47 protein-coding genes (2 of these 47 running past the window's edge) are annotated in these 57,671 nt (G+C 52.7%); 25 read left to right on the plus strand and 22 right to left on the minus strand.

Annotated elements, in window-relative coordinates; all coding sequences use genetic code 11:
- From K334_RS0100820 to K334_RS0100830, 3 genes are all read right to left on the minus strand, one after another.
- On the minus strand, positions 1 to 993 hold the 5' portion of the coding sequence (locus K334_RS0100820; protein ID WP_025880737.1) for a glycoside hydrolase family 130 protein. Its footprint begins 171 nt before the window's first position; 993 of the gene's 1,164 nt are visible here — the first part of the coding sequence; its start codon is at positions 991 to 993; the stop codon falls past the left edge of the window.
- 44 nt (positions 994 to 1,037) lie between these two features.
- Positions 1,038 to 2,102: a glycoside hydrolase family 26 protein gene (locus tag K334_RS0100825; protein ID WP_025880739.1), complete on the minus strand. Its 1,065-nt coding sequence runs from the start codon at positions 2,100 to 2,102 to the stop codon at positions 1,038 to 1,040.
- Positions 2,103 to 2,176: 74 nt separating this feature from the next.
- A complete protein-coding gene (locus K334_RS0100830; RefSeq protein WP_027444361.1) occupies positions 2,177 to 3,469 on the minus strand; it encodes an acetylxylan esterase in 1,293 nt (430 codons plus the stop codon).
- Between the two features lie 1,101 nt (positions 3,470 to 4,570).
- Here K334_RS0100830 and K334_RS0100840 point away from each other — a divergent pair.
- The 6 genes from K334_RS0100840 to K334_RS0100865 all read left to right on the plus strand — a co-directional run bounded on the left by K334_RS0100840 (position 4,571) and on the right by K334_RS0100865 (position 15,862).
- Positions 4,571 to 7,852, plus strand: coding sequence for a SusC/RagA family TonB-linked outer membrane protein (locus tag K334_RS0100840; protein WP_027444362.1), 3,282 nt, complete (start codon positions 4,571 to 4,573; stop codon positions 7,850 to 7,852).
- 15 nt (positions 7,853 to 7,867) lie between these two features.
- Positions 7,868 to 9,634 (plus strand): RagB/SusD family nutrient uptake outer membrane protein, encoded by a 1,767-nt coding sequence (locus tag K334_RS0100845; RefSeq protein WP_027444363.1) that lies wholly within the window; start codon positions 7,868 to 7,870, stop codon positions 9,632 to 9,634.
- Positions 9,635 to 9,645: 11 nt separating this feature from the next.
- On the plus strand, positions 9,646 to 10,983 hold the full coding sequence (locus tag K334_RS0100850; RefSeq protein ID WP_027444364.1) for a glycan-binding surface protein: 1,338 nt from the start codon (positions 9,646 to 9,648) through the stop codon (positions 10,981 to 10,983).
- A 17-nt stretch (positions 10,984 to 11,000) separates the two neighbouring features.
- A complete protein-coding gene (locus K334_RS0100855) occupies positions 11,001 to 12,986 on the plus strand; it encodes an IPT/TIG domain-containing protein (RefSeq protein WP_025880743.1) in 1,986 nt (661 codons plus the stop codon).
- Between the two features lie 84 nt (positions 12,987 to 13,070).
- Positions 13,071 to 13,526 (plus strand): T9SS type A sorting domain-containing protein, encoded by a 456-nt coding sequence (locus tag K334_RS0100860; protein WP_021590683.1) that lies wholly within the window; start codon positions 13,071 to 13,073, stop codon positions 13,524 to 13,526.
- The gene (locus K334_RS0100865; protein WP_027444366.1) at positions 13,523 to 15,862 is read left to right on the plus strand and encodes a cellulase family glycosylhydrolase; all 2,340 of its coding nucleotides are present in this window, start codon (positions 13,523 to 13,525) and stop codon (positions 15,860 to 15,862) included. Before K334_RS0100860 ends, K334_RS0100865 begins: the two co-directional genes overlap by 4 nt.
- Positions 15,863 to 16,864: 1,002 nt before the next feature.
- Here K334_RS0100865 and K334_RS0100870 read toward each other — a convergent pair.
- Positions 16,865 to 18,157, minus strand: coding sequence for a glycoside hydrolase 5 family protein (locus K334_RS0100870; protein ID WP_027444367.1), 1,293 nt, complete (start codon positions 18,155 to 18,157; stop codon positions 16,865 to 16,867).
- A gap of 304 nt (positions 18,158 to 18,461) precedes the next feature.
- Between K334_RS0100870 and K334_RS0100875 the strand changes: the two genes are divergently transcribed.
- The 5 genes from K334_RS0100875 to K334_RS0100895 are packed head-to-tail and all read left to right on the plus strand — an operon-like array spanning position 18,462 to position 24,619.
- Positions 18,462 to 20,897 carry a mechanosensitive ion channel family protein gene (locus K334_RS0100875; RefSeq protein WP_025882099.1) on the plus strand — a complete coding sequence of 812 codons (2,436 nt, stop codon included), beginning with the start codon at positions 18,462 to 18,464 and terminating at the stop codon, positions 20,895 to 20,897.
- A 5-nt stretch (positions 20,898 to 20,902) separates the two neighbouring features.
- The gene (kdsA, locus tag K334_RS0100880) at positions 20,903 to 21,673 is read left to right on the plus strand and encodes a 3-deoxy-8-phosphooctulonate synthase (RefSeq protein ID WP_025882098.1); all 771 of its coding nucleotides are present in this window, start codon (positions 20,903 to 20,905) and stop codon (positions 21,671 to 21,673) included.
- Between the two features lie 30 nt (positions 21,674 to 21,703).
- Positions 21,704 to 22,681, plus strand: a complete 978-nt coding sequence (locus K334_RS0100885; protein ID WP_021590612.1) for a KpsF/GutQ family sugar-phosphate isomerase — start codon at positions 21,704 to 21,706, stop codon at positions 22,679 to 22,681.
- Positions 22,678 to 23,985, plus strand: coding sequence for a cardiolipin synthase (gene cls, locus K334_RS0100890; protein WP_025882096.1), 1,308 nt, complete (start codon positions 22,678 to 22,680; stop codon positions 23,983 to 23,985). Before K334_RS0100885 ends, cls begins: the two co-directional genes overlap by 4 nt.
- A 40-nt stretch (positions 23,986 to 24,025) precedes the next feature.
- Positions 24,026 to 24,619 (plus strand): helix-turn-helix transcriptional regulator, encoded by a 594-nt coding sequence (locus tag K334_RS0100895; RefSeq protein WP_025882095.1) that lies wholly within the window; start codon positions 24,026 to 24,028, stop codon positions 24,617 to 24,619.
- Positions 24,620 to 24,661: 42 nt separating this feature from the next.
- Here K334_RS0100895 and K334_RS0100900 read toward each other — a convergent pair whose 3' ends face one another.
- From K334_RS0100900 to rfbA, 4 genes are all read right to left on the minus strand, one after another.
- Entirely contained in the window at positions 24,662 to 24,850 is a 189-nt protein-coding gene (locus K334_RS0100900) for a hypothetical protein (protein WP_025882093.1), read from the minus strand.
- A gap of 76 nt (positions 24,851 to 24,926) precedes the next feature.
- Entirely contained in the window at positions 24,927 to 25,361 is a 435-nt protein-coding gene (locus K334_RS0100905; RefSeq protein WP_025882091.1) for a BT0820 family HAD-type phosphatase, read from the minus strand.
- A gap of 6 nt (positions 25,362 to 25,367) precedes the next feature.
- Entirely contained in the window at positions 25,368 to 27,929 is a 2,562-nt protein-coding gene (locus K334_RS0100910) for a GumC family protein (RefSeq protein ID WP_021590664.1), read from the minus strand.
- A 59-nt stretch (positions 27,930 to 27,988) separates the two neighbouring features.
- Positions 27,989 to 28,861: a glucose-1-phosphate thymidylyltransferase RfbA gene (gene rfbA / locus K334_RS0100915; RefSeq protein WP_025882089.1), complete on the minus strand. Its 873-nt coding sequence runs from the start codon at positions 28,859 to 28,861 to the stop codon at positions 27,989 to 27,991.
- A gap of 215 nt (positions 28,862 to 29,076) precedes the next feature.
- On the opposite strand from rfbA, the gene K334_RS0100920 reads away from it, so the two are divergent.
- From K334_RS0100920 to K334_RS0100975, 12 genes are all read left to right on the plus strand, one after another.
- On the plus strand, positions 29,077 to 29,700 hold the full coding sequence (locus tag K334_RS0100920) for a DUF8491 family protein (RefSeq protein WP_025882088.1): 624 nt from the start codon (positions 29,077 to 29,079) through the stop codon (positions 29,698 to 29,700).
- Positions 29,701 to 29,771: 71 nt separating this feature from the next.
- A complete protein-coding gene (locus K334_RS0100925; RefSeq protein WP_027444370.1) occupies positions 29,772 to 30,068 on the plus strand; it encodes a coiled-coil domain-containing protein in 297 nt (98 codons plus the stop codon).
- A 5-nt stretch (positions 30,069 to 30,073) separates the two neighbouring features.
- Entirely contained in the window at positions 30,074 to 30,379 is a 306-nt protein-coding gene (locus K334_RS0100930; protein WP_025882086.1) for a cell division protein ZapA, read from the plus strand.
- 41 nt (positions 30,380 to 30,420) lie between these two features.
- The gene (gene rny, locus K334_RS0100935) at positions 30,421 to 31,953 is read left to right on the plus strand and encodes a ribonuclease Y (RefSeq protein WP_021590565.1); all 1,533 of its coding nucleotides are present in this window, start codon (positions 30,421 to 30,423) and stop codon (positions 31,951 to 31,953) included.
- Between the two features lie 248 nt (positions 31,954 to 32,201).
- Positions 32,202 to 33,197, plus strand: coding sequence for a methionyl-tRNA formyltransferase (fmt, locus tag K334_RS0100940; protein ID WP_025882084.1), 996 nt, complete (start codon positions 32,202 to 32,204; stop codon positions 33,195 to 33,197).
- 72 nt (positions 33,198 to 33,269) lie between these two features.
- Positions 33,270 to 33,836 (plus strand): L-threonylcarbamoyladenylate synthase, encoded by a 567-nt coding sequence (locus tag K334_RS0100945; protein WP_021590658.1) that lies wholly within the window; start codon positions 33,270 to 33,272, stop codon positions 33,834 to 33,836.
- 65 nt (positions 33,837 to 33,901) lie between these two features.
- Positions 33,902 to 35,620: a chloride channel protein gene (locus K334_RS0100950; RefSeq protein ID WP_051218608.1), complete on the plus strand. Its 1,719-nt coding sequence runs from the start codon at positions 33,902 to 33,904 to the stop codon at positions 35,618 to 35,620.
- Between the two features lie 102 nt (positions 35,621 to 35,722).
- Entirely contained in the window at positions 35,723 to 36,700 is a 978-nt protein-coding gene (locus K334_RS0100955; RefSeq protein ID WP_021590669.1) for an ROK family protein, read from the plus strand.
- A 109-nt stretch (positions 36,701 to 36,809) separates the two neighbouring features.
- The gene (locus K334_RS0100960; protein ID WP_025882081.1) at positions 36,810 to 37,481 is read left to right on the plus strand and encodes a LysE family translocator; all 672 of its coding nucleotides are present in this window, start codon (positions 36,810 to 36,812) and stop codon (positions 37,479 to 37,481) included.
- 28 nt (positions 37,482 to 37,509) lie between these two features.
- Complete coding sequence (locus K334_RS0100965) at positions 37,510 to 38,091, plus strand: DUF4924 family protein (protein WP_025882079.1); 582 nt, start codon at positions 37,510 to 37,512, stop codon at positions 38,089 to 38,091.
- Between the two features lie 53 nt (positions 38,092 to 38,144).
- On the plus strand, positions 38,145 to 39,035 hold the full coding sequence (gene rfbD / locus K334_RS0100970) for a dTDP-4-dehydrorhamnose reductase (RefSeq protein ID WP_025882078.1): 891 nt from the start codon (positions 38,145 to 38,147) through the stop codon (positions 39,033 to 39,035).
- The gene (locus K334_RS0100975) at positions 39,032 to 40,618 is read left to right on the plus strand and encodes a peptide chain release factor 3 (RefSeq protein WP_027444372.1); all 1,587 of its coding nucleotides are present in this window, start codon (positions 39,032 to 39,034) and stop codon (positions 40,616 to 40,618) included. The genes rfbD and K334_RS0100975 overlap by 4 nt, the downstream gene beginning before the upstream one ends.
- A 654-nt stretch (positions 40,619 to 41,272) precedes the next feature.
- Here K334_RS0100975 and K334_RS0100980 read toward each other — a convergent pair.
- Genes K334_RS0100980 through trpD form a run of 7 tightly spaced genes read right to left on the minus strand, consistent with a single transcriptional unit; the run spans position 41,273 to position 47,836 of the window.
- Positions 41,273 to 41,836, minus strand: coding sequence for an anthranilate synthase component II (locus K334_RS0100980; protein WP_025882161.1), 564 nt, complete (start codon positions 41,834 to 41,836; stop codon positions 41,273 to 41,275).
- Positions 41,833 to 43,278: an anthranilate synthase component I family protein gene (locus K334_RS0100985; protein WP_025882160.1), complete on the minus strand. Its 1,446-nt coding sequence runs from the start codon at positions 43,276 to 43,278 to the stop codon at positions 41,833 to 41,835. Before K334_RS0100985 ends, K334_RS0100980 begins: the two co-directional genes overlap by 4 nt.
- A gap of 33 nt (positions 43,279 to 43,311) precedes the next feature.
- Positions 43,312 to 44,514, minus strand: a complete 1,203-nt coding sequence (trpB, locus tag K334_RS0100990; protein ID WP_027444374.1) for a tryptophan synthase subunit beta — start codon at positions 44,512 to 44,514, stop codon at positions 43,312 to 43,314.
- 4 nt (positions 44,515 to 44,518) lie between these two features.
- A complete protein-coding gene (gene trpA, locus K334_RS0100995) occupies positions 44,519 to 45,295 on the minus strand; it encodes a tryptophan synthase subunit alpha (protein ID WP_025882158.1) in 777 nt (258 codons plus the stop codon).
- Between the two features lie 10 nt (positions 45,296 to 45,305).
- A complete protein-coding gene (locus K334_RS0101000) occupies positions 45,306 to 46,007 on the minus strand; it encodes a phosphoribosylanthranilate isomerase (RefSeq protein ID WP_027444375.1) in 702 nt (233 codons plus the stop codon).
- Positions 46,004 to 46,792, minus strand: a complete 789-nt coding sequence (gene trpC / locus K334_RS0101005) for an indole-3-glycerol phosphate synthase TrpC (RefSeq protein ID WP_025882156.1) — start codon at positions 46,790 to 46,792, stop codon at positions 46,004 to 46,006. Before trpC ends, K334_RS0101000 begins: the two co-directional genes overlap by 4 nt.
- Positions 46,793 to 46,831: 39 nt before the next feature.
- On the minus strand, positions 46,832 to 47,836 hold the full coding sequence (gene trpD / locus K334_RS0101010) for an anthranilate phosphoribosyltransferase (RefSeq protein WP_025882155.1): 1,005 nt from the start codon (positions 47,834 to 47,836) through the stop codon (positions 46,832 to 46,834).
- Positions 47,837 to 48,539: 703 nt separating this feature from the next.
- Here trpD and K334_RS0101020 point away from each other — a divergent pair.
- A complete protein-coding gene (locus tag K334_RS0101020; protein ID WP_025882154.1) occupies positions 48,540 to 49,133 on the plus strand; it encodes a sigma-70 family RNA polymerase sigma factor in 594 nt (197 codons plus the stop codon).
- 102 nt (positions 49,134 to 49,235) lie between these two features.
- On the opposite strand, the gene rpe is transcribed toward K334_RS0101020, so the two are convergent.
- From rpe to K334_RS0101040, 5 genes are all read right to left on the minus strand, one after another.
- Positions 49,236 to 49,892, minus strand: a complete 657-nt coding sequence (gene rpe, locus K334_RS0101025) for a ribulose-phosphate 3-epimerase (RefSeq protein ID WP_021590460.1) — start codon at positions 49,890 to 49,892, stop codon at positions 49,236 to 49,238.
- Between the two features lie 41 nt (positions 49,893 to 49,933).
- Positions 49,934 to 50,083 carry a hypothetical protein gene (locus K334_RS14670; protein WP_154655511.1) on the minus strand — a complete coding sequence of 50 codons (150 nt, stop codon included), beginning with the start codon at positions 50,081 to 50,083 and terminating at the stop codon, positions 49,934 to 49,936.
- A 279-nt stretch (positions 50,084 to 50,362) separates the two neighbouring features.
- On the minus strand, positions 50,363 to 51,814 hold the full coding sequence (locus tag K334_RS0101030; protein WP_025882153.1) for a glycoside hydrolase family 57 protein: 1,452 nt from the start codon (positions 51,812 to 51,814) through the stop codon (positions 50,363 to 50,365).
- A 117-nt stretch (positions 51,815 to 51,931) separates the two neighbouring features.
- On the minus strand, positions 51,932 to 53,200 hold the full coding sequence (locus K334_RS0101035) for a glycosyltransferase family 4 protein (protein WP_021590432.1): 1,269 nt from the start codon (positions 53,198 to 53,200) through the stop codon (positions 51,932 to 51,934).
- A 14-nt stretch (positions 53,201 to 53,214) separates the two neighbouring features.
- Positions 53,215 to 55,158, minus strand: coding sequence for a glycogen debranching enzyme N-terminal domain-containing protein (locus K334_RS0101040; protein ID WP_027444376.1), 1,944 nt, complete (start codon positions 55,156 to 55,158; stop codon positions 53,215 to 53,217).
- A gap of 250 nt (positions 55,159 to 55,408) precedes the next feature.
- Here K334_RS0101040 and K334_RS0101045 point away from each other — a divergent pair, with 250 nt between their 5' ends.
- A complete protein-coding gene (locus K334_RS0101045; protein WP_025882151.1) occupies positions 55,409 to 56,113 on the plus strand; it encodes a Crp/Fnr family transcriptional regulator in 705 nt (234 codons plus the stop codon).
- Here the strand turns inward: K334_RS0101045 and miaA are convergent.
- Both miaA and gap read right to left on the minus strand, forming a co-directional pair.
- Positions 56,099 to 57,040: a tRNA (adenosine(37)-N6)-dimethylallyltransferase MiaA gene (gene miaA / locus K334_RS0101050; RefSeq protein WP_025882150.1), complete on the minus strand. Its 942-nt coding sequence runs from the start codon at positions 57,038 to 57,040 to the stop codon at positions 56,099 to 56,101. The two genes, K334_RS0101045 and miaA, sit on opposite strands and share 15 nt — an antisense overlap.
- Before the next feature lie 71 nt (positions 57,041 to 57,111).
- Positions 57,112 to 57,671, minus strand: the 3' portion of a protein-coding gene (gene gap / locus K334_RS0101055; protein WP_021590489.1) for a type I glyceraldehyde-3-phosphate dehydrogenase. Its footprint extends 469 nt past the window's final position; 560 of the gene's 1,029 nt are visible here — the last part of the coding sequence; its start codon lies off the right edge, out of view; its stop codon occupies positions 57,112 to 57,114.

A 57,671-nucleotide genomic window follows, 5' to 3' on the forward strand; every position in this document is an offset into this window, starting at 1 on the left:
TTCGTCGGCGATCCAACCGTTGGAGAACACCACGTTCATCACGTCGCCGATGTATTCCTCGCCCTGGGGCACCAGCAGATAGCCGCCCGGCTGGGCAATCACGCGGGTGGGGTCGTCCAAGGCCGTCATATACATATACAATACATAGCGCAGTCCCGAGGCGCAACCTCTGACACCATGCGCCAGGTGGAGCCAGCCGTCGGGCGTCTTGATGGGGTGCGGGCCTTCTCCGTTCTTCACCTCCATGATGGTGTGGTAGTGGCGGAAATTGATGATCTTCTCCTCACCCAGTTCGGCGTGCGTGATGTCGTCGACCAGCGCCCAGCCGATACCGCCTCCCGAACCCGTGTCGATGAAGCCGTCTTGCGGGCGGGTGTAGAAAGCATACTTGCCGTCGACGAACTCCGGATGCAACACCACGTTGCGCTGCTGGCTCTTCGACTTGAGGTCGGGCAGCCGGTCCCAGTGAATCAGGTCCTTGGTGCGGGCAATTCCCGCCGTGGCCGTGGCCGCACTCAGGTCGCCGGGCATGGTGTCGTCGTGACGCTCCACGCAGAACACGCCGTAGATATATCCGTCCTCGTGGGCCGTCAGCCGCATGTCATAGACATTCGTGGCCGGCACCACGTCGTCGGGCATGGTTATCGGCTCGTCCCAGAAGCGAAAGTTGTCAATGCCGTTCGGGCTCTCGGCCACGGCAAAGAAGCTCTTGCGGTCGGCACCCTCCACCCTGACGACGAGCAGATACCTGCCGTTCCACTTGATGGCCCCGCTGTTGAGCGTGGCGTTCATCATGATGCGCTGCATCAGGTGGGGGTTGTCCTTCTCGTCGAAGTCGTAACGCCACTCCAGCGGCGTGTGCTCCGCCGTCAGTATCGGGAACTCGTAACGCGTGTAGATACCGTTGCCGAAATCCTCGGCCACGTTTTTCTTCGTCAACAACGCCTCGTGGCGGGCACGCAATGCCGCAACCTTTTTTTCAAAATCTGTCATGCTATATTTGTTTTAGTATCGTTTCTTAGGATTTATGTATCTTTCTATCTCCCCATCTTCTTGATGTCGTCCGCAAACAAGGTCTTCTTCTCCTTCGCAAACTTCACGAAGTCGGGCGCGGCCGCCTCTCCCTTGGCGGGCAGATAATGTTCCTTCTCGTTGTCCCAGGCGTTGCGCCAGAACAACACATAGCTCACGTCATACTTGCGCAACACGGGCCACAAGGTCTGCGTAAACCAGTCCGGGTCGGTCACCTGCTGGTAGCCGGTCTCCGTCACGGCCGCAATCTTTCCCTCCTCGCGGGCAAACCTCACCACGTCGTCGAGCGAAGCGGCTAGCCCCCGCTGGTAAGCTGCATTGTCCTTGTCGAACTCGTAGATGTCAACGCCCACCAAGTCCACATACTGGTCGCCGGGATAATACTTCCGATAGTCGTCGTAGCCCACGTTGGGAGAGTAGGCCCACACGACATTGTCGCACCCGTAGCGTCCCGCGAGCTTGTGGTGGGTCATCGTATAGAGCGAAATGTATTCCTCGGGCGTGCAGCTCTTGCCGCCCCACCAGAACCAGGCGCCGTTCATCTCGTGCCACGGGCGGAAGATGACGGGCACCTTCGTTCCGTCGGCCGTCGTGAGCGAATTGATGAAGTCGGCCACAACCTTGAGCCATCCCTCGAACTTGCGGTGCTGGGCTCCGCCGCGCAGGACGGCCTTCACGGCCTCGCCCGACGGATCCCAGGCGTTTTCGCCCGTCACGGGATTCCACGGGTGCCAGCTCAACGTGACGATACCGCCCCGCTCATGCTGGGCCACGATTTCACGCCGCATGCGCTCAAAACTCACGCCGTCGAGATTCGTGTCCGACCCCAGTTCAATCTTGCCCAGGTCGAAGCCCATGACGGCAGGGTAGCTGCCCACGAGTTCCTTCACGTCGCTGCGTCCCTCGTCCCACTTCCAGGTCGTTCCGTAGATGGGATCGTCCTGGTGGCCGACCATCACGCCTCGCTTCTGGATAGCCTTCAACCGCTTGATCAGTTTCTGTGCGGGCGTCTGCGCCCACATGCCGGTGGTCAAAAGCAGACCACCCAATACCATTCCTATATATCTCATTTGTAGTTTGTATTAGTATTTCACCTTATTATATATATGACCTCCCACTCTCGCCGATTCGGAAGGCCGCTCGCCTACTCCACGCCCAGCTGCTTGCGGATATAACGTTGCCATTCGTCCCACTGCTCCTGATACCAGTAGTGTCCCGTCTGCTGGTAGACACTCAGCTGTTTGGGCGCCTTCACCGCATTGTAAAGGCCGTAGGCCGACGTGGGCGGCACCACCTCGTCGTTGTAGCCGAACGAATACCAGCCCGGAACGGTGACGCGACGGGCGAAATTCACGCCATCGTAATAGCGTGCACCCTTCACACGGCTCGACAAATCCGCCCCCGCGTTCTCCTCCGTCTCCTGATGGAAATAGTGGGGCCAGCCGCCGGCCACCCGGTTCAGCTCGGCCTCATAGTCGCACATGGCGTCGTGGACGACCGCCAGAAATGTAACCCGCTTGTCCAACGCCGCCACGGCCAACGAGAGAAAACCGCCCTGGCTGGCTCCCGTCACGCCGATGGTCTTGCCATCCCACTGCGGCAGCGAGGCGATATAGTCCACGGCACGCACGGCACCCGTCACCACCCGCTTGTAATAGTTGCGCTCGGGGTCGACCAGATTCACGTTCCAATAGTCATGAAGCGCGCCGGCCAGCAGGTCGTCATACACCTTCTGCTCCATCGTCACGGGCATGCCGTGAATGCCGATCTCCAGAACGATGGCCCGCCCGGGAGCCGTATAGGTGTCGCCGCCGTAGGGCCGCACGCCGGCGCCGGGCACCCGCAGCAACGCGGGGTATCTACCGGGGACCGAGGGCACCGAAAGTATGCCGTACATGCGCGAGTTCCACTGGTTGTTGACATAGCTTACTTCATATACATTATTATATTGTGTGCAGCGTTCGGGCAGCAACCGCAACGTCGGATTCAGGTCGTTCTTCCGCGCTTCGGCCATCGCCGCCTGCCAAAAGGCGTCAAAGTTCTCCGGGGTCTGGGCAAAGGGCACGATCTTCTCGGGCGAGAAAGCCACCGTGCACAGGCCGTCATAGGCTCTGCCGTCCACGTGGGCCGTCACCTTCAGCCGATAGAAGCCGGGCTTCCGCAGCGAACCGCTGTGGGAAAGTTCGCCCCGTTTCAGCACGACCGACTTCTTTTCACGGGCATACATCACGGGGCCGGCCTCGTAGTCCATCCGCACATTGTCCAGCAACGTGCTCGACTTGAGCACGCTCACCTTGAAGCGGGCCGTCTCACCCACCTTGTAATTCCAATCGGCATGGTCGGGCTGCACCATCACAACAATGTTGTTGCCACGAATCTGTGCATACAGGCTCATCGTCAGGCTCAATGCCACCAGGAGAAGCGCATATTTTTTCATCATATCGGGATAATAGATAAGAAGTTAATGAAGCGGTAATTTGATTTCATCGGCAAAATTACACAGAATCTTCAAAACCGACCGATACTTTCTTGACCAAAGCAGACACTTTCGTGCAAATGCCTTTTGGAAATATCAAAAAACCTTACAAACGACCTCAAAAGAGTGGCTTTATTTCAAAACGAAAATCCTTTGACCGAAAATCCGCGGAAATACAGCAAGCTGCATAGCCTGCTGATTGCCAATGATTTGCCTGAGAACATCCATCCACTGCTTCACAAGCAGCTTGCCAAAGCTGCGCTTAGACCTTGCAATCTCCATGCTTTCAACCGCCAAAAGGTTGCCGGTTGTCGACCCAAACGACCGCTCCAAGGTTGCGAAAGCGCAGCTTCGGCCGCACAATTGCACAACGGCGGACGGCAAGCCGCAGCCCCACGATTCGCCGACACGGCCCTTTCGCAACCTTCCAAATGCTGGATGACATAAAAATCCATACCGTTTTCAAGGCAAAAAAGATTTACAAAAGAGACGGATGGCGATGTCCAAGGCCGCACCCGCCGGCAAAAGGGCGCGCAAAAACTCAACGACCGCGTCGTGACACCAAACCGTGTCTCCACTATTCCAGCCCATATATTGCATGGAAGATGGCGTTTTCCGACACAAAACACCGATATTTCTTCGCCAAAAATTTGGACAATGCTGGAAAATATCATAAATTTGCAACCATGATATGTGAATATCATGCAAAAAGAAACTACAGAATACAAAATAAAACAAATCAAAAAGTCACTTGTTTGACATTCGGGGCAAATCGGCAAGATAGTATCAGTATTCATCAAGATTGTATCATTGCCGTTTGTTTTTTATCTATATCTTTGCAGTTGTTGATTCGACAGGCGTTCCATCGCCTTACACCTCTTTATATATAGACCTATAACGAATGACATTCAATACCAAACAACGAAGAAAGGAACAAACCATGGCTGGAATCTCTCCCTAAGGGGCTGATGCAAATCAGCAGACAAATCAAAAGAAAAGACAAATTTGTAAAACCTAAAAAAGAAGACATGGCAACATGTCGGAGACCTAAATTAAAAATGTATGAATCCAAACAGTAAAGTTACGTTACTGGCGGGACTATGCTCACTCTCACTGATGAGCCATGCACCGCACGCGTATGCCGCCGGTACGACGAACCCTCCGGCCGTCGTGCAGCAGGCAAAGAAGATCACGGGTACCATATCCGACTCACAAGGCCCCATCATCGGCGCCACGGTGAAGATCAAGGGATCTACAACGGGCGTGGTGAGCGACCTTGACGGACACTACACCATCAACGCCACCGCTGGGCAAACCATTGAAATTTCCTACGTGGGCTATGTCACCAAAGCCATCAAAGTGGGCAGCCAGTCGAACATCAACGTGGTACTGGTGGAGGACAACAACAGTCTGCAAGAGGTGGTTGTCGTGGGCTACGGTACGATGAAGAAGAGCGACCTGGCCGGTTCCACAGGTTCGATGAACGAGAAGATGATGAAAGGTTCGGTCATCACCAACCTCGACCAGGCCTTCCAGGGCCGTGTTGCCGGTGTTACGTCCATGGCCACATCGGGTGCGCCGGGCTCCAGCACCAGCATTCGCGTGCGTGGCCAGGCCACCATCAACGCCAACGCCGAACCACTGTACGTGGTCGATGGTGTCATCTGGGCCAACACCAACTCTTCAGGCGCGTCCGTAGGTCTCGGCGACGCGTTGGGCAACGGTTCCGTATCGACCGTTTCCCCCCTCTCCACCATCAACCCGAACGACATCGTGAGCATGGAAATCCTGAAGGATGCCTCGGCCACGGCCATCTATGGCGCGCAGGGTGCCAATGGTGTCGTCCTCATCACGACCAAGCACGGCAAGACCGGCGAGGCCAAGTTCACCTACGACGGCATGATGGCATGGCAACGGCAGACCAAACGCATCGACATGCTCAACCTCCGCGAATTTGCCAACTACTATAATGACATGGTGGCGCAGGGCCAGGCGACGAAAGACGACGCGCTGAGCGACCCCTCTCTCTTGGGAGTCGGAACCAACTGGCAGGACGCCATCTTCCGCACGGCACTCCACCAGCAACACCAAATCAGCGCCCAAGGCGGCACGGATAAGGTGAAATACTATGTGTCGGCCAACTTCTCCGACCAGGACGGTACACTCATCGGCAGCAACTTCAAGCGCTACGGCGCGCGTGCCAACCTCGACGCGCAACTCAAAAGTTGGCTGAAACTGGGCTTCAACATGAGCTATGCCAACACCGACGAACGCCTACTGAGAGCCGACCAGGACGAGGGTGTCATCAACTATGCGCTGACCACCGTTCCCGACATTCCCATTTACGACATCGAAGGCGGCTACACATCCATCGCAAGGGAAGGCGTGACCAACCCCAATCCTGTGGCATTGGCGCTGTTGAAGGACATCCGCTATAAGAGAAACCTGCTCAATGGAAACATCTTCGCGGACGTGACCTTCATGAAAGGACTCGTCTGGCACGCGGAACTGGGCTACAACTTCAACTGGGACCGTGCCTCCACTTTTGAACCCACCGTCAAGTTGGGCAACTGGGTGCGCTCCGACAATATGATGCGCCTGCAAAAGACAACGGGCTCCTACCTGCAAGTGAAAAACTACCTGACCTATTCCGGCCAAATCGACAAGCACGGCTTCACGGCCATGGTGGGTCAGGAATGCTGGAAGAGCAAGTGGGACTTCAATAGCTCATACGCGACGAAGTTGCCTTCCAATGCCATCCAGAACCCCGCGCTGGGCAATTCAGAGAGTTACAAGATCGGCGCAGGCTTCGGAACTTCCGCCATGGCCTCGTTCTTCACCCGCGAAACCTACAACTACGACGACCGCTACCTGGCGACCTATACTTTCCGTCGTGACGGCAGTTCCAACTTCGGCCCCGCTCACAGATGGGGCAACTTCCATTCCTTTGCGCTGGCATGGCGCTTCTCCAACGAGAAGTTCATCCAAAAGATTGCGGGCAACTGGCTGAGCAACGGCAAACTGCGCTTCAGCTGGGGACAAACCGGCAACTCGAACATCGGTTCGGGCAAATGGGCTTCCGACCTGAGTATCATGGAAACCGGCCTCGGCGACTCCTATCGCCCGGCCCGCGTCGCCAATCCACAAGTACATTGGGAAAGCCAGGAGCAGACCAACATCGGTATCGACCTGGGCTTCTTCCACGACAAGTTGAACCTTGTGGTCGACCTCTACAAGAAAGTTTCCAAAGACATGCTCATGCCCATGCAGCTGCCTTCCTACATGGGAACCTCCGGCAACACGTCTTCCGCCATCGCGGCGCCATGGGGCAACTATGGTTCCATCGAAAACAAAGGTCTTGAAATCACCATCAGCGCCCACCCGATTTCCACCAAGGACTTCTCTTGGGACAGTGATTTTGAAATCTCTTGGAACAAGAACAAGCTGAAGGCTTTGGCCGGTACGGCCAGCGCGTCCATCTGGGGCTACGGCCAGTGGAGCGACATCGTCAGCAAGAGCGACGTCGGCCGGTCTCTGTTCCAGTTCTACGGCTACAAGACCGATGGTATCTACACCAGCTACGAGGACATCGAGAAGTCGCCGAAGCCGGTGGCTTACCAAGGATCCAACGGCTACAACCACTACAACACGGTATGGGTCGGCGACCAGAAGTTCAAGGACATGAACGACGACAAGGTGATTGACGAGAAAGACTGCACTTATCTCGGAAGCCCCATGCCCAAATACACCTTCGGCTGGACGAACACCTTCCGCTACAAGGACTTCGACCTGAGTATCTTCGTGAACGGCTCTGTCGGCAACAAGGTGTACAACTATCTCCGCATGAAGCTCGACGCGATGAAGAGTGTCTGGACGAACCAGCAGGCAACGGTTCTCGGCCGCTCGGTCGTCACACCCATCGACCCCAACAAGGACTACTCGCAGGGCTACACGGGACACAACAAGGACGTTGTGTGGCACTGGTATGACGACATCGACAACGTTCAGGTGGTCAACCCCACGGCATTGCCGGCCGTCCATATCAACGACCCGAACACCAACACCCGCATCAGCGACCGCTACATCGAAGATGGAAGCTACCTCCGCATCAAGAACATCACCTTCGGCTATACACTCCCGAAGAGTCTCATCAAACGCATCCATTTGGAAAACGTGCGCGTCTATTGCAACCTCCAGAACCTTTGGACCATCACGGGCTACAAGGGCTACGACCCTGAGGTCGGCGCTTCGACGGCCGACAGCCATGGCTACGTCTATGGTTTGGACAACGGACGCTATCCTTCACCGACCGTCTATTCATTCGGCTTAAACGTTACTTTCTAATTAAAGCAGAACACTATGAAAATGTTAAATATAAGAACTATCGCCTGTGCCGCCTTCTTGGGACTTGGACTGTCTTCTTGTTCGGACTATCTGGATTGCCCGACAGAGGACACCTACAACACCGGCAATTACTATAAAGACGACAACCAGTGTCGGGCTGGCGTCAACTATCTTTACAATTCGCCTTGGTACGATTTCCAACGCGGCTTCTTCAAAGTGGGCGAAGTGCTGTCGGGCAACTTCTATTGGGGCGGTTCCCCCTACCTGACGTTCACGCTTGACGGCTCAGACCAGGACTTGGCCAACATGAGCGCGGCCCTTTGGTCTGTCAACACCCACGCCTCGACGGTCATGGCCAACATCAAGGGTTCTACGGGGCCCTCGCAGGCCGTGAAGAACTACAGTACCGGCGAATGTCTGGTATGGAAGTCGATGGCCTATTTCTATCTGGTTCGCTCGTTCGGGGCCGTTCCCATCATCAACGATCCCGTCGAAATCATCAACAACCAGACTGCAACCAAACAGCGTAAGGCTAAAATCAGCAACATATACGACTACATCGTCATGATGTTGAAACAGGCTATAGAGCTGTTGCCGGAAAAAGACACGACAAAGAAAGGACGTATCGACAAATACGCCGCAAAGGGTTTGCTGGCCAAAGTCTACCTGACCAAGGCCGGATTCAGCGAGGAGAACACCACCTACACCCCGGGCAGCTACAGCTACATCACCTGTACGCCTCACCAACGCAATGCCGAGGACTTGGCAAACGCCGCCAAGTACGCGCTCGACGTCATCGAAAACAGTGGCCGCAAGCTGGAAACCAATTATTCGGACATCTTCCGCGGTGACCACAACATATGCGACGAAGCGCTCATTTCATGGGCATGGAGGGTAGGCGCACAGTGGACCAGCCAGAACTCGCTGCAAAGCGACCTTTTCTACAGTGGCTTCTGTGAGCAGGGCAGCATGTGGGGAGGCTGGAACGGGCCTTCGGTAGACCTGCAGGACGCCTTCGGCGAAAACGCCTTGAGCGCAAGCCGCCAGAATACGGACACCCGCCGCAAGGCCACCATGATGATGGCCGGCGACACGTATGACTACTTCTATACGGACGAACCCGACGGATTCAACCTCTTGAAATTCGTCTACAACGGGTATGCAAACCATACGAGCGAAGGTCAATGGGAATGTCCGACCGGTGCCCAGGAAGTGAAACACCTGTATGGCGACGCCGCCGACCACAAGAAGTACATTGGAACCAGCGACGGCCGTATGGCTTCAGGCCTCTACACCCACTTGCTCCGCCTTTCGGATGTGTATCTGATTTATTGCGAAGCCATCATGGGCAACAGCACGTCGACGAACGACGCCAAGGCGTTGCAGTATTTCTATGACGTTCGTCACCGCGGCATTTCCAGTTATGAAAAGCCGACTTCCATCACCTGGGAGGATGTATGGAAAGAGCGCCGCCTCGAACTGGCTTGCGAAGGCGACCGCTGGTACGACTTTGTTCGCCGCTACTACTACGACCCGCAGGGTGCCATCGACGAAATCAAGGCACAACGCAGGAGCACCTATTCCAACCTGGACGCCCTCTACAAAGAGTACTACACTTCAGGAAACTGGAATGCTGCCGATTGCAAATATGATGAAAACGCAGCTGTTCCCAACGTAACGCACAGAAGCTTCACGCTTCCCCTGCCCACTTCGGACACATCCTACAACCCTCTGCTGTTGGAAGCTCCGGAAGATTTCGACCTAAGTACAATCAAATTTTAACTCGAAAGAATATGAAACTCAATAAAAACAATGTCGGTGGTATACTTCTCGCCGCCATGGGTGTCTTCTCTTGCTTCGCGCTTCAGTCCTGTCAGGACGAGCCAGACAAGTTCGAGTTGGCCGATGGTACTCCGACCATTTACTACATACGCCCCAGTAACGTGGACAGCAAGGACTCGTTGCTGGTACAAGCCTCTCCCAGAAATTCCATTTGTCTGGTAGGCAAGAACCTGAAAAGCGTTAAGCAGATGTACTTCAACGACCAAAAGGCCATTCTGAACACAAGCTACATCACGGACAACACGTTGATCGTGACTGTTCCTTCAGAGATTCCCGACGTCGTATCCGACAAGATCTTCCTCATCAACAAGGATAAGGACACGACAACATACGCTTTCCATGTAGTCATCCCTGCTCCGGTCGTCGGTGCCATGTCCAATGAATACGCTCGGACAGGTTCGGAAGTGACGATAACGGGCAGCTATTTCATTGACGACCCCAACACGCCGATCAAAGTGACCTTGCCCGATGGCAAGACCATTACCGATTTCACAACGAAGACAAGGAACGAACTTACCTTCACAATGCCTGAATGCAAGGCTTCAGGTCCATTCATCGTCACCTCCGTCTATGGAGAGACCAAGTCTTCTTTCCACTACAAGGACACCCGGGGCCTGCTCTTCGACTTCGACGGCGTGACAGGACTTGGAAACCACGGCTGGCACAGCAGACCGATTCAGAGCGACGCAACGTCTCAAACGGGCAACTTCGTTCAGTTTGGTGACGGTTCTGTGACAATGAAGGAAGACGGCGCATGGGATGACGGCAACTTTGCATTTGAATATTGGCCTGGAGAATGGACGACGCCATTGTCCTATCTCCCGAGGGTAAGCCAAAAGCTCACCGACCTCGCCGACTTCGCCAACTTCGAGAAGATGGCCCTCAAGTTTGAAATGTACATTCCCAAGAGCAATCCTTGGATGGCGGGTGCCATGCAGCTGATTGTCGGCGGCGTAGACAAGATTACCGGTGCCGGAGGGGGCGTAGACGTCCATGGCGAAATGACAGCAGGTGCCAACAACACGTTCTTCAACAACAATGTACTCCCACGCGGCCTGTATCGTCCTTGGGAAGGGACGGGAAGCTATGACACCGGCGACAAGTGGGTGACGGTAACCTTGCCATTCAGCGATTTCATCTATGGTATCAATGGAGGCAAGGCCAGCGGTAACTTGAAATCCTCCGACTTCACCAGTCTCACCATCTTCATTGTTGGCGGCGGCGTGAATGGTAAAGAATGCAAACCCATTGTCAAGATCGACAACATCAGAGCCGTTCCTTATAAATAATTGTAAACTTTTGAACTATGAAGAAATTGAATCATATATTATTCCTATTGGTGACAGCCCTCTGCGGGTTGTCACTGACAGGATGCAGCAATGACGATTTGAACACCGACCAATACGGCAACGACATCGCCCTGAATGCCTTTGGCCCATGTCCCGTCCTCAGAGGAGGAACGCTGTACTTCATCGGTTCCAACCTCGACCAAATCTCCGAGATTGATTTGCCGGGGGCAGATCCCATCACGCAGTTTGAAGTGATTGAGAGTGGACGCCACAGCAAGATATCCATCACCGTGCCCGCGGAGAAATGCGACACGGGTATCGTGGTGCTGAAGACCGTCAAAGGCGGTGAAATCAAGACGCTGACGGCCATCAGATATCGTGAGGACATCGTCGTGAAAGACTTCTTCGTCGGCTCCGACGAAAACAACAAGACGGGCAACGTCGGCGACATCGTGACCATCAAGGGTGACTATCTCAACCTTTTCAAGGGCATTATCTTTGCCGACAAGGATACGGTAAGAGCCGACAAGTTCGTGGCACATGACCGTTACACCATCAAGGTAGCCATCCCCATGGAAGCCAAGACGGGCGAGTTCAAGCTCACCGACCTTGCGGAAACGCCCAACGAGATTGAAACCGAGAAGGCCCTGATTGTCAATCTGCCGACCGTCACCTCCCTCTCCAACGACAAACCCAAGGCCGGCCAGAGCGTTACCGTCAATGGGACAAGCCTCGACCAAATCAAGGGAATCGTACTGAAAGGAGCTACTGTGGCAGAGAAAGACTTGCAGAAGTCAGCCGATGGCAAGCAAATCACGTTCACCATTCCGGCCAATGCTTCCGACGGCGAGATTCAACTGGTGACCTACTCCGGCGTCGAAATCCCTGCCGGGAGTATCACGACCGTCGTTCCTTCCGGCTTGACCGCTGCCCCGGCCCCCGTCAAGAACGGTGCCGTCATCACCATCACGGGTAAGGATCTCGACCTTGTCACATCCATCAAGTATCCCAATGCGGATGGCGTCATCAAGACCGTTGCCGCCAACAAGGTGACTTCGGAGGTTCCCGAAGCAGCCCAAGAGGGCGACATCACCCTGGGCCTTGCCAACGGGAAGAGCGTCACCGTGGCCTACACGCTTGTCAAACCAGCGGTGACCAGCTTCACACCCAATGTCATCATGGCCGGCAACAAGATCATGTTGAGGGGCAGGAACCTCGACCTTGTCGCTTCCATCACGTTCCCTGGTGAAACGCCTGTGACGGCAGAAGCCGGCGACACGAAGATCTCCGCAACGGCAATAGGAACGGTCATTCCGACTTCCGCCGTAGGCCGCGGCTGCACACTGAACCTGAAGAATGGTACAACCGTCTCCGTATCGGGTCTCACCATCAATGCCGCCACCGACCCTGTCCTTTCCGAAACTGCATCGGGAGTCATCGGAGAGTATGTCACCGTCAACGGAAAGAACTTCAACAATGTCGAGGCAGTCTACATTGGTAAAACCAAGGTGACAAAGTTCAAGAGCCATACCGACCACGCGATGACGTTCCTGATTCCGTCAACGATAGCCGCCGGCACCCACAACCTGCAGTTCGTAGGCCCCGACGGAACCAAATACAACGGTGGCAAGATCGTATGCAAGCCCAAGGATGTAGACGTCGCAACCTTGGTTAAGCTGAACAATGGGAAAAATATCACCTATCCATTCAACTTCACATGGGATGACAACGGACGGTTTATCATTCCCCTGGCCTCACTTGAGAGCTTCGGATTCAAAGCCGGCACCCGGTTGGTTGTTTACAAACCTACCACTTCCAAAGGCCAAGTCCAGATAAACAACAATTCGTGGGCTGCAATCACAACTATAGCCGACTGGAATCCATCCGAATCACAACTCTCCTATACATTCACCGAGGCGGATGTCCAGAACATCAAGAATACGGGTGGCATTGTAATCCAGGGCGACTTGCCTGGCATAACAAAGATGGTATTCACTCCATAAGTACTTATAGGAAAGTCAAAATATTTTTGTAATATTGTGGCGCGGTATCAATTGCTGCGCCACAATTCATCAATCATACGCTTTATGAAAACGATCACCCTCACGTTATTGCTGCTGCTCGCCACACTGCCGGGCTTTGCCGAACAAAAGGAGCTTGTCATCACCTTCAATGACGGCACCACCCAGTCCTACGCCTTGGCCGACCTGCCTGACATCAGGATGGAAAACGACAAGCTGTCTGTCCAGGCTGGGACTACGAAAGCCGAGTACGACCTTTACAAGGTCAGAACTTTCACCTTTGGCAACACGGCCACCGGCCTCAAAGAGACTCTACGACAGCAGGAACTCAGACAAGAAGGCAACCAGCTGGTCATCCCCGGCAAGAAGGTAGACTTCTCCATCTTTACACTCAACGGCCATCCTGTCAGCGTGAAGGCCAGCCGACTTTCAGATGCGCTCATTATCAACTTGGAACAACTTCCCAAAGGACTTTACATCATCAAGGCCAATGGCAAATCCATCAAAATCACCAAACGATGAAAAAACTTCTACTTTCTTTCCTCGCCGGCCTTACGACCATCGCCGGCCACGCGCAAAGCGCGACCGACACTTACGTCATCAACAAGAATGATGGCACTTCTCTCAAGTATGTCGTCCAAGACAACAATTACTTGAAGGTGACGAATCCCAGCACATTGGGAATCTACACCACAGGTTTTGAAGAGTTTGGCCCTACGGAAGAACTGAACATTGCCGACATCAAGAACATCACATTCAACATTCAGCACGACTATCCCGTGAATGTTGCGGGCATACAGCTGGCCGACAACCAAGCTACGGACAAGGCGAAGAACCTCTATCGCTATCTGAGATTGATCTATGGCGTCAAGACCGTTTCGGGCATCATGGCCGATGTCTCATGGAACCATAAGGAAGCCGACAAGATCCATCAGATTACAGGCAAATACCCGGCCATCAACTGCTACGACTTCATCCATATCCAGGTGCCCGAGGGCAACGGATGGATTGATTACAACGACATCACGCCGGTCACGGAATGGGCCGACGCGGGCGGTATCGTCAATTTGATGTGGCATTTCAATGTCCCCAAGACCGAGAACACCACGATAGGAAACGACGGTTCGGGCGTCACCGTCAAGCCCGACGAGACGACTTTCAAGGCAAGCAACGCCCTTGTGGCCGGCACATGGGAATACAAATACTTCCACGCACAGATGGACAAGGTTTGCAACGTATTGCTGAAACTGCAAGACGCGGGTGTCGTTGCGCTCTGGCGTCCATTCCACGAGGCGGCGGGCAACGCCAAACTCAAGTCGGGCGCCTCTTGGGGCAAAGCCTGGTTCTGGTGGGGAGCCGACGGGGCCGCAACCTTCAAGGAACTTTGGCAAACCATGTTCCATTATTTCCAGAACAAAGGCATTCACAACCTCATCTGGGAATGGACGGCACAGAACTACAACGGCGACAGCACGCAGTACGACAACGACAGCGACTGGTATCCCGGCGACGCCTTTGTCGACATTGTGGGCCGCGACCTCTATGGATATGCCGCCGCCCGGCAAGCAACGGAATACAACCAGCTGCGCACCCTCTACCCCACCAAGATGATAACGCTGGCCGAATGCGGCCTCGACAACGCCACGCCTACAGCCAACATCGGCGAGGCATGGGACGCCGGAGCCAAATGGCTCAACTTCATGCCCTGGTATGGAACGGCCATGCCGTCGAACGAATGGTGGAAATCGGCCATGGGCAATGCCAATGTGCTCGCCCGTGGCGACATCAACCTCAACGCGACATTCGTCGAAGAGTCGGCCCAAAGCGCCGTCAACAACTTCTATGTCGGTTGCAACCTGGGCAACACGCTCGACGCCAATGGCGGCGGCAAGGGACTGACGCTTGAAAAATACGAGACCTACTGGGGCCAGCCGGTCACGACACAGGCCATGATGACCTTCCTCAAGACCAACGGCGTCAGCTCCATCCGCATCCCCGTCACCTGGTATGAACACATGGACGACGCGGGAAACGTGGACGACACCTGGATGAACCGCGTGAAAGAGGTGACAGACTATGCCCTCAGCGCAGGCCTCTATGTCATCGTCAACGTGCACCACGACACGGCAGCCGGCAAGGGTGCGTGGATCAAAGCCGACATGGATGTCTACAACAATACGAAAGAACGCTTCAAGAAGCTGTGGACACAAATCGCCAACACGTTCAGAGACTACGACCAGCACCTGCTGTTTGAGGGCTACAACGAAATGCTCGACGCCTCCAACACTTGGAACGCACCCAAAAACAGCAGCAGCTACACGGCACTCAACAACTACGCGCAAGACTTTGTCGACGCCGTGAGGGCCACCGGCGGCAACAATGCCAAGCGCAACCTCATCGTCAACACCTACGCCGGGGCCAAAGGCGCCGAAGTGCTCCGGAACTTCAACATTCCCACCGACCCGGCCGACAACCATCTCATCGCCGAGGTCCACTCCTACGATCCATGGAACTGGATCAACACACACGGCGAGTGGAACGCAGAATGCCACAACGCACTGACGAACATCTTCAGCGACCTGACGAAAAAATTCACGACGGTTCCGTTCATCATCGGCGAATATGGCACGGCAGGCGAAGCCGGACCGGACGGTCTCGAAACGACCGTCACCTCAAAATCGAGTGAAAAACTGAAGAAAGCCGCGGCCGACCAAGCTGCCGACATCGCCCGCCAGGCCAAGGCTGCCCATGCGGCTGCTTTCAACTGGATGTCGATTTTCGACGGACAAGACCGCACCGTACCGCAATGGAGCCTACCCAACGTAGTGGAAGCCCTCAAAGCCGTCTATGGCGAATGACAACCACCACAGGCATGGAACAGCCGTTTGCCACTCTGTTCCATGCCTGTTCCTTTTCCCCTGACCATGAAAAAAAAATACGACTTACAAAAATAAATTGCTTTTCATGTGATTGAATGGCCAAGAACCGTCTTCGATTTTCCGTCCCGCCGCTTGCCGGGACGTTTGTTCGGGTTCAGCAAAGAGTGTAAAGTAAAACCGTGTCAGGTCGGTTCATGGGAGCATGGCCATGGTGCACTGCGCACTACCGCCTTGGCGGTTGGTCTTTTTGTAGGGCAGGGCTGCGAGCGCAGCGAGCTACCCTGCCTGGCCAGTGACAGAGAAAGCTAGGCCGAAGGTCTTGGTCTTTTTTTTACGTTTGTGGTGGATGTTGCTGTGTATAAAGGGTGAGCCGGAGGAATTGTCAATTGTTTTTGAAGCATGCGGGACACATGCGACGATTGAAAACAAACTTTCCCGCAAAAAGCGATGGTTCAAATGTAAAAAAGACCAAGACCTTCGGCCTAGCTCCACACCACCAAAGCTTAGGCAGGGTAGCTCGCTGCGCTCGCAACCCTGCCCTCTAAAAGGACCAACCGCCAAGGCGGTAGTGCGCAGTGCACCATGGCCATGCTCCCATGAACCGACCTGACACGGTTTGTTTTACACTCTCAGCAAGTCCGCCGCCGTTTGTTTTGGCGTTTCCCCGACCGCGGAAAGGCCGCCGCCGTTTGTTTTGGCGTTTCCCCGACCGCGGAAAGGCCGCCGCCGTTTGTTTTGGCGTTTCCCCGACCGCGGAATTTTACAAATGTTTTGCTTTGACGTTTGCCCAAGTTGGGCATTTAACAAATGTTTTGCTTTGACGATTTCCCTCATCGCGTCTTTGACTTTTTGTTTTTCTTTGGCCTCTTCCGAGCCACGATTTTCCGTCTCCTCGAATGGCGTGGGCCGTAAGGGCGTGAAGAATCACGTTGCGCCGTGGCGTCGGGCCCCTGTCGTGGCATGGGATTTCTCCATTTGCGCTTATTTGGAACGTAGTTTGTTCATTCTTCCGACCTGCTGTTCTATGACGCGAATGGTCGATTTGTCCGAAGCGAAGACAGAGTTGAGCCCCTGCGCCTCCTGCGAAGGGTCGCCCGTATAGTCGTCGCCCACCTGCCAATGCTCGTGGCGCAGATTGGCAAAGCCGCCCCATCCCCAGAAATTGCAGCCGGCAAAGAGGCCTCCCTGCTCGGCGTTGTCGGCCACCAACGAGAAAACGAACTTGTAATAACCGTCGCGCGCCTCGGTGGTGGAAGCCTTGCTGAAGGAGAAGCCGTCACGCGGATAGCCGAACTCTTCCATGACAAGCGGCTTGTTGACGAGCCTGCAAACGCGCAGGTGGTCGTTGATATAGGCTTCGGTGTGCCTGCAACTGTTCTCCAGGTCGTCCGCCAAGTGGTCTTTGCGCGCCCATCCCCAGTTGTAGGGCCACAGATGGACGTTGCAGTAGTCGATGTTCGGGTCGGCACAAATGGCCTGGTAAACCTCCATGTCATTCTCGCAGCCCCACGCGCCTTCGCTTCCCACCGATATCAGATGGTTGCGGTCGAGCGACCGGATGAGTGAGGCCGACTCACGAAGCCACTTCTGAAAACCAGGCAACGCCTCCTTGGAGAATGCGCGCGGCTCATTGCCTATCTGCCAGCTCATGATGGCGGGGTCGTCTACGTATTTCACTCCGGTATAGCGGTTGGTGCGGCCGAGGATGAAACGCACATAATCGTAAAACAACCGATGTGCTTTCTCATTGTCGGCAAACCGGCTGACGAACTGCATGTAGGCAGGATAGCCGTCCACGTCGGGCTGTGGCGCCTTGCCGGCTCCTGCATGTTGCAAGTAGAAAGAGTAGCCGCCACTCCATTCCCACGAATTGTTGAGGTAGAGCACGGCCACCATCTGCCGCTTCTTCATCTGCATGAGCAGATAGTCGAGGCCGGCCAGGATCGTGTCGTTGTAGACACCCGGGGCTTGCTGGAGCGTAGGCTCCACCTTGGAGGCCACGCCCGGCTCGCCATCCGACCCCACAAGAATGCGGAGGTTGTCGATCCCCTTCTTCTTCATGAAATCCAGTTCGCGGCACAGTCGCTTGCGGTCGCCTCCCTGTCCTTCGGAACCAAGGATGGCCCCATACCAGAAATTGGTTCCCACATAATAATAAGGCCTGCCCTTCCATTCGAAATGACCGTCCTTGACCGTCACAAAAGGAGACTGCCCCAGCACTGCCAGAGAGAAGCCAAGGCCACCGATAAGGCTGAAAAGACGACGTTTCTTCATATCGTTGCGTTACAAGTTACAGTTATTGCTGTTGTTTGATGTTTGTCTGATGATGACGATGCAAAAATATATAATCGGTTGAGGAAACACTGATACTTTTTTATCCTTCTTCGATACTATCCTGTAAGAATGGGGCAAAAGAAGTCAAAAAGCCCGGAAACGGCTCGGAAATAACGCCGCCGGTCGGCAAAAAAACATCCATCGGCTGTCTGATTGTCTCTACTTTTAGCTACCTTTGCAACAATATCATTCACCACAGCTTCCCGATTACAGGAAACAAGCCACGCGAAAAAAAAAGTCGTATATGGGCAAAAGAACACTTGTTTGGCTACTGCTGGCCACGTATGCAGTCCTACCTTCAAAGGCCGTATTGAAAGAACGCGACCTTTCCAAGACATTGTCAATTCTCAGACAGGAACTGACCAGGCAGCACGACGAGCAGGAACGGCAGTCGGACTACCTGAAAGAACAGCAGCAGCAAGTACAGCAGAACATGTATCGCATCATGAACCAAAGCAACCAGAACTCATTGATGCTATACTCGCAAAAGCAAGGCTACGTTTTCGACTTGAGCTATGCCTGCCACGAAGCCACCGAACAATACCATGAGTTCAAGGAGACGGTGAAACCTTTCAACGCCTTCATCACCAAGACCAACAATGAGATTGCACGCTTCGACAGCCTGATCATCAATCTGAGCAACATGCCGCTGATGTCGCTCTCACCCAGAGAGCAGACAGACAGGACGGTATGCCTGGCGCTGGCCGTCAACATCAGGCGCAACCTGAACGAGAACTCCATGCAGTTCAAGGAGTTCATCCGCTACTACAAGCTGACGGAAGACCATCTGCGCAATTTGGACGACTATGCCAACAAGCGATACAAGGAAATTCAAAACAACATCTTCAACAACGGAAGCGACAACTACTTCTCCATTCTGAGGAATCTGCATCGCAATCTGTTGGAAACCAGCGAGACGGTGGTCGAGAAATACCGGGTAGACCGCAAAGTGCAGTCCGACTGGGACGCACGCGTGCTGCTGGGCCTTCTCCTGTTGATTGTGGGATGGGGCGTCTTCTCCGTCTTTCTCAACTTCATCTTCATCAGGTTGCTGATGACCCGCATCCTGCGCAATCCGAAAGCCAACCAGTTTTTCTCGAAGTTGATGAAGAAAAAAGACGAACACACGCTGGCCGAATCCTTCATGGCGAAGCGCACTTGCATCTTTCTGGCCACGTCCGTCATCACCTTTGCCATCGTGCTGGGCATTATCAGGGTGATATGGATAGACCAGAACTTCATCATCATGGCCAGCCAGCTGCTTGTGGAATACGCCTGGCTCATGGGCGTCATCTCGATATCGCTGCTGGTCCGTCTGGATGGCGACCAAATCAAATCGGGCTATCGCATCTACGTTCCCCTGCTGGTTGTCGGATTCATCGTGATCGCCTTCCGAATCGTCCTCATCCCGAACGACCTTGTGGAGCTGGTGTTCCCCCCCATCCTGCTGGCCTGCACCATCTGGCAGTGGATAGCCATCCGGCACAACAACCACAACATCCCCAAGTCGGACGTATTCTACACCTATCTTTCGCTGACGGTTTTCTTCACCTCGCTCGTCTGCTCATGGATAGGCTATGTGCTGCTGTCGGTTCAGCTGCTGATTTGGTGGATCATGCAGCTGACCTGCATCCTGACCATCACCTGCATTCAAGGGCTGCTGCAAAACAGGGGCAGGCGAAAGCAATACTTCGCCAAAGAAAAGACCATAGCCGAGACGTGGCTCTTCAGGCTGGTTTACCAGGTTGCGCTGCCGATATTGGGCATCATCTCGATCATCGTTTCCATCTACTGGGCCGCCGATGTATTCAACCTGAGCGACACCACCTGGCGAATCTTCACCGAGAAGGTGATCGACAGTCCCAACTTCACGCTGAGTATCTTCGGCATTTCGCAAGTGATGGTGTTGTACTTCATCTTCAAGTATCTGAACAGAACCGCCATAGAATGGCTGGAATACCACTTCAAGAGAGTGGACCCGACGACTTACATCAGCCGCACGGCCATGTCGAAAAACGTCATCCAAGTAATCGTCTGGGGCATTTGGCTGCTGACAACCCTCTCCATCTTCCATGTCAACAATTCATGGTTCGTCGTGGTCTCAGGTGGTCTGTCCACGGGTGTCGGTTTCGCCATGAAGGACATTCTTGAGAACATCTACTATGGCATATCCCTGATGGCAGGCCGCATCAAGATTGGCGACTGGATAGAATGCGACGGCATACGTGGAAGGGTCAGTTCCATTTCCTACACCAGCACACAGTTGGACGCCGTCGACGGCAGCATTATCGCTTTCCAAAACAGCCAGCTGTTCACGAAGAACTACAAGAACCTGACCAAGAACCATGGCTACGGCCTCTCGGTGATACCCATCGGCGTGGCCTATGGCAGCGACGCCAACGAAGTGAAGGCCATCTTGGTGAAAGCCATCAGCGCCCTCGACTGTCTGGATAAAAAGCGCGAAGTGAAGGTGGTCTTCGCAGGCTTCGGCTCCGACAGCATCGACTTCAAAGTTGTGGCATGGGTTCCTGTCCTGAAACAGACTTACGCAGAAGGCGAAATCATGGAGACCATCTACCGCGTACTCAATGAAAACCACATTGAAATACCGTTCCCGCAAAGAGATATCCACATCATCCGCGCGGACGATGAAAACGAATTAAGAACGACTCTAAAATAACAATCATGGAGAATTATCTTTCAGCTCCTACGCTGATAGCCGGCCCCTGTGTCATCGAATCGGAACAGCTGCTTGACACCGTGGCGCAAGAATTGGTCAGAATCAACCAAGAATTGGGAGTTGACATTATATTTAAAGCTTCGTTCGACAAGGCAAACCGCACTTCGATACGTTCTTTCCGAGGTCCGGGGCTCGAAAAAGGCATAGAGCTGCTGGGCAACGTCAAGCGGAAATATGGCCTCAGAATCCTGACCGACATCCACGAAAGCCACCAGGCCGAGTTGGCCGCAACCGTTTGTGACGTCATTCAGATTCCGGCGTTTTTGTGCCGACAGACCGATTTGCTGGTGGCCGCGGCCAAGACGGGACGCATCGTCAACATCAAGAAAGCGCAGTTTCTGAGTGGGAAAGACATGAAATATCCCGTGGAAAAGGCATTGGACAGTGGGGCCGAGGAGGTTTGGCTGACCGAAAGGGGCAACAGCTTCGGCTACAACAACCTTGTCGTGGACTTCAGAAACATCCCCGACATGAAGGGAATCGTGTCCAATGTCATCATGGACTGCACCCACAGCGTACAGCGGCCGAGCGCCGGAGATGGGAAAACCGTGGGCGACCGCAAGTTCGTCCCCATGATGGCTCTGGCAGCCAAGGCTTTCGGAGCGACCGGATATTTCTTCGAAGTACATCCCGACCCCGACCAAGGACTTTCGGATGCGGCCAACATGCTGGAACTGGCCAAGCTGGAAGGACTCGTCAGAGTATTATTGAAATAACAAAGCAGATTCCTTTAAAATAGAATCCTGATGAAAACAAGCATAGAAGACAGAATCAAAGAATCGAAATCATACGGTTTGCAGTGCCTGAAAGATGAAGCGGAAGCCATCCGGAACTTGACACTTCAACTGGATGAGAACTTCGAGAAGGCGGTGGAAATGATTTATTCCTGCCATGGGAAAGTGATTGTGACCGGTGTAGGCAAAAGCGGAAACATCGGCGCGAAGATTGCGGCGACACTGGCGTCGACCGGCACGCCGGCCTTCTTCATCAATCCACTCGACGTCTATCACGGCGACCTTGGCGTGATGACTTCGGACGACGTGGTGCTGGCGTTGAGCAACAGCGGCCAAACCGACGAGCTGCTACGGTTCATCCCCATGGTACTGCACATGAACGTGCCCATCATCTCGATGACCAGCAACCCCGATTCACTCCTGGCGAAATACAGCAACGCCCACATCAAGGTGTGGGTGGAGCATGAAGCCTGCCCGCTCAACCTGGCGCCGACCAGCAGCACCACGGCCGCCTTGGCCATGGGCGACGCCTTGGCGGTGGCCTTGATGACCGTGCGGGACTTCAAGCCGAGGGATTTCGCTCAATTCCACCCGGGCGGGGAACTGGGACGGAAGCTTCTGACAACGGCCGAAGATGTCATGCGCACGGAAGACTTGCCCATCATCTCCAAAGACATGAACTTGGGAGAAGCAATCATCCACGTGAGCAAAGGCAAACTCGGACTGGGGGTTTCGCTGGAAGGCAATCAGGTCATCGGCTTGATTACAGACGGCGACATCAGAAGAGCCATGGAGAAATGGCAGGCGGAGTTCTTCAACAAGACGGTCAGCGACATCATGACACGCAACCCGAAGCAGGTGTCGCCCAAGACCAAGATTTCGGAAATCCAAAAAATCATGCACGAACACAAGATTCACAACGTCCTCGTGGTGGACAAAGAGAACCACTTGATGGGCGTCGTGGACAGCTACGCAGCCACGCTCCTATGAACGGAACGAACCACATGGGGCTTGTCCTGAAAAGACGAATCGCCCTTTCCGTTCTCTTGCTTCTGGCTCTCCTGGCCGCGCCCGGCGACAGTCATGCGCAGACGGCAGACTCTCTTGTCGCCACAGACTTGAGGAGGGAAGGTGTAACCTTCAGCCACAACAATTCGGTGGCACTGCTGACAGACGGCCAGCAGAAGTTCGACGACCTGTTCAGGGCGATTGGACAAGCGAAAGAAAGCGTGCATCTGGAGTATTTCAATTTCAGAAACGACTCCATAGCCCGCATGCTGTTTGAACTTCTCACGGCAAAAGCCAAGCAGGGAGTTGAAGTAAGGGCTATATTCGACGCCTTCGGAAATGCTTCGAACAACCGCCCGCTGAAGAAACGCCATCTGGACAGCATAAGAGCCGGAGGAATAGAAATCTACAAGTTCGACCCGATTACATTCCCTTGGGTCAACCATGTGTTCGCCCGAGACCATCGGAAGATTGTCGTCATTGACGGAAGAATCGCCTACACGGGAGGGATGAATGTTGCCGACTATTACATAAAGGGGACCGAGGTGGTCGGCGAGTGGCACGACATGCACTGCCGCATCTCGGGCGAAGAGGTGAACACGCTTCAGCGCATCTTCATCAAGATGTGGAACAAAGTCGCCCGCCGGAATATCGACGTCGTCAAATACTTAAAAGGTGGAAGCGACATTTCCTACTTCACGAACCTGAAGGAAGATGAATGTACCGACAGAGGGAGCAAGATGGTTGGTATCATCAATCGCGAGCCCCGCACCAGCAACAAGATCATCAGGACATTCTATCTTTCAGCCATCAATCACGCGCGGGACAGCATAAAACTCATCAATCCGTATTTCACGCTGAACCATCAAATAAAAAAAGCGTTGAAGCAGGCGGTCAAAAGGGGGGTGAAGGTCGAGATCATGCTCAGTGTCAAGAGTGACATTCCGCTTACTCCGGACTGCGGATTCTTCAACGCTCACAAACTGATGAAGGCCGGTTGCGACGTCTGGATGTACAAGCGGGGGTTCCACCATACGAAAATCATCACCATAGACGGGAGCCTGTGCACCGTCGGAAGCGCCAACCTAAACGCAAGGAGCCTGAGCTGGGATTACGAAGAGAACGCCGTCATTCTCGACAAATGCACGACCAGGCAATTGGACTGTTTGTTTGACAGCGAAAAAGCCGACTGCTTCAAGCTGACAAGCGACAGTTGGAACCAATGGAGGACCGGTTGGCAAAAATTCAAAGGCTGGTTTGCACACCTGCTGTCCCCATTTCTATAAAGGAACATCAAGACATTGGAATCTATACAAAATCTTTGAAATGAGCAAAAGACCCAAAATCGCCATCATCGACCGCAACACGTTGGCCATGATTGGATTGAAACAAATTCTCCAGAACGTCATGCCCATCATGGAAGTGGACATGTTCAGGTCTGTCGAAGACATGCTCCAAAATGAGCCCGACTCATACGTACACTACTTTGCGGCCATCAACATTGTCCTCGAAGACCGCTCCTTCTTCAACGACAGAAGGTCGAAAACCATCATACTGACAATCTCGCACGACCCCAATTCTCAGCTGAAAGGCTTCAACAGCCTATGTTTGAGCGTGCCGGAAGAGCAACTCGTCAAGGATTTGCTCGTGCTGGAACAGCACGGACATCCGCATGGCGAGCACTTCCCAGACATGCCCAAGGCCCTCAAAGCCAAGATTTTGAGCGATCGGGAGGTAGAAGTGCTCTCGCTCGTCGCCCAAGGATTGCTCAACAAAGAAATCGCGGAACGACTCAACATCGGCATGACGACCGTGATAACGCATCGTAAAAACATCATTGAAAAACTGGGACTGAAAAGCGTGTCCGCGTTGACCATCTATGCGGTCATGCACGGATATGTGGACATCAACAAGATATAAAAGCCGTGAAGGGCAGGATTCGGCAGACACACTGCACCAGGGTCACTCTTCCTCTTCCCAAAGATCGGTTCTGCGGGACTGTGCCGTGATGTCATCCGGCAATCCATCCTCATACATTCTCAGATGAATGGTTTTGTCGGATGGGCCGCTTGCAGCCAAAATGGAAGATTCCAACTCCAATTCGACGGCTTTCATTGCCGGCTTTACGTAAGGTTTCAACAAGTTTTTCATGCTTTTTAGATGTTGGGATAAATAAAATGTTGGAAACAAAGGCTCCCCTTGTTTCCAACAAGTAATCAATTACCTCTCAAAAGGGCCACCATCGCTTCGCCTTCGGCCTGCTTTCAGCCGCAAAAAGCTGCTCTTTTACACGCTCACGGATGACCTCTTTCAAACTGTAGTTGTCGTGAATCATGCGGTAAATCTGCCCCCACTCCAGAAGTCCGCCTACATTGCGGTCGTCGATGAACAGGTCTGCCTTCAATTTGCGGGAGAAATGGTTGTTGTTTTCAACCTTCTCTTCGGGATAGTCTCTGTTGACGGCCCAGAACTCCACCCCCCTTTCCCTACACCAGTCGACCGCTTCCTGGAGCAACCGGCCTTCGCGCACACTCCACAAGATGAGCTGGTGGCCATCACGGGCCAGCATGCGGAGCGTTTCGGTGGCAAAGGGAAGCTCTTCGCCGATGGCCGGGTATTCATGTGTGACGATTGTTCCGTCAAAATCCACAGCTATTTTCATGGCCTTCTATTTCTTAATCGAATCGTCGTTTTTGTCTCCATAGTGGCTGTTGGAATAGTTTCCGTAGCTGCCATACGAACCATAACTGCCATAACGTCCATAACTTCCGTAGGCACCATAGCCACCATAGCGGCCGTAATTCCCATAGCTGCCTCCGAGCCGTGCGTAGCGCCCATACTTGGCGTATTTGCCATAACCGTAATAGTAGCCATGTTTCTTCTTCGACATGTCAATGCCATTGATGACGATGCAGACATTGGGCAGCTTGTTGCCGTCGGCCAGGGAATTGACCAGGCCGACACTCTCCTTGGCAGTATAGTCGGCGCGTGTCATGACAACGGTCGCGTCGGTAACACGGGCGATTTGCAACGTATCGGTGACAAGTCCAACAGGAGCCGTGTCGACGATTACATAGTCATACATCTGCCGGAGTTGCTCGAAGATGGAGTCCAACGACGTGCGCGTCAAGAGTTCGGCAGGATTGGGAGGCGTCGGACCGGCCATGAGCAATTCCAGATTGTGATTGATTCCCGAAGCGAGTATCTGCTTGCGAATGTCTTGCTCTGTGGGATTGGCCTGAATCAGCAAATTGGTAATGCCGTGTTGATGGTCGTCGATTTCAAAGAGCTCTGCCAGACGCGGCTTGCGAATATCCAATCCCACGAGAATGACTTTCCGACCAAGCAGCGCAAAGCTCACGGCAAGATTGGATGCGGTGAATGTCTTGCCTTCGCCCGAAGTGGTGGAAGTGAAAGCGATGACCTTCTCATCCCCTTTCAGAATGAACTGGAGATTCGTTCTGAGACTTCGGAAGATTTCCTCCATCAGATTGTTCTTATTCTCATGCACAACGATGTCGGCCTTCGTCTTTGAGGTTTCACTGGCGACCGGAATGTCCGCGATGATGGGCAGCTTCGTCAGTCGGATGACATCCATGTGACCCTCAATGCGGTAACTGAAGAATTGGAGAACGAAGATGACGACTACCGGCATGCCGAGGCCCAAGACAAAGGCTATCAAAAAGATGATGGCTGACTTGGGGCTGACCTTGCCATCGCATTCAGGGTCGTCAATCAACTTGCCCTTGTCGGCTGTTGCAGCAAGCGAGATGGAGTTTTCCTCACGCTTTTGAAGCAACATGAGATAGAGTCCCGACTTCACCTCCTGCTGTCGTCCTATCTGCGTGAGCATGCGCTCCTGTTCGGGAGTTGCGCCCACGTCGCCACTGTACTTGCTGAACTGTGCAGCAACGGAGTTGCGCTGGATTTCCATATTCCTGCGCGACTGATTCATGGCACGACGAATGCTGTTGCCCAAATCGTCCAGCTGAGCTGTAAGCGGCGTGACCGTAGGACTTGTTTCGGAAGCACTGCGCAACAAACGCTTGCGGTCCATGGCAATTTCATTGTATTTGTTGATCAATGCCGTCGCGTTTTGATCATTCAAGCCCACATTTGACGGCAAGGCTTCATATTTATTTCCAGGTTGATTCATGTATAGGCTCATCTCATTGAGCAACGCGACTTGCATGTTGGCCTCAGCCAATTTCTGGGCGAACACATCCTGGTTGGCAACAGCCTGTCCCGCATTCATCTTCAACTCGACCATGTTGTTGCGACGCTTGTAGTTCTCAAGCGTCCCTTCGGTGCTGCCAAGCTCCGCGTTGATTTTCTCAAGTCGCGAATTGATGAAGGCCTCCGTCTTCTGGGCCACTTCGTTTTTGTCTTCGTTGGCCTGCCGGTTGTAGACGATTGCCAGCTGCTTCAAGTAGTCAGTAGCACGTTGCGGAAGTTCGTCACGAAGCGTAAGTTGCGCTATAGTAGTAGTTTTGGAGGTTTGGTTTACGGTAAGGTTCTTGATATATTTGGCGGCTGCCATCTTGGGTGACATCAACCTCACTTTCAACACTTGCCTGTCGTTGAGATCCTGCATCGGTGAAAGCATGTTGCGGGTGATGCGGATTACACCGATGCGGGTATTGACCAATGCGGGGATTCGGGTCACCCGCTTGTCAATATCGTAGGGGCCGCCCGCCCGCCCTTCACTTCGCGGAACAAAATACTTCCCCACGATGTTGTAGCCAGAGCCAACCTTCTCTATCGTCATGTCGACAGGACGGTTCAGGCGGTCCAAATGGGCCGCATCCAAGTCTACGTTGAACGGTTGTGTATGGTACAACTCCTGACTTCTGATATTGCCCTCGACAAAGTAGTTGGTATAGATTTTCATGTCACGGACAGCCGCCTGCGCAAGGGAGTGCGAGGCAAGCAGCTCTATTTCGTTGTCTATACCATTCGAATTGGAGATGAGTCCTAAATTGACAGCATTCTCAATACTGTTGCCACGTCGCTTGTTGTCGTCATCCTTGATCAGCAGTTTGGCATAGGCCTGATACATGGGCGTGGCATAACGAAGATAAATGTAAGCAGCGCCAAGGCAGATCATGAGCGAAAGGACAAACCACTTCCAGTTGAGAACGACCATCGTATAAATGGCTTGAAAGTCGAAAGAGGAACGTTCCTCCTGTTCGAGCATTTTTTCAGGGACTACATTCTTATTTTCTTCCATTTAAGTATTTCTATTTATATATTCCATTACTAATCAACTAATCAAGGGAGGCAAACCCCTTATTTTGCAAGAAGACCGAGAAGATACTTGCCGTATTCGTTCTTAAGCATAGGTTCGGCCGCCCGTTTCAGTTGCTCCCCAGTTATCCAACCATTCTTATAAGCGATTTCTTCAAGACAGGCAACCTTCAACCCTTGGCGTTTTTCGATGACCTCGATGAAGGTGCTGGCTTCTGAAAGACTGTCGTGCGTTCCGGTGTCCAGCCATGCAAATCCCCTTTGCAGTGTCCGCACCTTGAGTGACTGCCTGGTCAGATATTGTTGGTTCACGGACGTGATTTCAAGTTCACCGCGAGCAGAAGGCTTGATGCGCTTGGCGATGTCGACGACATTGCTCGGATAGAAATAAAGCCCCACGACAGCATAGTTGCTTTTAGGGTGACTTGGCTTTTCCTCGATGGAAAGGCAATTCCCTTTCTCGTCGATTTCCGCGACCCCATATCGTTCAGGGTCGTTGACATAATAACCGAATACACTGGCCTGCCCCCTGTCAGCAGCCTCGACGCTCTCCCTGAGCAGGCCGGTGAAGCCAGCGCCATGAAAGATATTGTCGCCCAACACCAAACAGACGGTGTCGTCACCAATAAAAGATTCACCGATGATAAAAGCCTGTGCCAATCCATCCGGCGAAGGTTGTTCGGCATATTCGAAGCGAACACCCAGCTCATGCCCGTCGCCCAAGAGGCGTTGGAAGCCTGGCAAATCATGGGGAGTGCTGATAATTAGAATTTCGCGAATGCCTGCCAGTAACAAAGCCGAGATGGGATAATAAATCATCGGCTTGTCAAAAATAGGAATCAGTTGCTTGCTAATTCCTTTCGTTATTGGGTAAAGGCGCGTACCGCTACCACCTGCCAAAACAATTCCCTTCATTTTAATTTAGAATAATTCATGTTATGCTCCAGAATTGAAGCCAAATCGTGACTAACAGGAACTTGACTTGATTTTGCAGCAAAGGTAAATATTTTTGTCGAAATCTTTCGCTTTGCCCTCCAAAAACTTTGTTTTATGTGCATTTTTTGCGTAAAATATGTCGAAAGTTGCTACCTTTGCACGACAAACGTATTTTTCAAGACATTATTTTTATTATGGGAATATTCAACAAGCTGTTTCATAAAAAGGAAACTGAAGCCAAAACTGGAGGAATGGAAGACTACATGACACTGGTCAGGGTCTATTTCCAGGCTTCCGTGGCAGCCAATCTCGCCATCAACAATTTGGCGATGCTGCCAGACCTGAGGACTTTCAAGACGTCTCTCCGTGTACCCACGGTGAACAACAAATTGGGTGTGGGCGAAAAGAGCCATTGCCGCAAGCTGATGAAAGAGTTTTACAAGACCGACGACCTTTTCTTCAAAGAGATAGACCAGAGCATACGCAAGAACTGCCGCAAGGTGACGGACGTCCAGACCTACATGTTTCAATTCCAAGGGTTCTCCCAGGAATTGATGATGTTGACAGGAAATTTGATGAAATACAAGCTGCGGTTGCCATCGTTTATGAAGCGTGCCCTCTATACGATGACGCAAAAGACAGTCAACGACATCTTTTTAAAGAATGACTACACCGACGCAGGTGTCATCAAAGCAGTACTTGCCATTCGCAAGTACAACAATCGTTTAGGATTCAGTCAAAAGTGGGTGACGGATTTCGTCTATCAAGTTGTTATGTTGGCGAAAAAAGAGCCCAAGCCTGCCGATGCAAAGGAATAAACAGGCGAAAACTTGATAAAAGTTTGCATTTGTCAAGAAATACTTCTATTTTTGTAAGCAAATTGTAATCTATGGAGTCTGCTGAAAAAAGATTGAATACGTTTTCGACTCGCGTTCGACAGATGATCATCCAATATCAAGCAATGAAGGATGAAAATGCCGGTCTCTATGCGATGGTGGACGAACGTGACGCGAAAATCACTCTTTTGGAAGAACAATTGAAGCAGGCTAAGCAGGAATATGACAATTTAAAGATGGCAAGGATGATCGAAATCTCCGACACGGACATGGAGGGGGCGAAAAAAAGATTGTCCAAGCTCATTAGAGACGTCAACAAATGTATCACTTTGCTCAGTGAAAAATCATAGTGGTCATGGCGGAAGTTAACAAAGAGGAATTACACATCAAGTTGCATTTGTACGATACAGACCTCACCGTGATTATCAATCGCGATGAAGAAAAGCTGTACAGAGATGCGGGCAAGTTGATAAACGAGACCGTCAACACCTATGCCAACATCTTTAAAGGCCAAAAAGGTGATAAGGAAATCCTGTATATGGCATTGGTCGATATAGCGTTAAGGTATCAGCGTGAGTATAACCGCAACGATGCACAACCTTATAATGATATTCTCGACAAGTTAACTTCTGAAATAGAATCGGCTCTGAACAAGCAATAGAACAACAGAGAATATTATCATACTTAATTAAATAAAACAAAATGATAGAATTGATTACAGCTGCCGTAGCCCTTGTGGTCGGCGGGGCAGCAGGATATAGTGTTTTCCGTTATGTAATTAAAGGAAAATACAATGCAATGATGGAAGCAGCCGACAAAGAGGCTGACGTTATTAAGGAGAAAAAGCTGCTGGAAGTAAAAGAGAAATTCCTCAACAAGAAAAGCGAACTTGAAAAGGAAGTTCAGCAGCGCAACCAAAAGATTCAACAAAGCGAGAATCGCTTGAAGCAGCGGGAGATTTCTCTAAACCAGCGGCAAGAAGAGCTGGTTCGCCGGAAACAAGAGGTGGAACAAGGCCAGCAACGTATCGAAAACGAAAAGAAATTGTTGAGTATCAAGCAGGAAGAGCTTGATAGAATGCAAGATAAGGAGCGCGCCAAGCTTGAAGAATTGTCAGGCTTAAGTGCGGAAGAAGCAAAGGAACGCTTGATTGAGAGTTTGAAAGACCAAGCGAAACTGGATGCAGCCAGCTACATCAACGAGATTATGGATGAAGCCAAGCTCAATGCCAACCAACAGGCGAAGAAAATCGTCATTCAGACAATCCAACGCACAGCAACTGAAACAGCCATTGAGAATTCCGTCAGTGTTTTCCATATAGACAATGATGAGGTGAAAGGCCGCATCATTGGTCGAGAAGGCCGCAACATCCGAGCATTAGAGGCCGCCACAGGCGTAGAAATCGTCGTGGACGACACACCGGAAGCCATTGTCATTTCTGCTTTCGACCCCATCCGACGCGAGGTTTGCCGTCTGGCATTGCACCAGTTGGTGGCCGACGGACGTATTCACCCCGCCCGAATCGAAGAGGTCGTGGCTAAAGTCAAGAAGCAATTGGAAAATGAAATCATCGAAACCGGCAAACGCACGGCGATAGACTTGGGCATTCATGGCCTGCATCCGGAATTGGTTCGCATTGTCGGAAAGATGAAATACCGTTCTTCTTATGGCCAGAACTTGTTGCAACACGCCCGCGAAACAGCCAATCTGTGTGCCGTAATGGCCTCAGAGTTGGGCTTGAATCCGAAGAAGGCAAAGCGTGCCGGCCTACTCCACGACATTGGAAAAGTGCCTGATGAGGAAAGCGAATTGCCACACGCCCTGTATGGAGCCAAGATTGCGGAGAAATACAAGGAGAAACCCGACATTTGCAACGCCATCGGAGCCCATCATGACGAAATAGAGATGAACACATTGCTTGCGCCCATCGTACAGGTGTGCGACGCAATATCGGGTGCCCGTCCCGGTGCCCGCCGCGAAATCGTAGAAGCCTACATCAAACGTCTCAATGATTTGGAAGCGATTGCAATGAGTTACCCTGGTGTGACAAAGACCTATGCCATCCAGGCTGGCCGCGAGTTGCGCGTTATCGTGGGAGCCGACAAGATGGACGACAACGAATCGGAGAAGCTTTCGTCTGAAATCGCGACGAAGATTCAGAACGAAATGACTTATCCCGGGCAAGTAAAGATTACGGTCATCCGCGAAACCCGATCTGTTGCTTACGCGAAATAAGCAAATTTCACCTTATTACATATACGGAAAAGCTTCTGGAGAATGCCAGGAGCTTTTTTGTTTTCACCTTTTCCTTTGATGACGACAGCCCGCAAGAACTACACAACGGGCAAAAAGACGCTGAAAGAAGTCGAAAATTTATAATTTATATGTAACTTTGCTGAAGTGTGGTGTATCGCCCCCTGCTCCAACGGCAAAGGACATGCAGGATGAAAGGGTCGATTCCACATTCTAAAATCAGTTTTCAAATGAGAAAAGAAGACCTAAGAATCATATTCATGGGCACCCCGGAATTTGCTGTCGGCACACTCGACAGGCTCGTGTCGGGCGGCTATCACGTTGTGGCGGTAGTCACCCAACCGGACAAACCCGTCGGTAGACACCAAGACCACTTGCAACCTTCACAGGTAAAGCTGTACGCACAGGCCCACCAAATTCCCGTTTTGCAGCCCGAAAAGATGAAAGACCCTGTCTTTGTGGAACAATTACGCAACTACCAAGCCGACTTGCAGGTGGTGGTCGCGTTCAGAATGCTCCCCGAAATCGTATGGTCAATGCCGCGATACGGGACTTTCAACGTTCATGCAGCATTGCTCCCACAATATCGCGGCGCAGCTCCCATCAACTGGGCCATCATCAACGGCGAGACAATGACGGGCGTCACCACCTTCTTTCTGGACCGGGACATCGACACAGGACGTGTCATTTTGCAAAAGGAGTATCCTATCTCTGACAACGCGAACGCCGAAGATGTCTACAATGGACTGATGACTCTCGGAGCCGAAGCCGCCGTCGAGACCATAGACAAGCTGATTACCGGAGACGGACAGATAGAATCCGTCGACCAAGCAGACTTGCTCAAAGACAACACATCCAAGCTGCAAGACCTGAAGCCCGCACCCAAGATTTTCAAAGAGACCTGTGAAATCGACTGGAACCAACCTGCGCGACATGTCCACAACTTCGTCAGAGGACTCAGCCCTGTCCCCGGCGCATGGTCGGAAGCATTGTGCCTGACAGACGCCTGCGGACAGCCGGCCGAACAACTGACTACCACCAAAATATACGAGACCTTGCCATCCGAACACCCCTGCACTGCCTCCCCCGGCAGTTTGACAATCGACGGCAAGAAACTCTTGGCGGCTTGTGCTGACACATGGCTTGAAATAAAGTCCATCCAGCCTGCGGGAAAAAAGAGAATGAATGCCGCCGACTTCATCAATGGCAAGAAAAACAAGAAATAGAAGACAGGAAAAGTATATTATATTTTGGCAATTCGTGAAATACAAGTACTTTTGCGATATATTATCTGTTAAATGAAACAAGAAGACGATATAAAAAACGCGGTGGAGTGCATGAAGAAAGGCGGAGTGATACTCTACCCTACCGATACCGTTTGGGGTATCGGATGTGACGCGACCAACCCGGCGGCAGTGGAAAAAGTTTACAAAATCAAGCGGCGTGACGACTCCAAGGCGCTCATTTGCCTTGTGGACAGCGACGCACGACTGCAAAGATACGTGAGAAACGTCCCCAACATAGCATGGGACCTGATTGACGCAGCCGTCAAACCCATCACCATCATTCTGGACAATGCTGTAAATTTGGCCCCCAACTTGATAGCCGAAGACGGCAGCATAGCCCTTCGCATCACCAACGAACCGTTTTCCAAAGAACTGTGCCGCCGCTTTCAAAAGGCTGTCGTCAGCACGAGCGCCAACGTCAGTGGCGAACCGGCCGCCTCCAACTATTGCGACATCAGCGAAGAAATCCTGCAAGCGGTCGATTATGTTTGTTGGTCACGCAGACAGGAGCACAAGCCTCACACACCCAGCAACATCATCAAACTGACTGAAAACGGAGAAATAACCATCATCAGATAGGAGCAGATTTGACCAAAGAAAGTATTATACAATGGAGGGAATCGCACCTGTCAGACCGACAGGCCATGCTCATCCTTGCCTTTGCCATCGGCTTCTTCGCCTCCGTGGCAGGATACATTCTCCACATCATCATTCATGAGATTCAAATCATCCTGACTTCCAGGTTCGATGCCACAACTTTCAACTGGCTCTACCTCCTGTTTCCTGTTATAGGTATATGGCTCACGTCGCTATTCGTCCGCCATATCGTCAAGGATAACATTTCACACGGAATCACCCGCGTACTCTACGCCATATCGGCCAAGCAGGCCAAGTTGAAGGGGCACAACTGCTGGTCGAGTGTCATAGCTTCGGGCATTACCATCGGCTGCGGAGGATCGGTCGGTGCCGAAGCGCCGATTGTCTTGACGGGCAGCGCCATCGGTTCCAACCTGGGCAAGCTGTTCGGCATGGACAACCGCCAGCTCATCTGGCTTGTGGGCTGCGGTGCGGCGGCGGCCATCGCCGGCATTTTCAAGGCGCCGATAGCCGGACTCGTATTCACGCTCGAAGTGCTGATGGTCGACCTCACGATGGCCTCCCTGCTCCCCATCCTCATTTCGTGTGTCACGGCAACGGGCTTCACCTATATCTTTGCCGGCGACAACAGCCTTTTCACCTTCCACCTCGACAACAGTTGGACGCTGGAACGCACGCCGGCCTGCATTCTTCTTGGCGTCTTCTGTGGATTTGTAAGCCTCTATTTCATGCGGGCGATGAACGCGTGTGAGAACCTGTTTGCCAGAATGAACAACCATCCCTACCGCAAACTGGTTGCCGGCGGACTTATCCTCAGCACGCTCATCTTCCTCTTTCCGTCACTCTACGGCGAAGGCTACAACGCCGTGAACACCCTGCTGAGCGGCAACACGATGAACGACTGGAGCAAAGTGATGAACAACTCCCTGTTTGCCGGCAACCAGAACCTGTTGATTCTGTACATCGGGCTTGTTCTCATCACCAAAGTCTTCGCCACTTCGGCCACGAACGGTGCCGGCGGCTGTGGCGGAACGTTCGCCCCCAGCCTCTTCATCGGCGGCTTCGCCGGCTTTTTCTTCGCCCGTATATGGAATATGAATCAAATCGGACTTTACATCCCCGAGAAGAACTTCACCCTGATGGGCATGGCAGGCGTCATGGCAGGCGTCATGCACGCCCCGCTGACCGGTATTTTCCTCATCGCCGAACTCACCGGAGGCTACCAACTGTTCATGCCTCTGATGATAGTCTGCATCTGTTCCTACCTCACCATCAACATCTTCGAGCCTCACAGCATCTACGGCATGCGACTGGCCAGGGCCGGCAAGCTCATCACCCACCATACCGACAGCGCCATTCTGACCCTGATGAGCTTGGAAAGCATTATCGACCGGCAGTTTGAATCGCTCGACCCCGACTTGCCTTTGGGGAAACTCATCAACGTCATCAGCAAGAGCCACACAAGTTTCCTGCCGGTATTGGACCATGCCGGCACGCTCTTGGGCGAAATCGACATCACAAAGATACGCCACGTCATGTTCCGATCGGAACTTTACAACCGCTTCACCGTCAGCCAGATAATGACCCCGGTGCAAGCTACGCTCGGAATAAGCGACAAGATGATTGACGTCATGCGCAAATTCGAGAGCACCAACAGCAACTTCCTACCCGTGGTGGATGTCAACAACCAGCTGAAAGGATATGTATCGCGCACGCGCATGTACAGCATGTATAGGAAAATGGTGGCCGACTTCAGCTCCGAATAATAACAAAAGTCACCGTTTTACTTGGCGCTTTGCTGCTTTTAAACTATCTTTGCCAAAGAATCACCCCCCGAATAACTATAAACATTAAACATAAAGAAAAACATGAATTCAGAAGAGACATTGAAACCGTATGTAATCGGTTTGGACCTTGGCGGTACCAACTCCGTGTTCGGCATTGTAGACAGCAGAGGTGAAATCAAGGCAACCACCGCCATCAAGACACAAGGATACGACAACGTCGACGACTACGTTGCAGCCGCGGTCGATGCCTTGCACGTCATCATCGACCAAGTGGGAGGTATCGACAAGATCAAAGCCATGGGCATTGGCGCCCCCAACGGCAACTACTACAAGGGAACCATCGAATTTGCGCCCAACTTGAGCTGGGGACACAGCGGCATCGTTCCATTGGCAGACATGTTCAGCAAGAAGCTCGGCATTCCCGTCGCGCTGACCAACGACGCCAATGCGGCAGCCATCGGTGAAATGACCTACGGCGTGGCACGCGGCATGAAAAACTTCATCGTCATCACTCTGGGCACCGGCGTCGGCTCGGGCATTGTAGTAAATGGCCAGCTGCTCTATGGTTCCGACGGCTTTGCCGGAGAGTTGGGCCACGTCATCATGTGCAGAGAAAATGGAAGAAGCTGCGGTTGCGGCCGCAGCGGTTGCCTCGAAGCCTACTGCTCCGCCACCGGTGTGGCACGCACGGCCCGTGAAATGCTCAACACGACACAGGAGCCTTCACTCCTGAGAGAACTAAAGCCCGAGGACATCACAAGCCTCGACGTCAGCATTGCGGCCGGCAAGGGCGACAAACTGGCCAAAGACATCTACGAGTTCACCGGCGAAATGCTGGGTGAGGCCTGCGCCAACTTTGCCGCATTCTCCGCTCCCGAAGCCTTCATCTTCTTCGGTGGCTTGACAAAGGCGGGCGACCTGCTGATGGAACCCATCAAGAGGAGCTACAACGAACATGTTCTTAAGATTTACAAAGGCAAGGCCATGTTCCTCATCAGCGGCTTGGAGGGAAGTTCCGCCGCCGTGCTTGGCGCAAGCGCCGTCGGCTGGGAAATCTAAATCAGAGGCAAATGGACAAATCGCAAGATGGCATTCGGTTGAGTGCCATCTTCTTTTTTTGTAATATTCTTTTGTTATTCCAACTAAACTAAGTAATTTTGCACAAGATATGCCGTTTCAACTTCATATAAACATCATTGATTTGGTCCTGAAGGGAATATTGATTGGGATGATAGCTTCTGCACCCATGGGACCGGTTGGCGTACTTTGTGTTCAACGTACTCTCAACAAGGGACGCTGGTATGGATTTGTAACGGGTGTGGGGGCTGCGCTGAGCGACTTCATCTACGCGTTGCTGACAGGCCTCGGCATGAGTTTCATGCTCGATTTCATATCCAACCCCAGCTATAAGTTTCTGATTCAACTTTCGAGCAGTATCATCCTTCTCCTTTTCGGAATCTATTGCTTCCGCAGCAATCCAACCAAGAACATGCACCGTAGCGGCAACACGAAAGGAACGCTTTGCCACAACGGAATCACGGCTTTCCTCGTCACATTCTCAAACCCCATGATCATGTTCCTGTTCATTTTCCTCTACGGTTTGTTCGCGTTTTCCATCCCCGCCCACCCCTTCGAGATGTGCATAGGATTTCTCAGCATTGTCTTGGGAGCGCTCCTGTGGTGGTTCGGCTTGACATGGCTGGTCGACAAGATACGCAACAAGTTCGACGACAACGGCATATTGATTATCAACAAGGTGATCGGCAGCGTGGTCATCCTCTTTTCCCTGATTGTGTTCTTGGGAACGGCATTCAATCTCTATCACCTGCCGGATTTCTGACCATCTCCCTTTCAATTTACGATTCATCATGTACATAGCGCAAGAACTCAGAAAGAAATCCATTGCGGAATACTTGCTCTACATGTGGCAGGTAGAGGATATCATTCGGGCATACGATTGTTATATGCCCGTCATCAGGAAACAATACATCGACAGCTTCTCCTATTCGGAGGAACAGAAAGCCGAAATGGCCGACTGGTATGGCAATCTGGTCAGAATGATGAACGAGGAAGGGAAGCGTGAATACGGCCATCTCGACATCAACGAAATCTTGATGAAAGACCTGCTCGACCTCCACGCACGCCTGCTTCAGTCCTCCAAATTCCCATTCTACAGCGCAGCCTATTACAAGGTGCTGCCCTTTATCGTCGAACTGCGTGCACGCAACCGACGGGGAAGGACGGAAGAGGAGTATGCCGAAACAGAAAACGAATCGGAGATAGAGACTTGCTTCAACGCCTTGTACGGCGTGATGATGCTCAAATTGCAAAAGAAGGAAATCACTCCCGATACGGCCCGTGCCATCAAGGAAATCACCACTTTCATCGGCTTGCTCAGCGATTATTACATCAAAGACCGCGACGAAGGCCTCGACTTCGGCGAAGAATGATCGAGTTTTCAAGCAAGGCGAGTGGGATTCATATATCAAAAGAAAACAAATCAATGAACATACTTGTAACGGGCGCCAACGGACAGCTCGGCAATGAAATCCAGATTGCCGCGCGCGACAGCAAGGATCGCTACATCTTCACGGACATAGCCGACGGCTACCGGCAACTTGACATCACCCAACTCGACGATGTCCGTCGGTGCGTCGAAGAAAACCATATCCGTTGCATTGTCAATTGCGCCGCCTGGACCAATGTCGACGCGGCGGAGACCGCCGGCGAAATCGTAACGGCACTCAACGCGACGGCACCCGAAAACCTGGCCGTCGCCATGAAAGAGGTCGGCGGCCTGCTCGTCCACATCAGCACAGACTACGTTTTCGGCGGAGACCCCTACAACGTGCCGTGTTCTGAAACACAACAGGGCACACCTACAGGCGTCTATGGCAGGACAAAGCTGCTGGGCGAGCAGAAAATCCAAGCCACGGGCGTCGACCACATCATCATCAGAACAGCATGGCTATACTCCGAGTTCGGCAAGAACTTCGTCAAGACCATGCTCGGCCTTCTCGCCACCAAGCCACAGCTGAAAGTCGTTTTCGACCAAACAGGGACGCCAACGCATGCCGGTGACCTTGCAAAAGCTATCCTTTACATCCTCGAAAGCAGGCTTTTCAAAGGGCAATCGGGTATCTATCACTTCTCAAACGAGGGCCTTTGCTCTTGGTACGACTTTGCGAAGGCGATTGCGTCGCTGTCCCATCTCACGGCCTGCGACATCCAGCCATGTCACAGCAGTGAGTTTCCAAGCCCCGTCAAGCGCCCGGCCTACTCCGTATTGGACAAGACGAAGATCAAGAAAACATTCGACATCACCATCCCCTATTGGATGGACTCGCTGAAAGTCTGCATCGATAAACTTTTAAACAACAAATCAACCACATGAACGAAATACAAAGAAGACGTACATTCGCCATCATATCCCATCCCGACGCGGGCAAGACGACGCTGACAGAGAAGTTCCTCCTCTTCGGCGGACAGATTCAAGTAGCCGGCGCGGTGAAGAACAACAAAATCCGCAAGACGGCCACCTCGGACTGGATGGACATCGAGAAGCAGCGTGGAATATCCGTCTCCACGTCGGTCATGGAGTTCGACTATCTCCCCGATGGCGAAACGGGCGAGCCCTACAAGGTCAACATCCTGGACACGCCCGGCCACCAGGACTTCGCCGAAGACACCTACAGGACGCTGACAGCCGTCGATTCGGCCATCATCGTGGTCGACGGAGCCAAGGGCGTGGAGGCGCAGACCCGCAAACTGATGGAGGTCTGCCGCATGAGAAGCACGCCTGTCATCATCTTCATCAACAAGATGGACCGCGAAGGCCGTGACCCGTTCGACCTGTTGGACGAACTTGAAGAAGAACTTCAAATCAAGGTGCGCCCCCTGAGCTGGCCCATCGGACAGGGCATGCGGTTCAAAGGCGTCTACAACATCTACGAACAACAGCTCAACCTCTTCACGCCCAACAAGCAGCGGGTCACCGAAAAGGTGGCGGTCGATATCCAGAGCGACAGCCTCGACGAGCATGTAGGTGAACGCGAAGCCCGCCAGCTCCGCGACGACCTGGAACTTGTCGACGGCGTTTATCCGGAGTTCGATGTTGAAACCTACCGCAGCGCCGAAGTGGCTCCTGTCTTCTTCGGGTCGGCCCTCAACAACTTCGGCGTCCAGGAGTTGCTCAATTGCTTCGTCGAAATAGCACCAAGCCCCAAGCCCACGCAGGCCGAGGAGCGAATGGTACAGCCCGAAGAGCCCAAGTTCACGGGCTTCATCTTCAAGATTACGGCCAACATCGACCCCAACCACCGCAGCTGCATCGCGTTCTGCAAGATTTGTTCCGGCAAGTTTGTCCGCAACCAGCCCTATCTGCACATGCGTCTGGGCAAAACGGTAAGGTTCTCCTCCCCCACCCAGTTCATGGCGCAACGCAAGAGCACGATAGAGGAAGCCTATCCGGGCGACATCGTGGGCCTGCCCGACAATGGCATATTCAAGATCGGCGACACGCTGACCGAAGGCGAACAGCTCCATTTCCGCGGGCTTCCGTCATTCTCTCCCGAAATGTTCAAGTACATCGAGAACGACGACCCCATGAAGAGCAAGCAGTTTCAGAAAGGTCTTGAACAACTGATGAACGAAGGCGTGGCCCAGCTTTTCGTCAACCAGTTCAACGGCCGTCGGATTGTCGGCACCGTAGGCCAGCTCCAATTCGAGGTGATACAATACCGATTGGAGAACGAATACAACGCCAAGTGCAGATGGGAACCCGTCCACCTGCACAAAGCATGCTGGGTGGAAGCGGAGAATCCTGTGGAACTGGAGAACTTCAAGAAGCGCAAGTACCAGTACATGGCCAAGGACATCGAAGGCAGAGACGTCTTTCTGGCGGACTCGGGCTACGTGCTCAGCATGGCGCAACAGGATTTCAAAGATGTCAAGTTCCACTTCACCAGCGAGTTTTAACCACGTCGCCCCCCTTCCGGGAGTGCAAAGTAAAACTGTGTCAGGTCGGTTCATGGGAGCATAGCCAAGGCGGTAGCGCACATTAGCTTCATGCCATGGTCAAATCATCTAAATAGCAAGAGGCATGGGGTGGTTCATCATAAAATAAATCATAAACCCAAATCATTGGCAAGTCTGCTCACGTTGAGCAAACGTCTCGGCAAATGACAGCAGATTTGCCGAGGCTTGAGAAATCGCCAAGACAAAACGGGTGTCAAATGCTCAACTTGAGCAAACACCAAGACAAAACATTTGTTAAATGCTCAACTTGAGCAAACGCCAAGACAAAACATTTGTTAAATGCTCAACTTGAGCAAACGCCAAGACAAAACATTTGTTAAATGCTCAACTTGAGCAAACGCCAAAGCAAAACATTTGTCAAATGCTCAACTTGAGCAAACGCCAAGACAAAATATTTGTTAAATACTCAACTTGAGCAAACGCCAAGACAAAACATTTGTTAAATGCTGAACTTCAGCAAATGCCAAGACAAAACATTTGTTGAATGCTGAACTTCAGCAAACGCCAAAGCAAAACGGATGTTGAATGCCGAATGCGATCGTCTGTGATTTCAGACGTCCAGGCAGGATGGCGAGGGCAGGATGGCGCCAACCGTCATCCATGCCCCAGCCAGTTCTCCACCATCTTGGTTCCCAAGGGAGTCAGCACGCTTTCGGGATGGAACTGAATGCCACGCACATCATGTTCACGGTGCCGCAGCGCCATGATTTCGCCGTCGTCGCTCATCGCAGTGACCTCCAGGCAGGACGGAAGTTCTTTCCCGTCCACCACCCAGGAGTGATAACGCCCCACGTCCACCCGACGGGGCAACCCCTCGAACAACGGGTCTGCCTCCAGCGTGATGGGCGTCGCCACGCCATGATACACCTGGGACAGGTTTCGCAACCGACCGCCAAAGACTTCGGCAATGGCCTGATGGCCCAGGCACACGCCCAATATCGGCTTCCGACCCGCATAATGCCGAATGACCTCCATGAGCAAACCGGCCTCAGAGGGTATTCCCGGCCCCGGACTAAGGACCAGCCGGTCGAAAGGCGCCAGGTCGGACAACTGAAAACGATCGTTGCGATAAACGGAAACCTCGACGCCCAAGCCCCTGAACAGGTGGGCGAGGTTGTACGTGAACGAATCGTAGTTGTCTATAATCGCTGTTTTCATAATGCAGAAGCTATTTGAATGGCCCTCACCAAGGCACCAAGTTTATGATTGCTTTCCTCCAACTCGTAGTTCTCATCGCTCTTGACCACGACGCCCGAACCGGCCTGGAACCACAACTCATGGTTGCGCGAAACGAAGGTGCGGATGACGATGGCCTGGTTCAGGTCGCCGTCCAGCCCGATAAAGCCGATGCACCCTCCGTAGGCGCCACGGTTGTGAGGCTCAAGTTCGGAGATGATCTGCATGGCACGCACCTTGGGGGCGCCCGACAGCGTGCCGGCGGGGAAGGTGTCGACAAACTCCCTCACCCTGACAGCAATCCTGTCCTCACGGGTGGGGCGGTCGGACAACTCCGTAATCGTACCCTGCACCCTCGACACCAGATGGATGACATGGCTGTAGAACTGCATGTCCTTATAGAAGTCTACCTGCACGTCGTGGCAGTTGCGGCTCAGGTCGTTGCGTGCCAAATCCACCAACATCACGTGTTCGGCATTCTCCTTGGGGTCGTTGCGCAGAAATTCGGCATTCGCCTTGTCCTCTTCCAGGTTGCCGGTGCGCGGAGTCGTGCCCGCGATGGGATCGATGAAAGCCCGGTCGCCCACCACCCGATTGTGCGTCTCCGGGCTGGAGCCGAAGATTCTGAAACCGCCGAAGTCGAAGTAGAACAGATAGGGCGAGGGATTGACGGCCCGCAAGGCACGGTACAACTTGAAGTCGTCGCCCTCATATTTCTGCACGAAACGCCGGCTGACGACCACCTGGAACACGTCGCCACGCATGCAGTGGGCCACGCAACGGCGGATGTTGGCCTTATGCTGTTCGTCGGTCAGCGTGGAAAACGCCTCTCCGAGCGGACTGAAACCATAAGTGCGGCCCACCGGCTTGGCGATTTGCTTCAGGATGGCCTCCACGCCTGCGGCGTCAGCGTCGGCCGTCAGCGTCACAATCTGCATCGTATTGTTGAAATGGTCGAACACGATGAGGTCACGATAAAGGATGTAGAGAATGTCGGGGGCGTCGTTTTCCTCCATCGTCGAGTCCACGACGGCTATGTCTTCAAAATACCTGACGGCATTGAACGATGTGTAGCCATACAAGCCGCAATACTCGCTGCCTTCGCCCGTGACGTGGAAGCCTGCGATGAAGTCGGTCAGGGCGTGGGCCACCTCCTCCTTGGCCTCTCCCTTGCGGGCCGTCGAAAGCAGCTTGCGCTCCTCCCTGCCGTCGGGCCATTTCATGACGATTTCCCCATGTCCCACCCGAATGGAGGCCAAAGGATGGGTGCCGATGAACGAGCGGGCGTTGTCGTTGCCGTGATAATCGGAACTCTCCAGCAATGCCGACTGGGGATAAAGGTCGCGCAACTGCATGTAGACGCCCACGGGCGTATAGAGGTCGGCCAGCATTTTCCTCGTCTGGGTCGTATAGTTGTATTCCATGTGATGTAGTGGATAAATTCAGAAACGAATGGTTCAAAACTCGCCGTACTCCCCGGCCAGCGCCTTGTTCTTCAAGAACGTCTCGACGTCCTTGTCGCCGCGGCCGCTCACCGTCAGCACCACGACATCGTCCGGCTCGAACTTCATCTTGGCCAATGCCGCAACGGCATGCGCGCTTTCGATGGCGGGGATGACACCTTCCATGCGCGTCAGTTCATAGCCGGCATAGATGGCTTCGTCGTCGTTGATGGCCAGAATGTTCGTGCGGCCGCTCCGAGCCAGCTGGGCGTGCATGGGGCCGATTCCGGGATAGTCGAGCCCGGCGCTGATTGTGAAGGCCTCCTTGATTTGTCCGTCATCGGTCTGCATGACGAGTGTGCGCGACCCATGGATGATACCCTCGGTGCCGCAGTGCATGGTGGCCGCCGTGTAGTCGGTGTCGATGCCGTGGCCACCGGCCTCGGCCAGATAGATTCCGACCCGTTCGTCCTCGATGTAATGGTAGATGGTGCCGGCCGCATTGCTGCCGCCTCCCACGCACGCCACCAGGTAATCGGGATAGTCGCGTCCCACCTGCTCTTGCAACTGCCACTTGATTTCCTCGGAAATGACACTCTGCATGCGTGCCACGATGTCGGGATAAGGATGCGGCCCCATGGTGGACCCGACGATATAGAACGTGTCCTGCGGATGGCTGCACCAATCGCGTATGGCCTGCGAGCAGGCGTCGCTCAGCGTCATGTTGCCCGTCGTGACCGGATGGACTGTGGCCCCCAACATGCGCATGCGCTCCACGTTGACATGCTGCCGCTCCACATCGGTGGCTCCCATGAAGATTTCGCACTGCATGCCCATCAGGGCGCAGACCGTGGCCGTGGCCACGCCGTGCTGTCCGGCTCCGGTCTCGGCGATGACGCGGGTCTTGCCCATCTGCCGGGCCATCAGTATCTGACCGATGGTGTTGTTGATCTTATGCGCGCCCGTGTGGTTCAGGTCTTCCCGCTTCAGGTAAAGCCGACAGCCATACTTCTCGCCCATGCGACGGGCGTGGTACAGCGGCGAAGGCCGTCCCACATAGTCCTTCAGCAGTTGATGATACTCCTTCTTGAACGACTCGCTCTCGATGATTGGCAGATAAGCCTGCTGCAAATCCGTCACGCATTTATACAGGATTTCAGGAACGTAGGCTCCGCCGAAGCTGCCGTAAAATCCGTTTTCGTCTGGTTGATTTCCCATTATCTTATTGTTTTAACGCATTAAATAACTCATCCATTGCCCGTTCGGGATCGCCCGTTTCATTGAGCAAGGTAACAAACTTGCTGCCGATGATGACACCCGCCGCGTGGGCCCGCGCCGACTCCAGCGTCTGCCGGTTGCTGATACCGAAGCCTATCATGCGCGGATTGCGCAGCTGCATGGCGTCGATTCGCTCGAAATAGGCCAACTTGGCGTCGCCGAACGACTGTTGGGCACCCGTGATGCCGGCCGAGCTGACCATATAGACAAAACCGTCGGTATGGTCGTCGATAAAGCGGATGCGCTCTTCCGACGTCTCGGGCGTTATCATCATGATGACCCGAATGTCGTAACGGTCGGCCACGGGCTTCACCACCTCGAGGTAATCCTGGAAAGGCAGGTCGGGAATGATGCAGCCGCTGACGCCGCACTCCACACAACGGGCGAAGAAAGGCTCCACGCCATAGTGCATGATGACATTGAGATAGCCCATCAGCACCAGCGGTATCCGCACGTCGTCCTTGACGGCCCGCAGCTGCGAGAAGAGCAGATCGAGCGTCATGCCGTTGCGCAGGGCCACGGTGCCGGCACCCTGGATGACTGGGCCGTCGGCCAAGGGGTCGCTGAAAGGTATGCCCACCTCGATCATCGAGACGCCGCGACGCTGCAACGTCGTGATGACGGCCCCCGTGAGGTCGAGCGTCGGGCAACCGGCGCAGAAATACAGTGACAAGAGTTTTCGGTCATGACGTTCCGAAAACAACTGGTTGATCTTATTCATATCGTTCTGTTTACTGACGATTATTGGCGGGAACGAAACCCATTTCGTGCAAGAACGTGCGCAACAGGGCCACATCCTTCACGCCGGGGGCCGTCTCGAACCTGGAGTTGAGGTCTATGCCCGCCATCCCGGGATGGTGGAAAGCCTTCAGACGCGCCACGTCGTCAGGCCCGATTCCACCGCTCAACAGGAACGGCGTGTGGCCTTCATAGTGCCGCAGCACCGACCAGTCGAAATGTTTGCCGCTGCCCCCTGCAAGCGGCGTCTTCGTGTCGAACAGGAAAAAGTCCACTTCGCCTTCATAGTCGCCGCACCGCGCCAAGTCGGACGCGTCGCGAACGGGCAACGCCTTGATGATTTTGATTTCCGGTTGTATGTCCGGTATGAGGGTGGCCTTCAGGTTTCGAATCATCGTGATCGTCTCGTCGCCGTGCAACTGCACATAGTCGAGGTGGTAATTGTACACGCGTGTGACGATGTTCTGCACCGTGTCGTCGACAAAGACACCCACGCGGCGGGGTGAACGGCCCATGCCGGCGGCGGAGGCAAGCGAAGCCTCGGCCCGGTCGGGCAAGAGGCCCATGCCACTCGGCGTCATGGGCACGTAGCGTCTGCTCCGTGGCCAGAAGATAAAGCCCAACATGTCGACACCAAGGTCGGCGACAGCATGGATGTTATCGGCATTGCGCATGCCGCAAACTTTCACAATCATGTCAAATCGGTTATAAATTGAGACAAAGCCAGGGCCGGGTCGGCCGCTTTCATGAAATATTCGCCCATGAGGAAGCCGCTGAATCCGGCTTCGCGCAGTGCCTTCACGGTCCGCGCGTCATGGAGTCCGCTCTCGCTGACACGGCACAGGCCGGCAGGCAGGCGGTCGGCCAAGAGGAACGACTGGTTGACATCGGTGACGAAGGTGCCCAAATGGCGGTTGTTGACGCCCACCATGTCGGGTTCGGCGTCGACGTAATCAAGCTCGCGCTCGTCGTGCAGTTCGAGCAGAACCTCCAACTTCAGCTGACGGGCCAGCCCGACGAAGCGCGTACACTCCTCCTTGCTCAGGCAGGCGGCGATGAGCAGCACGGCCGAAGCGCCGCAATATTTGGCCTGGAAAAGCTGATATTCGTCGATGACGAAATTCTTGTAAAGCACCGGCAGGCCGAGTCCGGCGGCTCGGGCCTGCTGAACAAACTCGTCGTAGCCGCCGAAATAATGTGTGTCGGTCAGAATGCTGACCGCCGTCGCACCACCCCGCTGATAGCCCAGCGTGATGTCGGCCGCCTTGGCGTCCTGATGAATCCAGCCCAACGAGGGGCTCTTGCGCTTGAACTCGGCTATCAGACCGGTGGGCGACTGCCTCAACCGGCGCGACATGGAGGACGTCTCATCGTCAAGACGCGGGCGGACAAGTTCCCACAGCTGGTGCATCGGAACGTACATCTGCCGTTCGGCAATCTCCTGCCGCTTGTAGGCTACGATTTCTTCGAGTATATCCATAACGATCAATGAGAATTGAGAAAAGATGAACGATTGGTGTCAGGAGTTGATTTCAACAAACCGACGGAACGTGCGGAGGGCACTGCCGCTGTCGATACTCTCGCGGGCGATGGCGATACACTCCTCGATGGTCTTGCGTCCCCGCTCCAACACCTGGATGGCAAAACCCGCATTGGCGAGCACGATGTTCTTCTGGGCCGGCAAGGCACGGTTTTCCAACACGGCGTCGAAGATGTCCTTGGCTTCTTCCTCGGTGGCCCCACCCCGCAACTCGTCGGGCCGTGCAATGTCGAACCCAAGGTCGGACGGCGCGAACACCTTCTCGTAGGTGTTGGTCGACACCTTGAAGTCGCCGGTCAGCGATATTTCGTCGTAGCCGTCAATGCTGTTGACAATGCCGTAATCAATCCCAATGCGCTGATACACCTGGCTGTAGAGCCTCATCTGGTCGAGCGTTGCCGTCCCGAGCAACTGGCATTGGGGCTTGGAGGGATTGATGATGGGCCCCAGAAGATTGAAGAATGTGGGGAAAGGCAGTGCCTTCCGGATGGGGCCGACAAACTTCATCGCCTTGGCAAACAGCTGGGCATGAAGATAGACAATGCCGGCCTCGTTGATGGAACGGTTCAACTTGGAAAGGTCGTCGGTAAACATGACGCCGTGATTGCGGATGACATTGCTGGCCCCACTGACGCTCGTGGCGGCATAGTTTCCATGCTTGGCCACCTTGTAGCCGGCCCCGGCGATGACAAAGCAGGCTGTCGTCGAAATGTTGAACGTGTTCTTCCGGTCGCCACCCGTCCCCACGACGTCGATGTAACGGTCGCAATCCAAGGGGACAGGAACGCCGGTGGCCAGGATTCCGTCACGAAAACCAAGAAGTTCGTCGACCGAAATGCCACGCATCTGGATGGCGGTGAGCAGCGCCGTGATTTCCGTATCGGAGAACTGCTGCTCCGTGATACCGACCAGGATGGACTTCGTTTCTTCACGGGTGAGCATCTCGTGGTTCATGATTCTTGAAAAAACTTCTTTTGTATTCATAAGCTTTCGTATTGAATGATTTGTTCAAAGACAGGAGAAATAAAACGAGGCCTGTCGCAAGTGCGGCAGGCCTCTATCTATGGTGCGGATGAATACCAACACACGGCTTCGCTACTCACGACTTTCCAATCTTGAGTTGCGCCACCACCATGATGTTGTCTGATTCATGTTCATCTTGTCCGTGATTTGATCTTCGGATGCAAATATACTGCTTTTCTTTAATCTGACAAATGTTTCCTTATGTTTTTTGAGAAAAATCTTCCATTTCATAATCACACGCCCTCCTATGCTTCTATCCGCGCATGATGATTTCAACAAAAGACCAACGAAAAAGTCGAGAAGGCGACCGGTACAAACGACAAAAGAGTAAAATATTAGGTAAAAATTTGTGAATGAAGATAATAATAATTACCTTTGCTTTACGTTACAATGCCTTGCAAGGGATTCACCGGCCGACGGCCGCGTTGCAAAAGCAGGCCTTTCGGGCGGCGAAAGCTACCCTTTCGGCTTGCAAAAGCAGGCCTTTCGACATGTGAAAGGGCTGCTTTGAGCGGCGAAAAGCCATCCTTTTGGAAAACAGGGGAACGGCAGCGGGGACACGGCGACGGACCGGGGCAAGGCCGCAGACATTTTTTTATTCACATCCTAACAAAGAAAACGCCTATCGAGACACCTCTACGCAAAGAAACTACACATCGAGGAAATGAAGAATCTTGAAGGAATGACCGACGAGGAGTTGGCTCTGCGCTACATCGAAGGTGACAACAAGGCTTTTGACTTGCTGTTGGAACGCAACCAGACAAAACTGTTCTCTTACATCATGTTCGTGGTACGCGACCACAACTTGGCCGACGACATCTTCCAGGAGACGTTCGTCAAGGTCATCAGCACGCTGCAGCAAGGCCGCTACACCGTCAATGGCAAGTTTTCGGCGTGGATCATGCGGATTGCCCACAACATCATCATGGACAATTTCAGGCTGGCGAAGGTGGAGAAAATCGTAGATACGGACGGACATGAACTGGAACAGCTCAAGACAAGCGAGGTGTTGACCGATTGCGTCGAGCAGGTGTTCGTAAACACACAGGTGATGAACGACGTGAAAAACATCATGGAACAGTTGCCCGCGCCACAGCGCGAGGTGGTCTACATGCGTTTTTACCAGCAGTTGTCGTTCAAGGAAATCGCCGAACTGACCAATGTCAGTATCAACACGTCGCTGGGACGGATGCGCTACGCCATCCTCAACATGCGCCGGATGGTGAGGGACAACCGCATCCATCTACAGGTGGAATAGACACGCCGCACACCGCGGTGAAGAACGCGAACAAACGAATGAAAGCCGACATTGCCCATTGCGTGCAGTGTCGGCTTTTCTGGCTTCAAAAGACGACCGACCTCAGCGAGGCAGATTCTTCATGATGGAAATGGTGGACAGCGGATCGGTGCTCTTGAAGATGAAACTGCCGCTGACGAGCACGTCCACGCCGGCCTTCACCAGCCGTGGCGCCGTCTCGGCTTGCACGCCGCCGTCCACCTCTATCAAGGCGTGGCTGCCCGAACGCTTTATCAGTTCCTTGAGCCGGACCACCTTCTTGATTGTGTTTTCTATGAACTTCTGCCCGCCAAAGCCAGGGTTGACGCTCATGAGCAGCACCATGTCCACGTCGGCGATGATGTCTTCGAGCATGCTCACGGGCGTCGATGGATTCAACGTCACGCCGGCCTTCATCCCTGTGGCATGTATCTCCTGTATGGTACGGTGCAGATGCGTGCAGGCTTCGTAGTGTACGTTCATCATCATGGCACCGGTCTGGGCCACCTGTCGGATGTATTTTTCGGGCTGGACGATCATCAAATGCACATCAAGCGGCTTCGTGCAATACTTGCCCACGGCTGCGATGACAGGAAAGCCGAAGGATATGTTGGGAACAAACACCCCGTCCATCACGTCCATGTGGAGCCAATCGGCTTCGCTCCGATTGATCATCTCGATCTCGGACTTGAGATCGATGAAATTGGCAGACAGCAGCGACGGGGAAACAAGTGTTTTCATCTTGAATGTTGTTGGGAATATGGAATATAAGCAAGTTGACACTAATTGACCTTCATCGAAAGGACTCGTCCGGAACGGCCACCGACCTGACACATTCTGGCGATGTGGCGTAGAAAGTCAAGTGTCTGGCGGGCCGGACTCGTCGATTCGGGAAGCAGAAAGGAAACGTCTTCAGGAGTAGAATACTTCATAGGCATGGTGTTTTAGAAACAATTGAATTGAATAGCACATAAAACTCGGCATGACATATACATGCTATCTGGATAACGGATTGTCGGCCCACTTATTATATCTCGCCCACAGACTTGTGAAATATAAGCCATAAAAAAGAGGTTGGTGCAGGAAGCTACCAACCTCGAGGGACGATTTCGTTCAAAAAAAATAAATACGAAATCATAAGTGTGGGACAAATATAAACCATATAATCGACAAAAGCAAGAAAAATGTTGGATTTAACACTTCACTTGGCTTCACGCTGTCGGTTCGTCGGCCTTCACCACCTTCTTGGCAACGGGCTGCTTGGCCTTCGGTTTGGCTGTCGACGCCTTGCTTGCAGGCTTCTTGGCCGCTTTGGAAGCTGTGGCTTTTCCACCTTCATACTTCTCGCGGAGCTTGAGCTCCTCCAGTTCCAATTTGGCAATCTTGGCTTGCAGACGCGTAATTTCCTTGTCTTTCACCTCGATTTCGTCGCCTTGGTTGTTGATGGTTGTCAGCATGGCTTCGAGCTGGTCGTTGTCAAGTTCCTCGGGATAGAGGCAATTTACGCGATTGATGAAGTCGCCGAGAATGTTCATATAGTTTGTAAACGCGTCGAAAGGACTGCTGTAAATGCCGCGGTCAAGCCCGACATTGCTCGGCTTGGTGGTCATGAAGCGGAAGTTGTTGCTGGCCTGCAGATAGTCCCAATCCTGATTGATGCGGGGGTCGTTGGCAATCCTCACGCGGTCGGCGACGCTGTAGAGCTTGTTGAAGGCCTCGCGTTGCATCGGATTTCCGAGCCAACTACTGATGTCTCGCTCCTCGTCCACCCAGCTCAACGTGTCGGGTACATTCAATTCGCCTACGCTGTTGAGCTTCATACATATCTCCGTCGGGGTGGAGAAAGTAATGCCACGCTGCTTGGCGCAGGCCGGCAATGCTTTCAGGAAGTCCAAGATGTTGCTGGAAAGCGGTTGCGCTATGCCCAAGGCGGACAGTTCCATGAAGATGTTGATGACCTGTTCTTCTTCCGGAAGACGGGCTATCTCGTCTGCATAGGTGTCGGCAAACAAAGGATAGCCGTCCCAATCGCTGTTGTTGAAGCGCAGGGAGATGTCGTCACTCAGCCTCACGTCACGCAAAAGGAGCTTGAGTTTGGGGTTCAAAGCGCAATGGTAAATGTAGTGCGGCGACTTCCAGCCAAGCACGTGGCGGGCACCTTCGGTGAGCATTCCCTTGAAACCCATTTGAGCCACCTGCTGTCCGATGTCGTCACTGTAGATCAGTGAGGAGTTGCGCAGCACCTTCGGCTCCTGGCCAAAATACTCTTTGATTTTCTGGCATTGCTTTTTGACGTCGTGGGCGAAGCTCTCCTCGTTGACCAAAGAAGACAAGCCGTGGGAGTAAGGCTCCGCGAGGAACTCCACGCAACCGGTCTCGTTGAGCTGCTGGAGCTTCTCCAAGACCTGCGGCGCATGCAGTTCCAACTGCTCAATGCCCACGCCGCTCAACGAGAAGGCTACTTTGAAATACTTGCCATGCTCCTGTATCATGGCCAACAGGGTGTTCAGGGCAGGGATATAACTGCGTTCGGCAATGTCGCCGATGGAGCGTTCATTCTCGAAAGTGTCATAATAATAATGGTCGGTGCCGATGTCGAAGAAACGATAACGCTTCAGATGAATGCTCTGGTGTATCTCGAAATATAAACAGATTGTTTTCATTGTGGTAATGTGATTAGTTATCTATAATGATAGATGATGAATTAAAAGGTGATAGAGTTTTTGTTTCATGCAGACAAACCTTCGTTTGTAAATCGCCGACGTGGAAATGCCGTCGGATCATCGCCATCCGAGGGTTCGTTCGTAAAGTTCCCGTATCCACAAGCCCACCTTTTCCCAAGTGATCTGGTCGACTTCCTTCTTGCCTTCCTCCTGCAAATAGGTGAACAAACTTTCGTTATGGCAGATACTGTAGATGGCATCGGCCATTGCCTGGATGTCCCAATAATCTATTTTAAAGCAATTGGACAAGATCTCCGCACAGCCGCTTTGTTTGGAAATGATGGCCGGGGTTCCGCACTGCATGGCCTCCAACGGAGAAATGCCAAACGGTTCGCTGACGGAAGGCATGACATAGACATCGGAATCTTTCAGACATTCATAGACTTGCTTGCCCCGCATGAAGCCGGGAAAGTGGAACCTGTCGGCGATTCCCCGCTCTGCGGCCAGATAAATCATCTGGTCCATCATGTCGCCGGAGCCTGCCATGCAGAACCGGACATTGCGACTGCGATGCAACACCATGTTGGCGGCTTCCACAAAGTACTCCGGCCCCTTCTGCATGGTAAGCCGTCCCAGGAACGTGACGACCTTCTCCTTGCCGTGATGGTCGGGGCGTGGCAGGTCCTGCAACTCTTTCACCAACGGATAGACCGCGTTGTGGACGGTAAAGACCTTGCGGGGATCTTGATGATACTGATGGATGACGGTCTGCCGGGTCAGCTCGGACACGCACATGATGCAATCGGCGTTGTCCATCCCGTCTTTTTCTATCGAATAAACGGTCGGATTGACATGTCCGCGACTGCGGTCGAAGTCCGTCGCATGGACATGGATGCAGAGCGGTTTGCCGCTCACCTGCTTGGCATGAATGCCTGCCGGATAGGTGAGCCAGTCGTGGGCGTGGATAATGTCAAAGTCCATTGTCCTTGCCACCACACCGGCTATGACCGAATAGTTGTTGATTTCGTCGTGCAGATTGGAAGGATAGCCTCCCGCAAAATCCATACAACCCAAATCATTCACATTCATGTAATTGAAATCGGCATAGATATGGTCCCGCAACCGGTAATAAAATTCAGGATCCATCACATGCCCTACACGGCTCTTTACCGTGTCAAAATCCACATCGCGCCAAGCAATCGGCACGCAATTCATTGCCACTATATTGGCGGCGCTATGGTCTTCGTCTCCCCAAGGCTTGGGCAAACACAGCGTTATGTCGACGTCTCCCTGCGCGTGCAGACCTTCCGTGATACCAAAGTTCGCTGTTGCAAGGCCACCGAACACATGAGGAGGATACTCCCATCCAAACATTAATACTTTCATCTCAGTTCCTCCTTTTAATAATCAAACTTCTCTATCAACTCAAGCGTGCGCAGTATCTCCGCCACATTGATGGCAAAAGAGATAGCCCCTCGCCCTTTGAAGGGGGGATTGCCGTCGAACAGCTCTGGAATCGTTCCCAAACAAAGGTTTGTCATCTCATCTTCGTAACCGACCAACTGGCGGTTGACAAAGCTCAGTCGTGAGCGCTTGTACAATTTCAGACAGGCTTCCATATAGAAACCGCCCAGCCATGGCCAGGCCGTCCCCTGATGATAGGCATAGTCACGCTGGTTCTGCGGACCGACATACAAAGGATTATACCCTCCGCTCTTGGGAGAAAGCGAACGAAGTCCCTTGGGAGTCAGCAGCTCGCGCGTGCATATATCCAATACATTTTTCTTCTGTTCCAGGTTCAAAGGTGAATAGTCGAGCGCAACGGCAAAGATCATGTTGGGGCGTACGCTCCAATCCATCATGTTTCCATCCACATAATCGAACAGATAACCATACTCATTCAGGAATGTTTCTACGAAAGAGCGTTTGCAACGCTCTGCCATTTCTTCCAACCGGGCTGCCTCTTCGGCATTCTGCTCCAATGCGGCCAGCGACGCAACGAACTTCAAGGCGTTGTACCAGAGTGCGTTGAACTCTACAATATACCCTGTGCGTGGGACTACAGGCTTGCCGTTGACCGTGGAATTCATCCATGTGACAGGGTGTTCCTTCCCGTTTGTCCGAAGCAATCCGTTGTCATCAAGCTTGAGATTGGGATGTTTTCCCGACCCGATGTAACGCAACATGTCGGTCAACAGACGACCATACTTCTTCTGGCAGACCTCTTTTCCCGCTTCCTTGGCATACTGCTGGATGCACCAAAAGGCCCACAACAGGACATCCGGCTGCTCTATTTCATACATTTTTACAGTGAGCGGTTTCTCCTCCATGAACTCTCTGAGGCCACGTTCCGCAGTCTGCATCACCAATTCGAAGTAGTCGCGCTCCTGAATCGACAGCGTCAATCCGGGAAGTGCTATGAAAGTATCGCGCGCCCTGCACTTGAACCAAGGATAACCGGCCAGGATATAGCGGTCATCATTCTTCATGCGCAAATGGAATTGATGGGCGGCGTTGACAAGACAATGGAAGAAATTGTCACGCGGACTGCGCTCTTCCACTTCATCTTCGCAAAGTTTCTTCAATTTTGAAACCTTTATTTCAGACGTGGAAGCCGAAAAGACAATGCTTTCACCCTTCCTTATCGGCATTTCGAAATAGCCGGGAACATATAAATCTTCATTTGAAGCATAACCTCGCTCCTGCTCTTTCGGATATTCCACACCCCTATACCAATCAGGAGCAAAGATGAATTCATTAGATTTGCTGAATTGCATGTAGAGATCGGGGTAGCCGGCATACATGCAAGTCTTGATTCCGTTTTCCACCTGCTGGTAGTCTCTGCTGGCGACACCATTCTCATGTGTAAACTGGCGCACACTCCTGAATGCCAAAAACGGCCTGAATCGCAGCGTCGTTGCAGAGTGCGCATCCACCAAAGTATAGCGAATTAGAATGCGGTCTTCATAATGTTGGAAGACAACTTCCTTTTTCAAGATTACTCCACCTACCCTATATAAAGTAGTTGGGACTTTGTCACAGTCAAATTCCCTGATGTACTTATGCCCCTTGGGGCTGTAGTTGTTGCCCTGATACTTGTGTAGTCCCAGATTGAATTCAGCTCCATGTTGCACGACCGTAACATCCATAGAAGACAACAGCACATGGTTCTCGTCGTCCAGTTCCGGAACCGGGACGACCAACAGCCCATGATATTTTCTCGTATTACAGTCGACAATAGAAGAACATGAATAGGCACCGGAACGGTTTGTACGCAACAACTCCCTTGGAAGAGACTCTTCGAGGTTCGTCATCAGTGCTTTTTCAAATCGCAAATAACTCATAGTTCTCTATATATTAAGGCTTTAAACGTTTAAAAAAGGTAATTTACACTCTTGGGGCAGACTTGCAAAAAGCAGCCCCTTCTATTTTCAAAAGTAATATATTATTTGTTGATAACAAAATTACAATGTGATTAATTCGAAATAAAGCCAGAAAACATGTTATAGAAAATATTTTTCGTAAAGAAATATACTTATATCAACCTAAATTCGTAATTTTGCAAGCAAGAGATTTATACATCAACAGCAGGATATGATTTCAAGAAACGAGGTACAAAAAGAAGAGGTTGTGGAAGCAATCGGCAACCTTTGGGCACCGTTGACAGACCTTCAGCGTCAGTCTTTGTCAGACAATATGGAGTTGAAGTATTTCAAAAAGAATGAAATCATTTACAAAGACTTTGACAACCCCAACTCCATGATGTGCCTTGTCCACGGCAAAGTCAAAATCCATAAAGACGGTATCGGCGGTAGAAATCAAATCATTCGTGTCATCAAACCCATCGATTTTTTTGGATTCAGGGCCTACTTTGCCAAAGAACACTACAAGACGGCGGCAACCGCGCTCGAAGCGTCAGCCGTAGCTTTCTTCCCAATGTCGGTCATTCTTGACCTGATGAAGGAAAACTTCAACGTAAGCTTGTTTTTCATCCATTATCTTTCCGTTCAGTTAGGTTACAGCGACGACCGGACAGTCAGCCTCACACAGAAACACATCAGAGGCAGATTGGCAGAGGCCCTGCTGTTTCTCAAAGACAGTTACGGCCTCGAAGAAGACGGATATACACTCAGCATATATCTCAGCAGAGAGGATTTGGCCAGCATGTCCAACATGACGACCAGCAACGCGATACGAACTCTTTCGGCCTTGGCCTATGACAAAATCATCGCCATCGACGGGCGCAAGATCAAGCTCATAGACATTGAGAAACTGCAAAAGACTTCAAAGCTGGGTTGACCTGGTTTCCAACAAGCCGCACACCACATCCACTTTTTCGTTCATGGGAAGCTGGGCGTCTATCCAATGAATCTTAAAGCCACGACGCTCCATCCCCCGAAACCACGTCATTTGCCGCTTGGCAAATTGATGAATCGCGATTTCCAAGTCGCCGAACATCTTTTCATACGTGGTCTTGCCCGTCACATACTCGGTCACATACTTATACTCCAAGCCATAATAGATAAGGTCCCTCGCAGAAACGCCCTTCTCCAGCAGTCCACGCACCTCGTCTATCATGCCGGCAGCCAACCTCTGCTTCAATCGATTCGTAATCTTTGCCCGACGCGCGTCCCGCTCTATTCCGACACCTATTATTATAGAATCGATGGCAGGGAAATCTCTTCGCGGCTGTGGGTTCTTTGAATTATAAGTTTCTATTTCTATCGCTCGAATCGCCCGCTGGCACGAATCCACATCCGTCCTATTGTGCATGTTACTTCCATTCCTTTCCTTCAACCTCAGCAAGATGGAAGTCAACTCGTCCAAGGTCTTTCCTTCCAAATCCGCGCGGAGTTCTGGATTTTGCGGTACAGGAGAAAGCCGATAGCCCTTCAATACCGACTCGATATAAAGGCCCGTTCCCCCACAAAGTATTGGCTGCACGCCCCTACCCGTCATGTCTTGGTAGGCCCTCATAAAGTCCTCTTGATAACGAAACAGGTTGTATTTGGTGCCTGCGTCACATATATCTATCAGACGATAGGGTATGCTCCGCCCCTGCACCGTATAGTCTTCCAAGTCCTTGCCGGTTCCGATGGTCATGCCACGATAAACCTGACGGGAATCCGCAGAAATGATTTCACCACCCAAGCGATACGCCACGTGGGCGGCCAATTCCGTTTTTCCGCTGGCAGTAGGGCCGAGTATCGTCAGAAGTTTCTTCATGGCACAAAGATAATAAAAAATCCCTGCCGGCAGAACCGACAGGGATATTATTTCAAGTAAGTGAAGTCTTATTACTTCAACTCTGCAAGATACTTGATGGTACGAACCATCTGAGAAGTGTAAGAGTTCTCGTTGTCATACCAAGAAACAACCTGCACCTGATAAGTATCGTCGTTGATCTTGCTTACCATCGTCTGAGTGGCGTCGAAGAGAGAGCCGAAGCGCATGCCGATGATGTCAGAAGAAACAATCTGATCCTCGGTATAGCCGAAGCTTTCGGTTGTAGCGGCCTTCATGGCAGCGTTGATACCCTCAACAGTAACATCCTTGCCCTTCACAACAGCAATCAGGATCGTTGTAGAACCTGTCGGAGTGGGAATGCGCTGTGCAGAACCAATCAGCTTGCCGTTCAGCTCGGGGATTACAAGACCGATGGCTTTGGCAGCACCCGTCGAGTTGGGAACGATGTTGCAGGCACCTGCACGTGAGCGACGGAGGTCGCCCTTGCGCTGCGGACCGTCGAGAATCATCTGGTCGCCGGTGTAAGCGTGGATGGTGGACATGATACCCGACTGGATGGGAGCGTAAGCGTTCAGGGCAGCAGCCATGGGAGCCAAGCAGTTTGTCGTGC

Origin of the sequence: Segatella baroniae DSM 16972 = JCM 13447 (assembly GCF_000426585.1) — a bacterium.
Lineage (GTDB): Bacteria > Bacteroidota > Bacteroidia > Bacteroidales > Bacteroidaceae > Prevotella > Prevotella baroniae.

What these genes read in the sequence shown, in the direction of transcription:
- K334_RS0100825 (WP_025880739.1), bottom strand. Translation starts at nt 2,102, where the DNA reads ATGAGATATATAGGAATGGTATTGGGTGGTCTGCTTTTGACCACCGGC.
- K334_RS0100830 (WP_027444361.1), bottom strand. Translation starts at nt 3,469, where the DNA reads ATGAAAAAATATGCGCTTCTCCTGGTGGCATTGAGCCTGACGATGAGC.
- K334_RS0100840 (WP_027444362.1), top strand. Translation starts at nt 4,571, where the DNA reads ATGAATCCAAACAGTAAAGTTACGTTACTGGCGGGACTATGCTCACTC.
- K334_RS0100845 (WP_027444363.1), top strand. Translation starts at nt 7,868, where the DNA reads ATGAAAATGTTAAATATAAGAACTATCGCCTGTGCCGCCTTCTTGGGA.
- K334_RS0100850 (WP_027444364.1), top strand. Translation starts at nt 9,646, where the DNA reads ATGAAACTCAATAAAAACAATGTCGGTGGTATACTTCTCGCCGCCATG.
- K334_RS0100855 (WP_025880743.1), top strand. Translation starts at nt 11,001, where the DNA reads ATGAAGAAATTGAATCATATATTATTCCTATTGGTGACAGCCCTCTGC.
- K334_RS0100860 (WP_021590683.1), top strand. Translation starts at nt 13,071, where the DNA reads ATGAAAACGATCACCCTCACGTTATTGCTGCTGCTCGCCACACTGCCG.
- K334_RS0100865 (WP_027444366.1), top strand. Translation starts at nt 13,523, where the DNA reads ATGAAAAAACTTCTACTTTCTTTCCTCGCCGGCCTTACGACCATCGCC.
- K334_RS0100870 (WP_027444367.1), bottom strand. Translation starts at nt 18,157, where the DNA reads ATGAAGAAACGTCGTCTTTTCAGCCTTATCGGTGGCCTTGGCTTCTCT.
- K334_RS0100875 (WP_025882099.1), top strand. Translation starts at nt 18,462, where the DNA reads ATGGGCAAAAGAACACTTGTTTGGCTACTGCTGGCCACGTATGCAGTC.
- kdsA (WP_025882098.1), top strand. Translation starts at nt 20,903, where the DNA reads ATGGAGAATTATCTTTCAGCTCCTACGCTGATAGCCGGCCCCTGTGTC.
- K334_RS0100885 (WP_021590612.1), top strand. Translation starts at nt 21,704, where the DNA reads ATGAAAACAAGCATAGAAGACAGAATCAAAGAATCGAAATCATACGGT.
- cls (WP_025882096.1), top strand. Translation starts at nt 22,678, where the DNA reads ATGAACGGAACGAACCACATGGGGCTTGTCCTGAAAAGACGAATCGCC.
- K334_RS0100895 (WP_025882095.1), top strand. Translation starts at nt 24,026, where the DNA reads ATGAGCAAAAGACCCAAAATCGCCATCATCGACCGCAACACGTTGGCC.
- K334_RS0100900 (WP_025882093.1), bottom strand. Translation starts at nt 24,850, where the DNA reads ATGAAAAACTTGTTGAAACCTTACGTAAAGCCGGCAATGAAAGCCGTC.
- K334_RS0100905 (WP_025882091.1), bottom strand. Translation starts at nt 25,361, where the DNA reads ATGAAAATAGCTGTGGATTTTGACGGAACAATCGTCACACATGAATAC.
- K334_RS0100910 (WP_021590664.1), bottom strand. Translation starts at nt 27,929, where the DNA reads ATGGAAGAAAATAAGAATGTAGTCCCTGAAAAAATGCTCGAACAGGAG.
- rfbA (WP_025882089.1), bottom strand. Translation starts at nt 28,861, where the DNA reads ATGAAGGGAATTGTTTTGGCAGGTGGTAGCGGTACGCGCCTTTACCCA.
- K334_RS0100920 (WP_025882088.1), top strand. Translation starts at nt 29,077, where the DNA reads ATGGGAATATTCAACAAGCTGTTTCATAAAAAGGAAACTGAAGCCAAA.
- K334_RS0100925 (WP_027444370.1), top strand. Translation starts at nt 29,772, where the DNA reads ATGGAGTCTGCTGAAAAAAGATTGAATACGTTTTCGACTCGCGTTCGA.
- K334_RS0100930 (WP_025882086.1), top strand. Translation starts at nt 30,074, where the DNA reads ATGGCGGAAGTTAACAAAGAGGAATTACACATCAAGTTGCATTTGTAC.
- rny (WP_021590565.1), top strand. Translation starts at nt 30,421, where the DNA reads ATGATAGAATTGATTACAGCTGCCGTAGCCCTTGTGGTCGGCGGGGCA.
- fmt (WP_025882084.1), top strand. Translation starts at nt 32,202, where the DNA reads ATGAGAAAAGAAGACCTAAGAATCATATTCATGGGCACCCCGGAATTT.
- K334_RS0100945 (WP_021590658.1), top strand. Translation starts at nt 33,270, where the DNA reads ATGAAACAAGAAGACGATATAAAAAACGCGGTGGAGTGCATGAAGAAA.
- K334_RS0100950 (WP_051218608.1), top strand. Translation starts at nt 33,902, where the DNA reads ATGCTCATCCTTGCCTTTGCCATCGGCTTCTTCGCCTCCGTGGCAGGA.
- K334_RS0100955 (WP_021590669.1), top strand. Translation starts at nt 35,723, where the DNA reads ATGAATTCAGAAGAGACATTGAAACCGTATGTAATCGGTTTGGACCTT.
- K334_RS0100960 (WP_025882081.1), top strand. Translation starts at nt 36,810, where the DNA reads ATGCCGTTTCAACTTCATATAAACATCATTGATTTGGTCCTGAAGGGA.
- K334_RS0100965 (WP_025882079.1), top strand. Translation starts at nt 37,510, where the DNA reads ATGTACATAGCGCAAGAACTCAGAAAGAAATCCATTGCGGAATACTTG.
- rfbD (WP_025882078.1), top strand. Translation starts at nt 38,145, where the DNA reads ATGAACATACTTGTAACGGGCGCCAACGGACAGCTCGGCAATGAAATC.
- K334_RS0100975 (WP_027444372.1), top strand. Translation starts at nt 39,032, where the DNA reads ATGAACGAAATACAAAGAAGACGTACATTCGCCATCATATCCCATCCC.
- K334_RS0100980 (WP_025882161.1), bottom strand. Translation starts at nt 41,836, where the DNA reads ATGAAAACAGCGATTATAGACAACTACGATTCGTTCACGTACAACCTC.
- K334_RS0100985 (WP_025882160.1), bottom strand. Translation starts at nt 43,278, where the DNA reads ATGGAATACAACTATACGACCCAGACGAGGAAAATGCTGGCCGACCTC.
- trpB (WP_027444374.1), bottom strand. Translation starts at nt 44,514, where the DNA reads ATGGGAAATCAACCAGACGAAAACGGATTTTACGGCAGCTTCGGCGGA.
- trpA (WP_025882158.1), bottom strand. Translation starts at nt 45,295, where the DNA reads ATGAATAAGATCAACCAGTTGTTTTCGGAACGTCATGACCGAAAACTC.
- K334_RS0101000 (WP_027444375.1), bottom strand. Translation starts at nt 46,007, where the DNA reads ATGATTGTGAAAGTTTGCGGCATGCGCAATGCCGATAACATCCATGCT.
- trpC (WP_025882156.1), bottom strand. Translation starts at nt 46,792, where the DNA reads ATGGATATACTCGAAGAAATCGTAGCCTACAAGCGGCAGGAGATTGCC.
- trpD (WP_025882155.1), bottom strand. Translation starts at nt 47,836, where the DNA reads ATGAATACAAAAGAAGTTTTTTCAAGAATCATGAACCACGAGATGCTC.
- K334_RS0101020 (WP_025882154.1), top strand. Translation starts at nt 48,540, where the DNA reads ATGAAGAATCTTGAAGGAATGACCGACGAGGAGTTGGCTCTGCGCTAC.
- rpe (WP_021590460.1), bottom strand. Translation starts at nt 49,892, where the DNA reads ATGAAAACACTTGTTTCCCCGTCGCTGCTGTCTGCCAATTTCATCGAT.
- K334_RS14670 (WP_154655511.1), bottom strand. Translation starts at nt 50,083, where the DNA reads ATGAAGTATTCTACTCCTGAAGACGTTTCCTTTCTGCTTCCCGAATCG.
- K334_RS0101030 (WP_025882153.1), bottom strand. Translation starts at nt 51,814, where the DNA reads ATGAAAACAATCTGTTTATATTTCGAGATACACCAGAGCATTCATCTG.
- K334_RS0101035 (WP_021590432.1), bottom strand. Translation starts at nt 53,200, where the DNA reads ATGAAAGTATTAATGTTTGGATGGGAGTATCCTCCTCATGTGTTCGGT.
- K334_RS0101040 (WP_027444376.1), bottom strand. Translation starts at nt 55,158, where the DNA reads ATGAGTTATTTGCGATTTGAAAAAGCACTGATGACGAACCTCGAAGAG.
- K334_RS0101045 (WP_025882151.1), top strand. Translation starts at nt 55,409, where the DNA reads ATGATTTCAAGAAACGAGGTACAAAAAGAAGAGGTTGTGGAAGCAATC.
- miaA (WP_025882150.1), bottom strand. Translation starts at nt 57,040, where the DNA reads ATGAAGAAACTTCTGACGATACTCGGCCCTACTGCCAGCGGAAAAACG.